The sequence below is a fragment of the Leclercia sp. GLN_9 genome (genome assembly GCF_043105735.1).
In the GTDB taxonomy this organism is placed as follows: Bacteria; Pseudomonadota; Gammaproteobacteria; order Enterobacterales; family Enterobacteriaceae; genus Enterobacter; species Enterobacter adecarboxylatus.
This window is the reverse complement of the sequence record NZ_JBICLV010000005.1, coordinates 56,635-114,305: the sequence shown is the minus strand read 5'-3', so window position 1 is coordinate 114,305 and position 57,671 is coordinate 56,635. Positions and strand designations below refer to the sequence as shown.

49 protein-coding genes and 1 pseudogene (2 of these 50 only partly in view) are annotated in these 57,671 nt (G+C 56.8%); 21 read left to right on the top strand and 29 right to left on the bottom strand.

Annotated elements, in window-relative coordinates; translation table 11 throughout:
* The 4 genes from ACF8PE_RS02945 to dapA all read right to left on the bottom strand — a co-directional run.
* Positions 1-218, bottom strand: the beginning of a protein-coding gene (locus ACF8PE_RS02945) for a neutral zinc metallopeptidase (protein WP_032613042.1). Its footprint begins 646 nt before the window's first position; only the first 218 of its 864 coding nucleotides appear in the window; it begins with the start codon at positions 216-218; its stop codon lies off the left edge, out of view.
* A gap of 121 nt (positions 219-339) precedes the next feature.
* Positions 340-1,053, bottom strand: coding sequence for a phosphoribosylaminoimidazolesuccinocarboxamide synthase (purC, locus tag ACF8PE_RS02940; RefSeq protein ID WP_032613044.1), 714 nt, complete (start codon positions 1,051-1,053; stop codon positions 340-342).
* Between the two features lie 109 nt (positions 1,054-1,162).
* Positions 1,163-2,197, bottom strand: a complete 1,035-nt coding sequence (bamC, locus tag ACF8PE_RS02935) for an outer membrane protein assembly factor BamC (RefSeq protein ID WP_059307419.1) — start codon at positions 2,195-2,197, stop codon at positions 1,163-1,165.
* Positions 2,198-2,213: 16 nt separating this feature from the next.
* Complete coding sequence (gene dapA, locus ACF8PE_RS02930; RefSeq protein WP_032613048.1) at positions 2,214-3,092, bottom strand: 4-hydroxy-tetrahydrodipicolinate synthase; 879 nt, start codon at positions 3,090-3,092, stop codon at positions 2,214-2,216.
* A 145-nt stretch (positions 3,093-3,237) separates the two neighbouring features.
* On the opposite strand from dapA, the gene ACF8PE_RS02925 reads away from it, so the two are divergent.
* Both ACF8PE_RS02925 and bcp read left to right on the top strand, forming a co-directional pair.
* Complete coding sequence (locus ACF8PE_RS02925) at positions 3,238-3,807, top strand: glycine cleavage system transcriptional repressor (RefSeq protein WP_032613050.1); 570 nt, start codon at positions 3,238-3,240, stop codon at positions 3,805-3,807.
* Positions 3,807-4,277: a thioredoxin-dependent thiol peroxidase gene (gene bcp / locus ACF8PE_RS02920; protein WP_032613052.1), complete on the top strand. Its 471-nt coding sequence runs from the start codon at positions 3,807-3,809 to the stop codon at positions 4,275-4,277. Before ACF8PE_RS02925 ends, bcp begins: the two co-directional genes overlap by 1 nt.
* A 133-nt stretch (positions 4,278-4,410) precedes the next feature.
* On the opposite strand, the gene ACF8PE_RS02915 is transcribed toward bcp, so the two are convergent.
* Entirely contained in the window at positions 4,411-5,472 is a 1,062-nt protein-coding gene (locus ACF8PE_RS02915) for an AI-2E family transporter (RefSeq protein WP_032613054.1), read from the bottom strand.
* Between the two features lie 222 nt (positions 5,473-5,694).
* Here ACF8PE_RS02915 and bepA point away from each other — a divergent pair, with 222 nt between their 5' ends.
* On the top strand, positions 5,695-7,158 hold the full coding sequence (gene bepA, locus ACF8PE_RS02910) for a beta-barrel assembly-enhancing protease (RefSeq protein WP_032613057.1): 1,464 nt from the start codon (positions 5,695-5,697) through the stop codon (positions 7,156-7,158).
* Positions 7,159-7,168: 10 nt separating this feature from the next.
* Positions 7,169-7,528 carry an arsenate reductase (glutaredoxin) gene (gene arsC, locus ACF8PE_RS02905; protein WP_032613059.1) on the top strand — a complete coding sequence of 120 codons (360 nt, stop codon included), beginning with the start codon at positions 7,169-7,171 and terminating at the stop codon, positions 7,526-7,528.
* A gap of 35 nt (positions 7,529-7,563) precedes the next feature.
* Here arsC and ACF8PE_RS02900 read toward each other — a convergent pair whose 3' ends face one another.
* The 4 genes from ACF8PE_RS02900 to ACF8PE_RS02885 all read right to left on the bottom strand — a co-directional run bounded on the left by ACF8PE_RS02900 (position 7,564) and on the right by ACF8PE_RS02885 (position 12,018).
* The gene (locus ACF8PE_RS02900) at positions 7,564-8,265 is read right to left on the bottom strand and encodes a DnaA inactivator Hda (protein WP_071886429.1); all 702 of its coding nucleotides are present in this window, start codon (positions 8,263-8,265) and stop codon (positions 7,564-7,566) included.
* A 95-nt stretch (positions 8,266-8,360) separates the two neighbouring features.
* A complete protein-coding gene (gene uraA, locus ACF8PE_RS02895) occupies positions 8,361-9,650 on the bottom strand; it encodes a uracil permease (RefSeq protein WP_032613064.1) in 1,290 nt (429 codons plus the stop codon).
* A gap of 94 nt (positions 9,651-9,744) precedes the next feature.
* Complete coding sequence (upp, locus tag ACF8PE_RS02890) at positions 9,745-10,371, bottom strand: uracil phosphoribosyltransferase (protein ID WP_032613066.1); 627 nt, start codon at positions 10,369-10,371, stop codon at positions 9,745-9,747.
* A gap of 216 nt (positions 10,372-10,587) precedes the next feature.
* The gene (locus tag ACF8PE_RS02885) at positions 10,588-12,018 is read right to left on the bottom strand and encodes a 6-phospho-beta-glucosidase (RefSeq protein ID WP_234549286.1); all 1,431 of its coding nucleotides are present in this window, start codon (positions 12,016-12,018) and stop codon (positions 10,588-10,590) included.
* A gap of 279 nt (positions 12,019-12,297) precedes the next feature.
* On the opposite strand from ACF8PE_RS02885, the gene purM reads away from it, so the two are divergent.
* From purM to ppx, 4 genes are all read left to right on the top strand, one after another.
* Complete coding sequence (gene purM, locus ACF8PE_RS02880) at positions 12,298-13,335, top strand: phosphoribosylformylglycinamidine cyclo-ligase (RefSeq protein ID WP_059307417.1); 1,038 nt, start codon at positions 12,298-12,300, stop codon at positions 13,333-13,335.
* Positions 13,332-13,973 (top strand): phosphoribosylglycinamide formyltransferase, encoded by a 642-nt coding sequence (purN, locus tag ACF8PE_RS02875; protein WP_032613068.1) that lies wholly within the window; start codon positions 13,332-13,334, stop codon positions 13,971-13,973. Before purM ends, purN begins: the two co-directional genes overlap by 4 nt.
* Before the next feature lie 219 nt (positions 13,974-14,192).
* Positions 14,193-16,253: a polyphosphate kinase 1 gene (ppk1, locus tag ACF8PE_RS02870; RefSeq protein WP_032613069.1), complete on the top strand. Its 2,061-nt coding sequence runs from the start codon at positions 14,193-14,195 to the stop codon at positions 16,251-16,253.
* Positions 16,254-16,256: 3 nt separating this feature from the next.
* Positions 16,257-17,798: an exopolyphosphatase gene (gene ppx / locus ACF8PE_RS02865; protein ID WP_032613070.1), complete on the top strand. Its 1,542-nt coding sequence runs from the start codon at positions 16,257-16,259 to the stop codon at positions 17,796-17,798.
* Between the two features lie 7 nt (positions 17,799-17,805).
* On the opposite strand, the gene ACF8PE_RS02860 is transcribed toward ppx, so the two are convergent.
* Positions 17,806-20,046, bottom strand: a complete 2,241-nt coding sequence (locus tag ACF8PE_RS02860) for an EAL domain-containing protein (protein WP_032613071.1) — start codon at positions 20,044-20,046, stop codon at positions 17,806-17,808.
* A 344-nt stretch (positions 20,047-20,390) separates the two neighbouring features.
* Here ACF8PE_RS02860 and ACF8PE_RS02855 point away from each other — a divergent pair, with 344 nt between their 5' ends.
* Complete coding sequence (locus tag ACF8PE_RS02855) at positions 20,391-20,597, top strand: YfgG family protein (protein WP_059307415.1); 207 nt, start codon at positions 20,391-20,393, stop codon at positions 20,595-20,597.
* 27 nt (positions 20,598-20,624) lie between these two features.
* Here the strand turns inward: ACF8PE_RS02855 and ACF8PE_RS02850 are convergent, their stop codons facing one another.
* A complete protein-coding gene (locus tag ACF8PE_RS02850; protein WP_280713442.1) occupies positions 20,625-21,509 on the bottom strand; it encodes a LysR family transcriptional regulator in 885 nt (294 codons plus the stop codon).
* Between the two features lie 98 nt (positions 21,510-21,607).
* Between ACF8PE_RS02850 and ACF8PE_RS02845 the strand changes: the two genes are divergently transcribed.
* The gene (locus ACF8PE_RS02845; protein ID WP_392494541.1) at positions 21,608-22,789 is read left to right on the top strand and encodes an MFS transporter; all 1,182 of its coding nucleotides are present in this window, start codon (positions 21,608-21,610) and stop codon (positions 22,787-22,789) included.
* On the opposite strand, the gene ACF8PE_RS02840 is transcribed toward ACF8PE_RS02845, so the two are convergent.
* Entirely contained in the window at positions 22,786-23,511 is a 726-nt protein-coding gene (locus tag ACF8PE_RS02840; RefSeq protein WP_392494539.1) for an SDR family oxidoreductase, read from the bottom strand. The two genes, ACF8PE_RS02845 and ACF8PE_RS02840, sit on opposite strands and share 4 nt — an antisense overlap.
* Positions 23,512-23,731: 220 nt before the next feature.
* On the opposite strand from ACF8PE_RS02840, the gene ACF8PE_RS02835 reads away from it, so the two are divergent.
* From ACF8PE_RS02835 to ACF8PE_RS02820, 4 genes are read left to right on the top strand one after another with little or no spacing between them, the layout of a single operon-like run.
* Positions 23,732-24,193, top strand: coding sequence for a DUF6130 family protein (locus ACF8PE_RS02835; RefSeq protein WP_392494537.1), 462 nt, complete (start codon positions 23,732-23,734; stop codon positions 24,191-24,193).
* A gap of 35 nt (positions 24,194-24,228) precedes the next feature.
* Positions 24,229-24,378 (top strand): hypothetical protein, encoded by a 150-nt coding sequence (locus ACF8PE_RS02830; RefSeq protein ID WP_392494536.1) that lies wholly within the window; start codon positions 24,229-24,231, stop codon positions 24,376-24,378.
* A gap of 6 nt (positions 24,379-24,384) precedes the next feature.
* Positions 24,385-24,483: a YdgH/BhsA/McbA-like domain containing protein gene (locus tag ACF8PE_RS02825; RefSeq protein ID WP_392494613.1), complete on the top strand. Its 99-nt coding sequence runs from the start codon at positions 24,385-24,387 to the stop codon at positions 24,481-24,483.
* 9 nt (positions 24,484-24,492) lie between these two features.
* A complete protein-coding gene (locus ACF8PE_RS02820) occupies positions 24,493-25,239 on the top strand; it encodes an alpha/beta fold hydrolase (protein WP_392494535.1) in 747 nt (248 codons plus the stop codon).
* Between the two features lie 62 nt (positions 25,240-25,301).
* Here the strand turns inward: ACF8PE_RS02820 and guaA are convergent, their stop codons facing one another.
* Both guaA and guaB read right to left on the bottom strand, forming a co-directional pair.
* Positions 25,302-26,879: a glutamine-hydrolyzing GMP synthase gene (gene guaA / locus ACF8PE_RS02815; RefSeq protein ID WP_392494533.1), complete on the bottom strand. Its 1,578-nt coding sequence runs from the start codon at positions 26,877-26,879 to the stop codon at positions 25,302-25,304.
* A gap of 63 nt (positions 26,880-26,942) precedes the next feature.
* Entirely contained in the window at positions 26,943-28,409 is a 1,467-nt protein-coding gene (gene guaB, locus ACF8PE_RS02810) for an IMP dehydrogenase (protein WP_032613080.1), read from the bottom strand.
* A gap of 159 nt (positions 28,410-28,568) precedes the next feature.
* Here guaB and xseA point away from each other — a divergent pair, with 159 nt between their 5' ends.
* The gene (gene xseA / locus ACF8PE_RS02805) at positions 28,569-29,942 is read left to right on the top strand and encodes an exodeoxyribonuclease VII large subunit (RefSeq protein WP_103793045.1); all 1,374 of its coding nucleotides are present in this window, start codon (positions 28,569-28,571) and stop codon (positions 29,940-29,942) included.
* Here the strand turns inward: xseA and ACF8PE_RS02800 are convergent, their stop codons facing one another.
* Positions 29,943-31,076, bottom strand: a complete 1,134-nt coding sequence (locus tag ACF8PE_RS02800; protein ID WP_392494531.1) for an MFS transporter — start codon at positions 31,074-31,076, stop codon at positions 29,943-29,945.
* Positions 31,077-31,234: 158 nt separating this feature from the next.
* Between ACF8PE_RS02800 and ACF8PE_RS02795 the strand changes: the two genes are divergently transcribed.
* Together ACF8PE_RS02795 and ACF8PE_RS02790 are read left to right on the top strand one after the other, a co-directional pair.
* Complete coding sequence (locus ACF8PE_RS02795; RefSeq protein WP_059307407.1) at positions 31,235-32,254, top strand: M4 family metallopeptidase; 1,020 nt, start codon at positions 31,235-31,237, stop codon at positions 32,252-32,254.
* The gene (locus ACF8PE_RS02790) at positions 32,255-32,605 is read left to right on the top strand and encodes a protealysin inhibitor emfourin (protein ID WP_103793048.1); all 351 of its coding nucleotides are present in this window, start codon (positions 32,255-32,257) and stop codon (positions 32,603-32,605) included.
* Here the strand turns inward: ACF8PE_RS02790 and ACF8PE_RS02785 are convergent.
* From ACF8PE_RS02785 to ACF8PE_RS02725, 13 genes are all read right to left on the bottom strand, one after another.
* On the bottom strand, positions 32,602-32,823 hold the full coding sequence (locus ACF8PE_RS02785; protein ID WP_103793049.1) for a zinc ribbon domain-containing protein: 222 nt from the start codon (positions 32,821-32,823) through the stop codon (positions 32,602-32,604). The two genes, ACF8PE_RS02790 and ACF8PE_RS02785, sit on opposite strands and share 4 nt — an antisense overlap.
* 52 nt (positions 32,824-32,875) lie before the next feature.
* Positions 32,876-33,910 carry a Gfo/Idh/MocA family oxidoreductase gene (locus tag ACF8PE_RS02780; protein ID WP_392494528.1) on the bottom strand — a complete coding sequence of 345 codons (1,035 nt, stop codon included), beginning with the start codon at positions 33,908-33,910 and terminating at the stop codon, positions 32,876-32,878.
* Positions 33,911-33,972: 62 nt separating this feature from the next.
* Positions 33,973-35,526 (bottom strand): peptide MFS transporter, encoded by a 1,554-nt coding sequence (locus ACF8PE_RS02775; RefSeq protein ID WP_032613089.1) that lies wholly within the window; start codon positions 35,524-35,526, stop codon positions 33,973-33,975.
* A 299-nt stretch (positions 35,527-35,825) separates the two neighbouring features.
* Positions 35,826-37,298, bottom strand: a complete 1,473-nt coding sequence (gene der / locus ACF8PE_RS02770; protein WP_059307403.1) for a ribosome biogenesis GTPase Der — start codon at positions 37,296-37,298, stop codon at positions 35,826-35,828.
* A gap of 110 nt (positions 37,299-37,408) precedes the next feature.
* Entirely contained in the window at positions 37,409-38,587 is a 1,179-nt protein-coding gene (gene bamB, locus ACF8PE_RS02765) for an outer membrane protein assembly factor BamB (protein ID WP_032613093.1), read from the bottom strand.
* 10 nt (positions 38,588-38,597) lie between these two features.
* A complete protein-coding gene (locus tag ACF8PE_RS02760; protein WP_032613095.1) occupies positions 38,598-39,218 on the bottom strand; it encodes a YfgM family protein in 621 nt (206 codons plus the stop codon).
* A 13-nt stretch (positions 39,219-39,231) separates the two neighbouring features.
* Positions 39,232-40,506, bottom strand: coding sequence for a histidine--tRNA ligase (hisS, locus tag ACF8PE_RS02755; RefSeq protein WP_392494525.1), 1,275 nt, complete (start codon positions 40,504-40,506; stop codon positions 39,232-39,234).
* 91 nt (positions 40,507-40,597) lie between these two features.
* The gene (ispG, locus tag ACF8PE_RS02750) at positions 40,598-41,716 is read right to left on the bottom strand and encodes a flavodoxin-dependent (E)-4-hydroxy-3-methylbut-2-enyl-diphosphate synthase (RefSeq protein WP_032613098.1); all 1,119 of its coding nucleotides are present in this window, start codon (positions 41,714-41,716) and stop codon (positions 40,598-40,600) included.
* Between the two features lie 30 nt (positions 41,717-41,746).
* Positions 41,747-42,745 carry a cytoskeleton protein RodZ gene (gene rodZ, locus ACF8PE_RS02745; RefSeq protein ID WP_150872045.1) on the bottom strand — a complete coding sequence of 333 codons (999 nt, stop codon included), beginning with the start codon at positions 42,743-42,745 and terminating at the stop codon, positions 41,747-41,749.
* Between the two features lie 292 nt (positions 42,746-43,037).
* Positions 43,038-44,204 (bottom strand): bifunctional tRNA (adenosine(37)-C2)-methyltransferase TrmG/ribosomal RNA large subunit methyltransferase RlmN, encoded by a 1,167-nt coding sequence (locus ACF8PE_RS02740; protein WP_032613102.1) that lies wholly within the window; start codon positions 44,202-44,204, stop codon positions 43,038-43,040.
* A 169-nt stretch (positions 44,205-44,373) separates the two neighbouring features.
* Positions 44,374-44,805 carry a nucleoside-diphosphate kinase gene (gene ndk, locus ACF8PE_RS02735; RefSeq protein ID WP_032613104.1) on the bottom strand — a complete coding sequence of 144 codons (432 nt, stop codon included), beginning with the start codon at positions 44,803-44,805 and terminating at the stop codon, positions 44,374-44,376.
* Between the two features lie 155 nt (positions 44,806-44,960).
* Positions 44,961-47,300, bottom strand: coding sequence for a peptidoglycan glycosyltransferase PbpC (gene pbpC / locus ACF8PE_RS02730; protein ID WP_392494522.1), 2,340 nt, complete (start codon positions 47,298-47,300; stop codon positions 44,961-44,963).
* Complete coding sequence (locus tag ACF8PE_RS02725; protein WP_392494521.1) at positions 47,287-52,248, bottom strand: alpha-2-macroglobulin; 4,962 nt, start codon at positions 52,246-52,248, stop codon at positions 47,287-47,289. The genes pbpC and ACF8PE_RS02725 overlap by 14 nt, the downstream gene beginning before the upstream one ends.
* A gap of 285 nt (positions 52,249-52,533) precedes the next feature.
* Between ACF8PE_RS02725 and ACF8PE_RS02720 the strand changes: the two genes are divergently transcribed.
* The 4 genes and pseudogenes from ACF8PE_RS02720 to ACF8PE_RS02705 all read left to right on the top strand — a co-directional run bounded on the left by ACF8PE_RS02720 (position 52,534) and on the right by ACF8PE_RS02705 (position 57,163).
* On the top strand, positions 52,534-54,078 hold the full coding sequence (locus ACF8PE_RS02720) for a PTS transporter subunit EIIC (RefSeq protein WP_032613111.1): 1,545 nt from the start codon (positions 52,534-52,536) through the stop codon (positions 54,076-54,078).
* Between the two features lie 11 nt (positions 54,079-54,089).
* Positions 54,090-55,448, top strand: a pseudogene (locus tag ACF8PE_RS02715) (6-phospho-alpha-glucosidase); the annotation flags it as partial.
* A 99-nt stretch (positions 55,449-55,547) separates the two neighbouring features.
* Positions 55,548-56,393: a 3-mercaptopyruvate sulfurtransferase gene (sseA, locus tag ACF8PE_RS02710; protein ID WP_059309079.1), complete on the top strand. Its 846-nt coding sequence runs from the start codon at positions 55,548-55,550 to the stop codon at positions 56,391-56,393.
* Complete coding sequence (locus tag ACF8PE_RS02705) at positions 56,393-57,163, top strand: MurR/RpiR family transcriptional regulator (RefSeq protein WP_077226719.1); 771 nt, start codon at positions 56,393-56,395, stop codon at positions 57,161-57,163. Before sseA ends, ACF8PE_RS02705 begins: the two co-directional genes overlap by 1 nt.
* 19 nt (positions 57,164-57,182) lie before the next feature.
* On the opposite strand, the gene sseB is transcribed toward ACF8PE_RS02705, so the two are convergent.
* Positions 57,183-57,671 carry the 3' portion of an enhanced serine sensitivity protein SseB gene (gene sseB, locus ACF8PE_RS02700; protein WP_032613116.1) on the bottom strand. It continues 288 nt past the right edge of the window, so only the last 489 of its 777 coding nucleotides appear in the window; its start codon lies off the right edge, out of view; the stop codon is at positions 57,183-57,185.

Below are 57,671 nucleotides of genomic sequence, written 5' to 3'. Positions count from 1 at the left end.
CTGATGGAGCGTGTCGCCTGCTGCTGTTGCGGCATCGGTTGCCCGGTGAGTAACCCGCTCAAGTCGACCCCGTAATAGCCCGCGACCACGACTACCAGCAAAAGAATGATGCCGCCCTTCCCTCCCGGCAGCCGGAAGCCCGGCCCCCCCATTGACGGACCACCGCTATTACGTCTGTCATCTACATTGTCACTTCCACGACGCCCTTGCCAGCGCATAACCACCTCGAAATATCATCATGATAATAAGTATGATCGTAGGCGGTTCGGGGAAAGATTACCACTGCAAACAGGGGTGAGATGCCAGAGGAACGGACGTCCCCCTGGCGATAAGGCGGGATTAATCGAGTTTAACACCCAGACGATGGGCAACGGCTTCGTACGCTTCGATCACGCCGCCCAGGCTCTGGCGGAAGCGGTCTTTATCCATTTTATCCAGCGTCTCTTTGTCCCACAGGCGGCTGCCGTCCGGGGAGAATTCATCACCCAGCACCACTTCACCTTTATACAGGCCGAACTCCAGTTTGAAGTCCACCAGGATCAGGCCCGCGTCATCAAACAGCTTTTTCAGCACGTCGTTCGCTTTGAAGGTCAGCTCCTGCATACGCGCCAGGTTCTCTTTGCTCACCCAGCCAAAGGTTTCGCAGTAAGATTCGTTGACCATGGGATCGTGCATAGCGTCGTTTTTCAGGAACAGGTCGAACAGCGGCGGATTGAGTTCGATGCCCTCTTCAATGCCCAGACGCTTCACCAGGGAGCCTGCGGCACGGTTACGGACGACGCATTCCACCGGTACCATATCCAGCTTTTTCACCAGACATTCGGTATCGGACAGCAACGCTTCCATCTGCGTCGGGATGCCCGCTTCTTCCAGCTTGCTCATAATGAAATGGTTGAACTTGTTGTTCACCATGCCTTTACGGTCAAACTGCTCAATGCGTGCGCCATCTCCTGCTGACGTATCATTGCGGAACTCGAGCACCAACAGATCCGGGTTCTCCGTGCTGTATACGGTTTTCGCTTTGCCACGATACAACTCAGCTTGCTTCTGCATCTTCATTACTCCTGGTGTGATGATTTGTGTTCAAAACTGGAGATATTATGCCACGCACACGTTTGCGTGGCACGAAAATAAAAAGGGCTGGATAAACCAGCCCTCTTTTTTATTTGCTGAATGCCGCCTGGAAGACAGCGACCAGCGCATCATTCTGCGACTGGGTCAGCGTGTGACCTTTCGGATCGATAAACTGCAGGCTGCTACGGTTGTCCAGATCGCCGACCTGAAGCTTGTAGTCGCCAGAAGCCAGACCCGGATCGCGTGCGCCCAGCTCTTCCCAGCTGCTGTCAGACAGCGGCTTGTAGGTGACCGTCATGCTGCCAGTTGAGCGGGTGCTGTCGGACACTTTCATACCGACGCGCTCAAGCGTTGCAGGCAGACGCTGCCAGACCTGGTTGAACGGACCACGTACGACAAGCATTGGCAGACCGGTTTCGTCGGCAGCGCTCTGCACGTCGAAGGTTGCGCCATTGCGGCTCTGGGCAGCATTGGCAGCATCGGTTGCGTTTTTATCGAGGCCCGCCGCGATGGTGTTAAGCATCTCGGTGCTGTAGCGCTGCAGGGAAGCGGCATCTGAAACAGGCTTGCCTGCCTGCTCCAGGTTCAGCAGCTTAACGACGACCGCCTGCTGATAACCCTGAGGTTTAACAGAGACTTGATAACGTCCACGGTACTGTTGATCTTCATCCAGACGGGACCATTCGATCCAGTCGGTCGACAGTGTCTGGCTGGCATCATCGCGTTGCGTGATTGTGTAGTTCTTCGACTGAATCACGCTAACAACCTGCGGCCACAGCGTGGCATTACGCGCGCTCTCAACCTGCAGCGTCGCGGTATCGCCAGTGAACTGAGTACGCGCCCCGCTTACCAGCGCCAGAGGCTGTGCTGGTGGACGGATATCAAGCGCTTTGCCTACCGCGCCGCTCCCGTTGGTGACCGGAATGGTATAGTCGCCATTCTGAATCGGCAGGATCATGCCAGCGGGCGCATGAAGTTCAGCAAGCGGCGCAGCATCCAGATAGGATTCGTCACCGCTCACCTGGCGCTTGTAGCGTGAATCTGAGCTACAGGCCGCGAGCAGCATAACAAGCGAAACACCCGCAACCTTCGCCAGGCGCGACTTCTGTACTGAGTAAGCCATCAAATCTCCCTAAACTTTACAGCAGACCGGCATGCTTCAGCGCGCCAGTGACCGTTTCGCGACCGTGGTCGGTAATCGGGGTCATTGGCAGGCGCAGCGTATCGGTCGCTACAAGTCCCAACTCCTTACATGCCCATTTCACTGGGATCGGATTGGGTTCGACAAATAATTTGTTGTGCAGCGGCATCAGACGCTGGTTAATCACGCGCGCTTCCTGGAAGTGACCGGCAGCCGCCAGTTTACACATTTCAGCCATATCGCGGGCTGCAACGTTGGAGGTCACGGAAATCACCCCGTGGCCACCGAGCTGCATAAAGTCCAGCGAGGTCGCATCATCACCGCTCAGCAGAATAAAGTCGTCTGAAACCAGCTCTTTGATCTGATGAACACGGCTTAAGTTCCCGGTCGCCTCTTTAATACCGATAATATTTTTTACTTTCGCGAGACGGCCAACCGTTTCTGGCAGCATATCGCAGCCAGTACGCGACGGCACATTATACAGGATTTGTGGCAAGTCAGTATGTTCAGCGATGGCTTTGAAATGCTGGAACAGACCTTCCTGGGTTGGACGGTTGTAGTATGGCGTTACCGTCAGGCAACCCACGACACCCGAATCGTTGAAGCGCTGAGTCAGGCTGATGGCTTCAGCGGTCGCGTTGGCACCCGTACCCGCAATGACCGGGATACGCCCGTCTGCCAGTTCGAGGGTCAGCATGACCACTTCGCCATGCTCTTCATGGCTCAGCGTTGCAGATTCACCGGTAGTCCCTACCGAAACAATCGCCGAGGTTCCGCTGGCGACATGATAATCAATCAGTTTCTTCAGGCTTGACCGGCAGACATTACCTTTCTCATCCATCGGTGTAACAAGCGCAACAATACTTCCCGTGAACATGGGCCATCCTCTGTGCGTACAAGAGCCTCAATGGTACGTTTGGTGCTGTAATAAAAGCAAGGGACATGAGGCCTCCAGGTTATTGTATGCCAGTTTTTTTTATGCTTTCCTTAGAAAGACTAAACCAAGCAAAGGAAGAACAGGTTTGACAACCTCATCACAACATTACCTGGTTATCACTGCGCTGGGTGCCGACAGGCCGGGGATCGTGAATACCATCACTCGCCACGTCAGTAGCTGCGGCTGCAACATTGAAGATAGCCGCCTGGCGATGCTGGGAGAAGAGTTTACCTTCATCATGCTCCTGTCCGGGTCATGGAATGCCATCACCTTAATTGAATCGACTCTGCCGTTAAAAGGCGCAGAGCTGGATCTGCTGATCGTGATGAAGCGTACCACCGCACGCCCGCAGCCGGCCCTGCCGGCAACCGTCTGGGTCCAGGTGGAAGTGACGGACTCCCCGCACTTAATCGAACGCTTTACCGCCCTGTTTGATAGCCATCAGATGAACATTGCCGAGCTGGTGTCCCGTACCCAGCCGGGTGAAGGCGACACTATCCCTAAACTGTTTATCCAGATCACCGCGCACAGCCCGGCATCTCAGGATGCCTCAAATATCGAGCAAGCATTCAAAGCCCTCTGTACAGAATTAAATGCGCAAGGCAGTATAAACGTCGTCAATTATTCCCAGCATGAACAAGACGGAGTTGAGTAATGAATCCACTGAAAGCCGGTGACATCGCACCGAAATTTAGCCTGCCCGATCAAGACGGCGAGCAAGTAAATTTAACCGACTTCCAGGGACAGCGTGTTCTGGTCTACTTCTACCCGAAAGCCATGACGCCGGGCTGTACCGTACAAGCCTGCGGTCTGCGCGACAACATGGACGAGTTGAAGAGCGCAGGCGTCGAAGTGCTGGGTATCAGTACCGATAAGCCTGAAAAGCTGTCTCGTTTTGCCGAAAAAGAGCTGCTGAACTTTACGCTGTTGTCCGACGAAGACCATCAGGTCTGCGGTGCGTTTGGTGTCTGGGGTGAGAAATCCTTTATGGGCAAAACCTACGACGGTATCCACCGCATCAGTTTCCTGATCGATGCTGAGGGTAAAGTTGAACATGTGTTTGACGACTTCAAAACCAGCAATCACCACGACGTGGTATTGAACTGGGTGAAAGAGAACGCCTGAGGATAAATGCAAAACGGCAACCTGAGTTGCCGTTTTTAGTGTTTGCTTCCTCTCTTTTTGAGAGAGGATAGAGTGAAGGCATCAACCCGCGCAGCCCGTGCAATCGCTAGCACCGCCGGGCATCAACACCAGGCTACTCCTCTACCGCTGGAACATCCGGCCAGGCATGTACCACCGCTTTAATCAGCGTTGCCAATGGGATGGCAAAGAACACTCCCCAGAACCCCCATAGCCCACCAAAAATCACCACCGACAGGATAATGACGATCGGGTGCAGGTTCACCGCTTCCGAGAACAGCACCGGCACCAGCAGGTTACCGTCCAGCCCCTGAATAATCAGATAGACAACGAAACAGCTCCAGAACTCGGTGCCCAGCCCAAACTGGAACAGCGCCACGCACACCACCGGAATAGTCACCACAAAGGCCCCGATATAGGGGATCAGCACCGAGAAGCCCACCAGCACCGCCAGCAGCAGCGAATAGTTCAGGCCGAAGATGAAGAAACCAATCCAGGTGGCCACGCCGACGACGATCATCTCCAGCACTTTGCCGCGGATGTAGTTAGTGATCTGCTGGTTCATCTCCTTCCACACCTGCCCTGCCAGGCCACGGTTACGCGGCAGCACCCGGCGCACCGCGTTAAGCATCTGCTCTTTGTCTTTGACCAGGAAGAAGACCATTAGCGGCACCAGCACCAGGTAGACCGCCAGCGTCAGCAGGCCCACCAGCGACGCGAGGGAGAATTTCACCACCGTATCCCCCATCGTCATGATACGGGTACGCATGTTTTCAGCCATCGCATCAATAATGCCCGCATCCATCAGGGCCGGATAACGGCGCGGCAGGGTGGCGGCAAAATCAGAGAGTTTGCTGAGCATGCCGGGCATATCGCGAATCAGGTAGATCCCCTGCTGCCAGGCGATCGGCAGCACCACAAAGGACATCACCAGCAGAATACCGACAAAAAAGACCAGCACAATAATGCTGGCCCAGCGGCGGGAGCAGCCGATATTTTCCAGCCGTACCGTTGGCCACTCCAGCAAATAGGCGAGGACAATCGCGACGAGTAGCGGGGCCAGCAGCCCGCTAAAGAAGAAGAGAATGCCAAATCCGGCAACCAGAATAACCAGCAAAGCAATGGCCTCGGGATCGCTAAAGCGCCGACGGTACCACTGCATTAATAACTCGAGCATGCAACCCTTCCCTGAAGATGTTGGCTGGACGTAAAAGGTGAATTGTATCGGAGAGTCAATGAAAAGACTTTCGCTTTTTCTTGCTCCGTCACAAAACGCAAAAGCCTGAAAAGAGGGATTTTCTTATCGCCCTGACGCGGCTACACTCCCAGAGCAGCCGCAGGTGAACGATATGCGGGTTATTCGGTCAAATTAGCACACCCACCAGACAGGACAGAGGTTATGTTCAGGCAGTTGAAAAAAACGTTGGTTGCGACGCTCATTGCTGCGCTGACCGCCGGTCAGATGATGCCCGCGTTCGCTGACTCTGCAGAATCATTGCCAGACATGGGCACCTCGGCAGGCAGCACGCTCTCCATTGGCCAGGAGCTGCAAATGGGCGACTACTATGTGCGCCAGCTGCGCGGCAGTGCGCCACTGATTAACGATCCGCTGCTGGTGCAGTACATCAATTCACTGGGGATGCGGCTGGTCTCCCATGCGGATTCGGTGAAAACCCCTTTCCACTTCTATTTAATCAATAACGATGAGATCAACGCCTTCGCCTTCTTCGGCGGCAATGTGGTGTTGCACTCGGCGTTATTCCGCTACGCCGACAATGAAAGCCAACTGGCCTCGGTAATGGCGCACGAAATTTCCCACGTTACCCAGCGCCATCTGGCGCGGGCGATGGAAGATCAGAAGCGCAGCGCCCCGCTCACCTGGGTGGGCGCGCTGGGTTCTATTCTGCTGGCGATGGCCAGCCCGCAGGCGGGCATGGCAGCGCTGACCGGTACGCTGGCGGGAACGCGTCAGGGGATGATCAGCTTTACCCAACAAAACGAACAGGAAGCCGACCGCATTGGTATTCAGGTGCTGCAACGCTCCGGGTTCGATCCGCAGGCGATGCCGGGCTTCCTCGAAAAATTACTGGATCAGGCGCGCTACTCCTCACGTCCACCGGAAATTTTGCTGACCCACCCCCTGCCGGAGAGCCGTCTGTCGGACGCCCGTAACCGCGCCAACCAGATGCGTCCGGTAGTGGTGCAGTCCTCGGAAGATTTCTACATGGCGAAGGTCAGAAGCCTCGGTATGTACAATTCCGGGCGCAACCAGCTGACCAACGATCTGCTGGACGCGCTGGCGAAAGGCAACGTGCGTGAACAGCGTGCGGCCCAGTATGGCCGGGCATTGCAGGCGATGGAGGCCAGCAACTATGATGAGGCCCGCAAAAATCTTCAGCCACTGCTGACCGCAGAGGCCAACAATGCCTGGTATCTCGATATGGCGACCGACATCGATTTAGGGCAGAAAAAAGCCCAGGATGCGATCAATCGTCTGAAAGGTGCCCGAGACTTGCGCACCAATCCAGTGCTGCAACTCAACCTGGCGAATGCTTACTTACAGGGTGGACAGCCGCAGCAAGCCGCGACGCTCCTCAACCGCTACACCTTCAGTAATAAAGATGATCCTAACGGCTGGGATCTGCTGGCCCAGGCGGAAGGTGCCCTTGGCCATCGCGATCAAGAGCTGGCGGCACGCGCCGAAGGCTATGCCCTGGCCGGGCGTCTGGACCAGGCCATCTCCCTGCTGAGCAGCGCCAGCTCGCAGGTGAAACTCGGTAGCCTGCAACAGGCCCGTTACGATGCCCGCATCGATCAGTTGCGCCAGCTGCAGCAGCGCTACCGCCCGTATGAAAAGATGTAAAGGAGAAAAGATGTCTGACGCGGTTACTATCTACCATAACCCCCGCTGCTCAAAGAGCCGCGAAACCCTGGCCCTGCTGCAATCGAACGGCATTGAGCCGCAGGTGGTGCTCTATCTGGAGACGCCGCCGGATGCCGACACCCTTCGCACACTGTTAAGCCAGCTGGGAATGCGCAGCGCCAGAGAGTTAATGCGCCAGAAAGAGGAGCTTTACAAAGCGTTGGGGCTGGCTGACAGCGCGCTCAGTGAAGAGGCATTACTACAGGCGATGGTGGATAATCCGAAGCTGATCGAGCGCCCGATTGTGGTGGCAAACGGCAAAGCGCGCATTGGCCGCCCACCTGAACAGGTGCTGGAGATTGTGCAGTAAACATGGAACAGCCCGGCAGCCTGTGCGCGCCGGGCCTACAGATTGAGGATATCTTTCACAAAGGGAATGGTGAGCTTCCGCTGGGCGGTGATGGAGGCCTTGTCCAGCTGATCGAGCGTCATAAACAGGGTACGCATCTCGCGATCCAGCCGCTTCAACAGAAAACGCCCCACGTCTTCCGGCAGTTCAAAGCCCCGCAACCGCGCCCGCAGCTGCAAAGCCTGCAGTTTATCTTCATCCGAGAGCGGCTGTAATTTATAGATTTGCCCCCAGTCGAGACGAGATGCCAGATCGGCAAGCCCGAGATTCAGCTGCCGCGGTGGACGATCGCCGGTGATCAGCAGCCGGGTTTTCCCGGACTCCAGAATGCGGTTATAGAGATCAAAAATCGCCATTTCCCACAGCTCATCCCCCGCCACGCATTCGATATTGTCGATGCAGACCAGCGACAGCTGTTCCATTCCGTCGAGCACTTCCGGCACGAACCAGGTGCGCTTATCCAGCGGCACATAGCCGACCGCATCCCCGCGCTGCGAGAGTTCGGCGCAGGCTGCATGCAGCAGATGGCTGCGCCCCGCGCCTTCGCGTGACCAGATATAGATGTAACCGCTGTGCTCCTGGCGCAACACGTTTTGCAGTGCAGCCAGTAAAGAGGGGTTATCACCCGGCCAGAAACTAGCGAAAGTTTCGTCGTCGGGAAGATAAAGTGGCAAAGAGAGCTGTGCCGGTGCGTTCAGAAATACCTCAACCAGGTCTTACTCGGAATCGGCCCAGAGTTTAACACGGAACAAGCGGGGAGAGAACCGGGCGGATCGGCCGCCCGGTTAGACGATCAATGAGAGACTTTTTCTGTCTCTTCCGCGTCCAGAACCACTTCTTCCGGGCGCAGGATGGAGATCACTTTGAAGATCAGGGCGAGGCCGATACCCACAATGGTCGCCAGCGCCATGCCTTTCAGCTCCGCTGCACCAATGTGAACCTTGGCACCGCTGACGCCAATAATCAGGATCACGGAGGTCAGGATCAGGTTCTGCGCTTTGCTGTAATCGACTTTAGACTCGATCAGGACGCGGATACCGGAAGCACCGATTACCCCGTACAGCAGCAGCGAAACACCGCCCATCACCGGCACCGGGATGATCTGGATCGCCGCCGCCAGTTTACCCACGCAGGAGAGCAGAATGGCAATAATTGCCGCGCCGCCGATAACCCAAGTGCTGTAAACGCGGGTAATTGCCATGACGCCGATATTCTCACCGTAGGTGGTGTTTGGCGTGGAGCCGAAGAAACCGGAGATAATGGTCGAGAAGCCGTTGGCAAACATTGAGCGGTGCAGACCCGGGTCGCGGATCAGGTCGCGCTTGACGATGTTCGCCGTGACCACCAGGTGACCGACGTGCTCGGCAATAACCACCAGCGCCGCCGGCAGGATGGTGAAGATGGCAAACCACTCAAAACGCGGGGTATAGAAGGTTGGCAGAGCAAACCAGTGAGCCTGCGCGATTGGCGTCGTATCGACCACGCCCATGGCGAAGGAGAGCGCATAGCCCGCCAGCACGCCAATCAGGATCGGGATAATCGCCATAAAGCCACGGAACAGCACCGAGCCAAAGACCGTCACGCCCAGGGTGACCAGCGAGATGATAATGGTTTTGGTATCCGGCGACTGACCGTCGGCAGGCAGCAGGCCCGCCATGTTTGCCGCCACACCGGCTAACTCAAGCCCGATGACGGCAACGATTGCGCCCATTGCCGCAGGCGGGAACATCACATCCAGCCAGCCCGTACCGGCTTTTTTCACAATGAAAGCAACGAGGCAGAACAGCACGCCGCACATAATGAAACCGCCCAGCGCCACTTCATAGCCTAAAGGCAACAGCAACAGTACCGGCGAGATAAAGGCAAAGCTCGAACCCAGATAGGCCGGGATTTTACCTTTACAGATGAAGAGGTACAGCAGCGTTCCGATGCCGTTAAACAACAGCACGGTGGCCGGGTTAATGTGGAACAGGATTGGCACCAGCACGGTTGCGCCAAACATCGCAAACAGGTGCTGCAAACTAAGCGGGATTGTCTGTAAAAGTGGCGGTCTTTCACTCACCCCGATAGCACGGCGCGTCATAGTGTTTTCCTCAAGTGTTGTTTGTTTTTAACGGTTGGTTTTTTTATTCAAAAAAAAGCCGACTATCAAAGTCGGCTTCTTTTTCGTTTATCACTTACTTAGTACCAAAAATCTTATCACCGGCATCGCCGAGGCCCGGGATGATGTACCCGTGCTCGTTCAGACCCTGATCAACAGACGCGGTATACAGCTCCACGTCCGGGTGCGCTTTTTCCAGCGCGGCGATCCCTTCCGGTGCGGCAACCAGTACCAGCACCTTGATGCTGCTGCAGCCCGCGTTTTTCAGCAGATCGATAGTGGCGATCATCGAACCACCGGTGGCCAGCATTGGGTCAACGACCAGCGCCATACGCTCGTCGATGTTGGAAACCAGCTTCTGGAAATACGGCACTGGCTCAAGAGTTTCTTCGTTACGGTAGATACCGACCACGCTGATACGCGCGCTCGGGACGTGCTCCAGCACGCCTTCCATCATGCCCAGACCCGCACGCAGGATTGGCACAACGGTAATTTTTTTGCCTTTGATCTGCTCAACCTGTACTGGGCCGTTCCAGCCTTCAATGGTCACCGTTTCGGTTTCCAGATCGGAGGTTGCTTCATAAGTCAGTAAGCTGCCAACTTCAGAAGCCAGTTCACGAAAGCGCTTAGTGCTGATGTCATGCTCACGCATCAGGCCCAGCTTGTGTTTAACGAGTGGGTGTTTCACTTCCACAATCTTCATTCTCTTTCTCCTTCGGGTGGCAGCCACAAAAAAAATCGCCGGATTATACCGCTTTTTTCAGACTGCGCCATACCCATCTTGCTTGACCGGGATCAACCAAAGTGAATAACAGGCTGCAGAGAGTATAAAAGAGACAAAAAAAACCGGAGGGGGATCTCCGGCCTTTATGCGGGGTTTCGCCGGGTGGCGCTGCGCTTACCCGGCCATGTCACAGAGCTACAGCGTCTCGCCGTTGCTGGCGATCACCTTCTGATACCAGGCAAAGGATTTTTTCTTACTGCGATTCAGTGTGCCGTTGCCTTCGTTGTCTTTATCGACATAGATAAAGCCATAGCGTTTTTTCATTTCGCCGGTACCGGCAGAGACCAGATCGATGCAGCCCCACGGGGTGTAGCCCATCAGATCCACGCCATCTTCCACTACCGCTTTTTTCATCTCGCGGATATGGGCGCTGAGATAGTCGATGCGGTACTGGTCGTTCACCGTGCCGTCGCTCTCCAGCACATCGATAGCGCCAAAACCATTCTCGACGATAAACAGCGGCAGCTGGTAGTGATCCCAGAACCAGTTCAGGGAGTAGCGCAGGCCCACCGGGTCAATCTGCCAGCCCCAGTCCGATTTCTGTACGTAGGGGTTGGAGACCAGGCTTTTGCTCTCGTCGTAATCCAGCTGCGGGTTATCCGCCGTCGCTTTGGTGGCAAACGACATGTAATAGCTGAAGCCGATGTAATCCACGCAGCCCTGTTTCAGCGCCGCTTTATCCTCTTCGGTGATATCCAGCTCAAAACCACGACGGGCAAAGTAGTTCAGCAGATGCTGTGGATAGGCACCGCGCACGTGTACGTCGGTGAACCAGTAGCGGCGGTGCATGGCGTTCATCGCCATCATCATGTCGTCCGGGGCGCAGGTCAGCGGGTAGATAGGACACATGGCAATCATGCAGCCAATCCGCAGGGACGGGTTGATGTCACGTCCGGCTTTTACCGCCAGCGCGCTGGCCACCAGCTCATAGTGCGCCGCCTGGAACATCACCGGCTCGCGATCTTCGCCCGGCTGGTATTTCAGGCCGGAATTGGTGAAGGGTGCGAAGTCTTCGTGGAAGTTGGCCTGGTTGTTAATCTCGTTGAAGGTCATCCAGTACTTCACTTTGTGCTGATAACGTTCAAATACCACGCTGGCAAAGCGCACAAAGAAGTCGATCAGTTTGCGGTTGCGCCAGCCGCCATATTCGCTCACCAGGTGATACGGCATTTCGAAGTGCGAGAGGGTAATAACCGGCTCGATGCCGTGCTTCAGGCACTCATCAAACAGATCGTCATAAAACTGCAGGCCTGCCTCGTTGGGCTGCTGTTCGTCACCTTTGGGGAAAATACGTGTCCAGGCAATGGAGGTGCGGAAGCATTTAAAGCCCAGTTCCGCGAACAGTTGGATATCTTCTTTGTAACGATGATAGAAATCGATGGCTTCATGATTGGGGTAGTTTTTGCCCGGCAGCACCCCGTCGGTGATTTCGCGCGGGACGCCATGTGCGCCTGCGGTCATCACGTCTGCGACGCTTGAGCCCTTCCCGCCCTCTTGCCAGCCGCCTTCAAGTTGATGCGCCGCTACCGCGCCGCCCCACAGAAAACCCTCTTTGAATCCTGACATGCGATATCCCTCATTCAGCGTTAATTTTCGGCAAAAAAGAGTACAGAAACCGGTTTCAGTGAAATGATGTGCATTCAGCGAAGGGGTTGCAAGAAGAAGAATGTACCCGGTTTCATTTTCGTGAACGGGTTCAAGTTTGCGTAGCGAATCGCGATTTTTGCTGCATTTTCAGAGACCCGTTTTTCTGTTGCAGAATAGGCTCGCAAACGTTTGCCTGGACTGTTAGAATTGCGCCGATTTTTCTTACAATCGCAATGCAATCGCGTGGGGACTTGAGCCGTGACCAACAAAACTTCTCTCAGCTACAAAGATGCCGGTGTAGATATTGACGCAGGTAATGCGCTGGTTGACCGTATCAAAGGGGTAGTTAAAAAAACCCGCCGCCCGGAAGTAATGGGTGGGCTGGGAGGATTCGGCGCCCTGTGCGCGCTGCCGCAAAAATACCGTGAACCGGTTCTGGTCTCGGGCACCGACGGCGTAGGCACCAAGCTGCGTCTGGCGATGGATCTGAAACGCCACGACACCATCGGTGTTGATCTGGTTGCCATGTGTGTTAACGACCTGGTGGTTCAGGGTGCTGAGCCGCTGTTCTTCCTCGACTACTACGCGACCGGCAAGCTGGACGTGGACACCGCAGCCAGCGTGATCAGCGGTATCGCTGAAGGCTGCCTGCAGTCTGGCTGTGCGCTGGTTGGCGGTGAAACCGCTGAAATGCCGGGGATGTATCACGGCGAAGATTACGACGTAGCCGGTTTCTGCGTAGGCGTTGTCGAGAAATCCGAGATCATTGACGGCAGCAAAGTGACCGACGGCGATGTGCTGATTGCCTTGGGTTCCAGCGGCCCACACTCCAACGGTTACTCGCTGGTGCGTAAAATTGTCGAAGTCAGCGGCTGCGACCCGCTGACGACCGAACTGGAAGGCAAACCGCTGGCCGATCACCTGCTGGAACCTACCCGTATCTACGTGAAATCCATCCTGGAACTGATCGCGAACGTGGACGTTCACGCTATCGCCCACCTGACCGGCGGCGGCTTCTGGGAAAACATCCCGCGCGTATTGCCGGACAACACCCAGGCCGTGATCGACGAATCCTCCTGGCAGTGGCCAGCGGTGTTCAACTGGCTGCAGGATGCCGGTAACGTCAGCGACCACGAAATGTATCGCACCTTCAACTGCGGCGTGGGGATGCTAATCGCCCTGCCAGCCAGCGAAGTGGACAATGCCCTGGCGCTGCTGCAGGCGAAAGGTGAAAACGCGTGGAAAATCGGTATCATCAAGGCTTCTGATGCCGAACAGCGTGTGGTCATTGAATGAAAAATATAGTGGTGCTCATTTCCGGTAACGGAAGTAATTTGCAGGCTATCATCGATGCCTGCAAACAGAAGAAAATCAACGGCACCCTCCGCGCAGTATTCAGTAACAAGGCCGATGCGTTCGGCCTTGAGCGCGCCCGCGAAGCGGGCATTGCCGCGCATGCGCTCAGCGCTTCCCAGTTTGCCAGCCGCGAAGCCTTTGACCGCGAGCTGGTGCAGGAGATCGACGCCTACGCCCCGGATGTGGTGGTGCTGGCGGGCTATATGCGGATCCTCAGCCCGGCGTTTGTAGCCCACTATGCCGGACGTCTGCTGAACATCCACCCTTCCCTGCTGCCAAAATATCCTGGCCTGAATACTCATCGTCAGGTGCTGGAGAATGGCGACGCGGAGCACGGCACCTCGGTTCACTTTGTCACTGACGAACTGGACGGCGGCCCGGTGATCCTGCAGGCGAAAGTGCCGGTGTTTGAAGGCGACAGCGAAGAGGATGTTACCGCCCGGGTTCAGGCCCAAGAGCACGCCATCTACCCGCTGGTGGTGAGCTGGTTTGTGGATGGCCGCCTGGCGATGCGCGACGGCACCGCCTGGCTGGATGGCTCGCCGCTACCTCCACAAGGCCATGCGGCCGAAGAGTAATCTTTTGCCGGGTAGGCTTTGCTTACCCGGTCTCTCTGAATATAGGTCCGCGCAAACAAAGCGCCGACGGGCAATGCCGCCAACCCTCTATTATTCTTCAAGAAAAAATTTAACTGTCATACTTTTCTGACACAGTTGGACATATAGTGGAAATGCTCGCCATAATAAAGGCGAGACGGATTTACCACGTCCTGTGATTGAACTGGAGTGTGAGTAGTAATGGGTCAGGAAAAGTTATACATCGAGAAAGAGTTAAGCTGGTTAGCATTCAACGAGCGCGTGCTTCAGGAAGCAGCGGATAAAAGTAACCCGCTGATTGAGCGCATGCGTTTTCTGGGGATTTACTCAAACAATCTGGACGAGTTCTACAAAGTTCGCTTTGCTGAACTGAAACGCCGAATCATCATTAGCGAAGAGCAGGGTTTAAACTCGAATTCGCGTCATCTGCTTGGCAAGATCCAGTCCCGGGTGCTAAAAGCCGATCAGGAATTTGACAGTCTGTATAACGAATTGCTGCTGGAGATGGCACGCAATCAAATCTTCCTGATCAATGAGCGACAGCTTTCGGTCAACCAGCAGAGCTGGCTACGCCACTATTTCAAACAGTATCTGCGCCAGCACATCACCCCCATTCTGATTAACCGTGAAACCGATCTGGTGCAGTTCCTGAAGGATGACTACACCTATCTGGCGGTAGAAATTATCCGCGGCGACAGCATTCGCTATGCGCTGCTGGAGATCCCGTCAGATAAAGTGCCGCGCTTCGTCAATCTGCCGCCGGAAACGCCGCGTCGTCGCAAGCCGATGATCCTGCTGGATAACATCCTGCGCTACTGTCTGGACGACATCTTTAAAGGCTTCTTCGATTACGACGCGCTGAACGCCTATTCCATGAAGATGACCCGTGACGCCGAGTACGACCTGGTGCACGAGATGGAAGCCAGCCTGATGGAGCTGATGTCCTCCAGCCTTAAGCAACGTCTTACCGCCGAGCCGGTGCGCTTTGTTTATCAGCGTGATATGCCGGACGCGATGGTCGAGATGCTGCGTGAAAAGCTGACCATCTCCCGCTACGACTCCATCGTGCCGGGTGGTCGCTATCACAACTTTAAAGACTTTATCGGCTTCCCGAACGTCGGCAAAGCCAACCTGGTGAACAAGCCGCTGCCGCGCCTGCGCCATATTTGGTTCGATAAGTTCCGCAACGGCTTCGATGCCATCCGCGAGCGCGACGTCCTGCTCTACTATCCGTACCACACCTTTGAACACGTGCTGGAGCTGATGCGTCAGGCGTCGTTCGATCCCAACGTGCTGGCGATCAAAATCAACATCTACCGCGTGGCGAAAGACTCCCGCATTATCGATGCGATGATTCATGCCGCCCATAACGGGAAGAAAGTCACCGTGGTGGTAGAGTTGCAGGCACGCTTCGATGAAGAGGCCAACATTCACTGGGCGCGCCGTCTGACCGAAGCGGGCGTACACGTGATCTTCTCGGCCCCAGGGCTGAAGATCCACGCCAAGCTGTTCCTCATCTCCCGTAAAGAGGGGGATGATGTCGTGCGTTATGCCCACATCGGTACCGGCAACTTTAACGAGAAGACGGCGCGAATTTACACCGACTACTCGCTGCTTACCGCCGATGCGCGCATCACCAACGAGGTGCGCCGGGTCTTTAACTTCATTGAGAACCCGTATCGTCCGGTCAGCTTCGACTACCTGCTGGTGTCGCCGCAAAACTCTCGTCGCCTGCTGTATGATATGATCGACAAAGAGATTGCTAATGCCCAGAACGGCCTGCCGGCTGGCATTACGCTGAAGCTCAACAACCTCGTCGATAAAGGGCTGGTGGATCGTCTGTATGCAGCGTCCAGTTCCGGGGTTCAGGTCAATCTGCTGATCCGCGGTATGTGCTCCCTGATCCCCGATCTGGAAGGCATCAGCGAAAATATTCGCGTCATGAGCATCGTTGACCGCTATCTTGAACACGATCGCATCTATATTTTTGAGAACGGTGGCGATAAACGCGTTTACCTCTCTTCCGCAGACTGGATGACGCGCAACATCGATTATCGAATCGAAGTGGCGGCACCGCTGCTGGACCCGCGATTGAAGCAACAAATTCTTGATATCATCGATTTATTGTTAAGCGATACTGTAAAAGCACGTTATATCGATAAAGAACTGAGCAACCGCTATGTGCCGCGCGGCAATCGCCGTAAAGTACGGGCACAGCTGGCGATTTACGACTATATCAAATCACTCGAGCAACCCGATTAACCTATGCCGATAAACGATAAGACCCCACGACCGCAGGAGTTTGCTGCAGTCGACCTTGGTTCTAACAGCTTCCACATGGTCATTGCCCGTGAGGTTGATGGCGCAATGCAGATCATCGGTCGGCTGAAACAGCGCGTTCACCTGGCGGATGGCCTGGACGCTAACAATATGCTCAGCGAAGAGGCCATGGAGCGCGGGCTAAACTGCCTGTCGTTGTTTGCCGAACGTCTGCAGGGTTTCACCCCGTCGAGCGTTTGCATTGTTGGAACCCACACTCTTCGTCAGGCCTCGAACGCCACGGAATTTTTAAAGCGTGCGGAGCAGGTGATCCCCTACCCTATCGAGATCATTTCAGGCAATGAAGAAGCCCGACTGATTTTCATGGGTGTGGAACATACTCAGCCCGAAAAAGGCCGCAAGCTGGTGATCGATATCGGCGGTGGCTCTACCGAGCTGGTGATTGGCGAAAACTTTGAACCGCATCTGGTCGAAAGCCGCCGGATGGGCTGCGTAAGTTTTGCCCAACTCTATTTCCCGGGTGGGATCATTACCCGGGAAAACTTCCAGCGTGCGCGCATGGCCGCGGTTCAAAAGCTGGAGACGCTTGCCTGGCAATATCGACTCCAGGGCTGGAACGTGGCGCTCGGCGCTTCGGGTACAATCAAAGCCGCACATGAAGTGCTGGTGGAGATGGGCGAAAAAGACGGTTTTATCACCCCGGAGCGTCTGTCGATGCTGATGGAAGAGGTGGTCAAGCATAAGAGCTTTGAGGCGCTGAGCCTGCCTGGGCTATCTGAAGAGCGCAAAGCGGTCTTTGTACCGGGTCTGGCCATCCTCTGCGGCGTGTTCGATGCGCTGGCCATCCGTGAGCTACGTCTGTCTGACGGCGCACTGCGCGAAGGCGTACTGTATGAGATGGAAGGTCGGTTCCGTCACCAGGATATTCGCAGCCGTACCGCGCAGAGCCTGGCGAATCAGTACAACATCGATCGCGAGCAGGCGAAGCGGGTGCTGGAAACCACTACTCATATGTATGAACAGTGGGAAACCCAGAACCCGAAACTGGCGCATCCGCAGCTGGCGGCTCTGCTTAAGTGGGCGGCAATGCTGCATGAAGTCGGGCTGAACATCAATCACAGCGGGATGCATCGCCACTCGGCCTACATTCTGCAAAACAGCGATCTGCCTGGCTTTAACCAGGAGCAGCAGACCATGATGGCTTCGCTGGTACGCTATCATCGCAAAGCCGTTAAGCTGGACGAATTGCCACGCTTTACGCTGTTCAAGAAAAAACAGTTCCTGCCGTTGATCCAGCTGTTACGTCTGGGCGTGCTGCTCAACAACCAGCGCCAGGCGACAACCACGCCGCCGACGCTGACGCTCACCACGGACGATAACCACTGGACGTTAAGCTTCCCGCACGACTGGTTTAGCCAGAACGCACTGGTGCTGCTGGATCTGGAAAGAGAGCAGCAGTACTGGAGCGCCGTTACCGGCTGGTGCCTGAAAATTGAAGAAGAGCACTCTCCGAACGTCGCCGCGTAATCTCCTGTCAGGCGCTCTTCATGAGCGCCTGTTTCGACAGCAACGTCTCCAGCCGTACGGGTTTACCGATTAAATAACCCTGGAAGTAATCAATCCCCAGCGCCTCCGCGGCGCAACGGATCTCTTCGCTCTCGACATACTCCGCCACCACCAGCATTTTCTTCATCCGCGCCAGATGGCAAATCGAAGCCACAATCTGATAATCCAGGCTGTTGCTGACGATATTGCGGATAAAGCTGCCGTCGATTTTAAGGATATCGGCATCCACATTTTTTAAGCGGGCGTAACTGGCGTAGCCGGTGCCAAAATCATCAATAGCAATCCGGCATCCCATCTGTTGCAAATGATTCATCGTCTGCATGGCCAGCCCGGCGTTGCAAAAACTGCTGCTCTCGGTGATCTCAAAAATAAGCTGCCAGCTCTCAATGCCATAGGTTTGCAGCATGCGGCCCACCTCAAGGGGCAGTTGTGCCCGGCAAACGGATGACGGCGACAGATTAATGGCAAATCGCTGACCCGGCAGGCTCTCCCGGTTATCGGCCATAAACTGCAGCGTCTTCTCCACCACCAGCATATCGATACGCGAAGAGAGGCCAAACTCCTGCGCGACGGGCAGGAATACATCGGGCGATATCAACTCCGCGTCATCATTTTGCAGCCGGAGCAGCACCTCGTGATAGTCATCGCCGCGGATCCCCTGTACGGGCTGTGCCAGCAGGGTAAATTGATCTTTTTCCAGCGCGCGTTGCAGGCGACTCATCATCGCGACTTTGTCTTTCAGGCCACGTTGCAGATTAATGGCGCCCCGCTGCTCCAGGTTTTCCGGGTGATTGGTTGCCAGGGAGAGATCTGCAATGGTGCCCAGCTCCCCCAGCAGAAGATAAAGGTGCACCACCGGAGAACGCACGTAGCAATAGCTGATGCCCACCTGCGGCTGGAGCGGCATCCCGTCCCAGAGAAAGCGGAAACGCTTGATATGCAAATCCAGCTCGTCAATACGGGACTGATAAGACTCGGTATTCAGCCGTAATACCAGATCGTGCCCGGACAACTGATACACGCACTCATCCGGCTGCAGACAGCCGTTAATCCACGCGGCCAGTTTCTGTTTGTACTGGATACGGAGTAATAAGCCGTAGTTGCGTCCCAACATCTCCAGTTCCGGCATGCGCAGGAAGCAGAGCACCGACCAGGGTTTTTTCCCCAGGGCGCGAGTGAGCGCCCGCAGGTTGGGCATGTGTACCACCGGGTCGAGAAATGCCAGCCGTCTGGCGCGGTTATTAATCGTCCGCTGACGCGTCGCCAGCATCGCCATGTAAACCACCACAAAGGTAAAGACCAGATAGCTGGAGGTGGTGATGGTGAGCTGAATATCATAGCCCTGCGACTGGGGAATATAGCTGTCAAAAAAGTGAATAGAGACAATCAGCACCGGGGTCCAGATGAGGGACATCAGCTTATAACCGAAGCGCATCGATCCCCATAGCATTACCGGCATCAGCAGCGACAGGGTGTAATTGGTACTAAAGATGGTGCTGTTTTCGGTGATGGGCCAGAGGAGCAAGGCCAGCAGCGCGCTGGTTGCCGCTGTCCAGATAACCACTTCGGTTACCGTGACTTTACCGTCGATTTGGCCCTTAATCTGCGACATCAGGCTTCGCAGGTAGCGGGGATGACGGAGGGTGCGGATGATGAAATAGCTGAAAGGCACGCCCGTCAGGCAGCCAACGAGCAGGGCCTGATAGTTAATCAGCGAACGAATCCCGGAGGGGCTGAGATTTACCAGGTCAAACCGCGTCTCATAGACGCCAAGGTAGATGGCGAACTGAAACAACAGCAGAAAAATCGTGGCCGGACAAAACATTTGCCAGAACAACCGCTGCCCCATCAGCCGTGCGTCGCCATAGGCGACCCTGTTACGGCGGGGAGCGAAGACCCGATATCCGCCCCAACTGAGGGTTATCGGAATCATGAAATGGCCAATAGCCATGGCAGTTTCGTACCCGCCTATCGAGGGGTAATAGCGAACAAAGAGTGCAATCACTATGCCCGGCACAGCCGCCATGCCATAAAACAGCATCAGCGACAGTAAGAATGCCAGCGGCATGTAATAAAGCACGACCGGGTTTCCGTTAATCTGGGCGTAGGTGGTGGCAAGACGCGCAACAGGCAGCAGCACGATCGGCAAGATCAACGGCAGTGCCCACCAGCGGTCTTTGTATGTTTTGTATAAGGAGAAAATAGTCATAGATGCCATAGTTAACCCGCTCATCCAGGGGCAGTTCAGACAGGCATCCAACCTGACGACATAGTCGTGCGGGCAAATAACACTTACACGAAGGAGCAAAGATTTTAGTAAGCCAGGGCAAGCAAGATTTGACTTAAATCAAAGATATTATTACCAGAAAAAAATATTCACATTTTTTAACGCTACTTTTGTGCGATTTATCAATGGCGTAAATAAAGTAATTATTATACATAACAACAAGTGAATTATCGTTGACGTAATTTTACAATCCGAATAATTGACCCCTGTGGCCCCCGTATGCCTTAATGGCATATCGCCCTCAGGGTATTTTCAGGAACACTATAGTGAGTCAGGCCACACGTATGCGGAAACGACATCGGTTTAACACTCGGATGACGCGTATCATACTGCTAATCAGCTTATTCTTTTTTGTGGGCCGCTTCGTTTACTCCTCCATTGGAGCCTGGTATCACCACCAGGAGAAAAAGCAGGCGCAACAATCCAGCCTCTCGGGCGAATATGTCGAACGTCCCTCCACGACAATTAATTAATCCGGTTGTTTTTACGGGCTAATTAAATTATTTCACGGTTTGTAATAATCGAATAATTTCGCTGATACCTTTACTCAGTACTTTATCCTGACGCATGACAATCGCCAGTTGGCGCTGTAAAACCGGCGTAAGCGACTGCACGCATAATCCCTGCCGGTCTTCTGCACACGCTACCGCCATGCGTGGAATAATGCTGTACCCCAGCCCGACGCGCACCATGCGCTTAATTGCCTCGATACTGCCGGACTGCATTACCGGTTCCACTTGCACAGCGCTGGCCTGGAACCAGGCGTCGATCACTGCCCTTGTGCTGCTCCCGGCACCAAAAGCGATAAAAGAGTGAGCCTGCAGCTCCGTTGCGTTCAAAGTGGTAAACAGCCTCTGCTGATCGGCTGCGGCAATAAAAACAAACTCTTCATCCATCACCGGCGCGATCGCCAGGGCCGACCCCGCAGCAGGTAAGGTCACCAGGCCCAGATCGAGACGGTTCTCTTCTATGGCACGAACGATCTCCAGGGTGTTGCCTGTGGTGACCCCCACCCGCAGCAAGGGATGATCCTGACGGAGCTGCTGCAACAGCGGCGGCAGAAGATGGATGCAGGCCGTCGCCCCCATCCCGATTGTAATCGTTCCGCTCACCTCCTGGCTAAACGCGGCCACCGCCCGGATCGTCTCGTCCACCGCCTGCTCAATACGTTCGCCGTGGGTGAATAACGCCAGCCCGGCCGCCGTGGCTTTGACGCCCCGCCCGGTACGCTCGATTAACCGCGCCTGCAAAAACTGCTCAAGCTGGCGGATCTGCAGACTGACCGCCGGTTGCGAAATCCCCAGCACATCCGCAGCCGCAGAAAAGCTGCCGCGCTGAACGACCAGTCGAAAGGTCGCCAGTTGTCCCAGATTCAGCGTCGTCATCACAAAGTTTCTCTTATAGGAGCCATAAACGCACCGGCCTGCCAGCATCCAGATGCGCGCGATATGCTCAGGATAACTGTCTGATGGAATGAAAGATAATGAAAAACCTGGCCCTGCCCCGCGCGCTCCCCCTTACCACGGGTTGTAACCAGCTTATCAACTGGGGGATCTCTTTTTATATGCCGGGCACCTTCGCCCGGGCAATCACGGCCGATAGCGGCTGGTCGTCACCGGCGATCTATTCGGGCCTGACTCTCGCCATGCTGGTGATGGCCGCCCTCTCGCCGTTTGTCGCTAACCTGCTGGCGCGAATGGGAGGACAGCGTGTGGTGATGATTGGCTCGCTGCTGATTTCCGCCAGCTGTGGGGCGATGGCCTACGCTCATTCGCTTGTCACCTGGTACGCGGCATGGATTGTGGCCGGCATTGGCATGCGTCTGTCGCTGTACGATGCGCTGTTCGCGGCGCTGGTAACTCTTTACGGGCAACAGGCGCGGCGAACTATCTCACGCGTCACGCTGGCTGGCGGGCTGGCCTCGGTCGTGTTCTGGCCGCTGGGCGATGCGCTGCTGACGATCATGAGCTGGCGGAGTGCACTGCTGGTCTATGCCCTGTTCGGTTTGCTGAGCGCGGCATTAACCCTGTCGATACCTCATCACACCCGCCCGACAGGACGTAAACCGGCCCCACCTGCCGGGGGACAGGATCGACGCAACGGCTGGCTGTATGCCACCTTCATTGCGCTGATCACCTTTGTCTCTAACGGCACCTCCACCCACCTGCCGGAATTTATTACCAGCGTGGGGCTGCCGGTTACCGTCGGCATGTTATGGGGAATGGGGCAGACCGGGGCGCGCTTTCTGGAGGTGGTTGCCGGGGCAGGACTCACTCCGCTGCGTCTGACGCTGCTTACCGCCCTCGCCATGCCGGCCTGCTTTCTGCTCGGGCTGAGCAGTACGCTCTTCCTTTGGTCTGCCGCCGGTTTTGTGCTGGGCTATGGGGCGATTAACGGGCTGGTGACTATCGTGAAAGCCACGCTGCCGCTGCAGCTATTTGCGCCTGAAGAGTATGCCCGACGCACCGGGGTACTGCTGATCCCCGCCCAGGTGATGACAGCGGCCTCCCCGCTGGCCTACGCCTGGTTGAACCGGGCAGCAGGGGTAATCGGCGGGATGTGGGTATCGTGGGGGCTAACGCTGGTGATTGCCGGACTGGCGGTGGCGATTGTAAAGGGTCAGGCCTCACAGAGTGAAGCAGGCATCCCTGCCCTCAGCGACTAAAGTACAAAGCCACCGTCAATGGTCAGGCTTGCGCCGGTCATGTAGCCGGACGACTCACCGGCAAGCCATGCCGCCAGCGAGGCGATCTCGTCCGGCTCCCCCATCCGCTGCAGCGGAATGCTTCCGACGATCTGCTCCGCTATTCCGGCGGTCATATCGGTGGCGATGGGACCCGGCTGGATGTTGTTGATCGTAATACGTCGTGGCGCCAGATCCAGCGCGAGGTTCTGCACCATCGACGCCACGGCCGCTTTACTCATGGCATAAACACTGCTGCCTGCATGACCGGTACGTACCGCGGTATTACTGCCGATGGTGATCACCCGTCCGCCTTCGGCCATCTGTTTCACCGCCGCCTGAATGGCGAGGAAGACGCCGCGCACGTTGACGGCCAGAGTGGCATCCAGATCTGCCAGCGAATATGCCTCAATGGTCCCGAGACGTAACACGCCCGCATTGACCACCACGACATCCAGCCTGCCGTACTGCTGTAACGTCGTATCCACTGCCGCCTGGATAGCCGCCGCGTCTGCGCTGTCGGCTTCAATGGCTATAGCCTGCCCCCCCTGACGTTCAATTGTAGAGACCAGCGCCTGCGCCCGGTCCGGGCGTGATACCCAGGTGACGGCAATCCGATAGTCCTCGTGCGCCAGTCGCACCGCAATGGCCGCCCCAATCCCGCGTGCGCCGCCGAAAACCAACGCCACTTTCTCGTGATTCATGATGGTGATCCTCTTGTTTGCTTTAGCACCCAGATGGATGCCTCTGCAGACACCATGCCAGCAGACCCTGCCCCGCGCTTGCGCGGAATGTATCGCATTGTATCCGCGACGCCCTGCTTACGCAGCCATACAAAAAAGCCGCCCGCAGCAAACAGACCCGATACATAAAAATGGTTTTCTGTATCTGTCGCCATTGATGATCTGATGAGGAGATACCCGAATGATGCGTCAAAATTTATTGCTCACTCTGTTCGCGCTGACGTCTGGCTGCACCTGGGCCGCGCCATTAAGCGGGCTGAGTGCCGCGGATGTTAACGGCCCTGCCGCCGTCGCACCGCTCGTACAAACGCAGCCCCCGGCGAAGCTGATTGTCGATCCGCCGCTGGCTGGCCCGCTAAGTAAAGGCGCGGTCTTTATTCAATACCGTACAGAGAACATGCGCATCGAACCCGTATTCGGACCCGAAGCGCTAAAAGTGACACCGCGCATCGGCCATATCCACGTCATCGTGGATGACAACCCCTGGCACTGGGCCGACGCCAGCGGTGAGCCTGTCATTCTGGTGGGACTCCCCGCAGGGCATCACAAGGTGACCATTATTCTTGCCGACCCAACCCATAAGCCTGTTGACCGTAAAACCATCGAATTCACCGTGCCGCCGCATGCTGCGGTTATGCACTGAACACAACCCCTTACCTATTTTTGAGGATTTGAACCATGAAAACATTACTGATTGCTGTTCTGGCCTTCTCTGCTGCCATGGCTTCTAGCGCTTTCGCTGCCCAGGAAATTAACCAGCCTCAGGGGCTGCAAAAAATTGGCACCGTTTCTGACAGCAGCGGCGCAACGTCGCTCGCGGATCTGTAGGCGAAACTGCAGGCCAAGGCTGCCAAAGCAGGTGCAGGCGCGTTCCACATTACTTCTGCCGGGGGAAACAACACTCTGTCAGGCACCGCCGATATTTATCGTTGAGGCTTGACCATGAAAAAACTCTCTATTCATTCCCTGGCAGTGGGCCTGCTGCTGGCTACGACCAGTGGTACGGCGCTGGCGAATACTAAAACCGTGGTGCTGGTGCATGGCGCTTTTGCCGACGGCAGCAGCTGGAACCGGGTTATCGACCAACTGCAACGCCAGCATACCGAGGTCATTGCCGTTCAGCTGCCGCTCACGTCGCTGAAAGAGGATGTCGCCGCCACCCAACGCGCCATCGCCCGGGCTAAGGGCGATGTGGTGCTGGTGGGGCACTCCTGGGGCGGCACGGTGATCAGCGAGGCGGGCAACGATGCGCGGGTGAAATCACTGGTTTATGTGGCGGCATTTGCCCCGGACTCCGGCCAGTCCACGGCGGATCTGGCGGGGAGCTATCCTGCCCCGCCGGGCAGCGCAGGTATCGCTAAAACCGCCGACGGTTTTCTCTATCTGCCGGGCAAATCGGTACGCCAGGACTTTGCGCCAGACCTTAAAGCGGCTGAGCAGAACACGCTGACCGCTACCCAAGGCCCGATACGTGCAGATGCCTTTGCGGAAAAAGTTACCCACGCAGCCTGGCATGATAAGCCGAGCTGGTATGTGGTCAGCAAGAATGACCGGATGATCAACCCGGACCTGGAGCGGGCCATGGCGAAAGCGATTCATGCCAAAACTACCGAAGTGACGGCAAGCCATGTGTCGATGGTGAGTCAGCCGGAAGAAATTGCCCGGACGATTGAGCAAGCCGCGAAATGATACCGGCGAAAAAAAGCCCGCTGACTGCGGGCTTTAATCATGACGAGATTATTGGGCGGGTGTTATTCCCACTCAATCGTTGCCGGTGGCTTACCGCTGATGTCATACACCACGCGGGAAATACCGTTAACTTCGTTGATGATGCGGTTAGACACGCGGCCTAAGAAGTCATACGGCAGATGCGCCCAGTGAGCGGTCATAAAGTCGATAGTCTCAACCGCACGCAGGGAGACAACCCAGTCGTACTTACGGCCATCGCCCATTACGCCTACAGAGCGAACCGGCAGGAAGACGGTGAACGCCTGGCTCACTTTGTTGTACAGGTCGGCTTTGTGCAGCTCTTCGATGAAGATCGCGTCTGCGCGACGCAGCAGGTCGCAGTACTCTTTCTTCACTTCGCCCAGCACGCGCACGCCCAGACCTGGACCCGGGAACGGGTGACGGTAGAGCATGTCGTACGGCAGACCCAGCTCCAGGCCGATCTTACGCACTTCGTCTTTGAACAGCTCACGCAGCGGCTCAACCAGACCCATCTTCATCTCTTTCGGCAGGCCGCCCACGTTGTGGTGAGATTTGATGACGTGTGCTTTACCGGTGGCAGAAGCCGCGGATTCGATCACGTCCGGGTAGATGGTGCCCTGTGCCAGCCACTTCACGTCTTCCAGCTTCAGCGCTTCTTCGTCGAACACTTCCACGAACACGCGGCCGATGATTTTACGTTTGGCTTCAGGATCGTTCTCGCCCGCCAGCGCGTCGAGGAAGCGCTTCTCGCCTTCTACGTGAACGATGTTCAGACCGAAGTGGTCACCGAACATGTCCATCACCTGCTGGGCTTCATTCAGACGCAGCAGACCGTTGTCCACGAAGACGCAGGTCAGGTTCTTACCAATGGCGCGGTGCAGCAGCATGGCCGTCACGGAGGAGTCAACGCCGCCGGACAGGCCGAGGATCACTTTGTCATCACCGACCTGCTGGCGAATACGTTCCACCGCATCGTCGATGATTTTGGCTGGCGTCCACAGCGCTTCACACTGGCAGATATCGCGAATAAAGCGATCCAGCATGCGCATACCCTGACGGGTGTGGGTCACTTCCGGGTGGAACTGCACGCCGTAGAAGCGTTTTTCTTCGTTGGCCATAATGGCAAACGGGCAGCTCTCGGTGCTGGCAACGGTCACGAAGTCGGACGGGATAGCGGTGACTTTGTCGCCGTGGCTCATCCAGACGTCGAGCAGCGGTTTGCCGTCGGCGGTCAGGGAGTCTTCGATACCGCGGATCAGCACGCTGTCGGTCTGGACTTCAACCTGCGCGTAGCCGAACTCACGTTCGTTGGATGCTTCAACATGGCCACCAAGCTGCATCGCCATGGTCTGCATGCCGTAGCAGACGCCGAACACCGGCACACCGGCTTCAAACACGTACTGCGGGGCGCGCGGGCTGTTGGCTTCGGTGGTGCTTTCCGGGCCACCGGAGAGGATGATACCGCTTGGATTGAATTCGCGAATCTGTGCTTCCGTGACATCCCACGCCCACAGCTCACAGTAAACGCCCAGCTCACGGACGCGACGCGCGACCAGCTGAGTGTATTGCGAACCGAAATCCAGAATGAGAATGCGATGTTTATGAATATTTTCCGTCATTGACGCTAATTCCGAGGCAAGTGAAACAAAATCGCCCGGCATATAGCCGGGCGTGGAAACTTATCAGGAGCCCATACGGTAGTTCGGGGACTCTTTGGTGATGGTCACGTCATGAACGTGACTTTCCTGAATACCCGCGCCGCTGATACGCACGAATTCGGCTTTGGTACGCAGCAGGTCAATGGTACCACAGCCGGTCAGGCCCATACAGGAGCGCAGGCCGCCCATCTGCTGGTGAATGATCTCTTTCAGGTAGCCTTTGTAAGCCACGCGACCTTCGATGCCTTCCGGCACCAGTTTGTCGGCAGCGTTATCGGTCTGGAAGTAACGGTCGGAGGAGCCTTTGGACATCGCGCCCAGAGAACCCATTCCGCGGTAAGATTTATAAGAACGGCCCTGGAAGAGTTCGATTTCGCCCGGGGATTCTTCCGTACCGGCCAGCATGGAGCCAACCATTACCGCTGCCGCACCGGCCGCGATCGCTTTAGCGATGTCGCCAGAGAAACGGATACCGCCATCAGCGATAACCGGAACACCGGTGCCTTCCAGCGCTTCTACCGCGTCGGATACTGCGGTGATCTGCGGAACGCCTACGCCGGTAACGATACGGGTCGTACAGATGGAGCCAGGGCCGATACCCACTTTCACCGCGCTGACGCCAGCCTCGGCCAGGGCACGTGCGCCTGCGCCAGTGGCCACGTTGCCGCCGATGATCTGCAGGTCAGGGTATTTTGCACGGGTTTCACGAATGCGTTGCAGTACGCCTTCGGAGTGGCCGTGAGAGGAGTCGATCAGCAGCACGTCAACGCCTGCGGCAACCAGCGCATCAACACGCTCTTCGTTGCCGGCACCTGCGCCAACCGCAGCACCGACGCGCAGACGGCCATGCTCGTCTTTACAGGCGTTCGGTTTACGTTCTGCTTTCTGGAAGTCTTTAACGGTGATCATGCCGCGCAGGTGGAAGCTGTCGTCCACTACCAGCGCTTTCTCAACACGTTTTTCGTGCATTTTGGCGAAGACCACGTCGCGGGATTCACCTTCACGCACGGTGACCAGACGCTCTTTCGGCGTCATATAGACGCTGACCGGCTGGTTCAGGTCGGTGACGAAACGCACGTCACGGCCAGTAATGATACCCACCAGTTCGTTATCGGAGGTCACAACCGGGTAGCCTGCAAAGCCGTTACGCTCGGTCAGCGCTTTCACTTCGTGCAGGGTCGTGGTTGGCAGAACGGTCTGTGGATCGGTAACGATGCCAGATTCATGTTTCTTCACGCGGCGAACTTCTTCCGCCTGGCGCTCGATAGACATATTTTTATGAATAAAGCCAATGCCGCCTTCCTGAGCCAGGGCGATAGCCAGGCGCGCTTCAGTCACGGTGTCCATTGCCGCGGAGAGCATAGGAATGTTCAGGCGAATGGTTTTGGTCAACTGCGTGCTGAGATCGGCAGTATTCGGCAGAACGGTGGAGTGAGCGGGAACGAGGAGGACGTCGTCAAACGTCAGTGCTTCTTTAGCGATACGTAGCATGGGCAATATCTCTGACCTGGGTGGTTAAATATTGCCGTGGCATTATACAGAGCGTAACCGATTGCATCTACACTTTTTTATAAAAAACGCTTGCGATTGCCTCTTATCAGGTTACTATCGACTGAATAACTTGCTGATTTAGAATTTGATCCCGCTCACATGTTATCCTCCCAATCCCCCTCAATTTATACTGTCAGCCGCCTTAACCAGACGGTCCGTTTGCTGCTTGAGCAGGAAATAGGCCAGGTGTGGATCAGCGGAGAGATCTCCAATTTCACCCAACCGGCATCCGGTCACTGGTACTTTACCCTGAAGGACAATACCGCCCAGGTGCGCTGCGCGATGTTCCGCAACAGCAACCGCCGGGTGACCTTCCGGCCGCAGCACGGGCAGCAGGTGCTGGTACGCGCCAGTATCACCCTGTACGAGCCGCGCGGTGATTATCAGATTATCGTTGAGAGCATGCAGCCAGCGGGTGAAGGGCTTCTGCAGCAGAAGTATGAGCAGCTGAAAGCCGCGCTGTCCGCGGAAGGGCTGTTCGATCAGCAATATAAAAAACCGCTTCCCTCCCCTGCCCACTGCGTGGGGGTGATCACCTCGAAAACCGGCGCCGCGCTGCACGATATCCTGCATGTGCTGAAACGCCGCGACCCTTCCCTGCCGGTCATTATCTACCCGACTGCGGTGCAGGGCGACGATGCGCCCGGGCAGATTGTTCGCGCCATTCAGCTCGCCAATGCCCGTCAGGAGTGTGATGTGCTGATCGTCGGGCGCGGCGGCGGCTCGCTGGAAGATCTGTGGAGCTTTAACGACGAACGCGTGGCGCGGGCGATTTTTGCCAGCCAGATCCCGGTAGTCAGCGCCGTCGGGCACGAGACCGACGTCACCATCGCAGATTTTGTCGCTGACCTGCGCGCACCCACGCCCTCTGCCGCGGCAGAAGTGGTGAGCCGTAACCAGCTCGAGCTGCTACGACAGATGCAAAACGGCCAGCAGCGCCTGGAGATGGCAATGGACTATTTCCTTGCCAACCGCACCCGTCGCTTTACCCAGCTTCATCATCGTCTGCAACAGCAGCACCCCCAGCTGCGTCTGGCGCGTCAGCAAACCGTGCTGGAACGTCTGCGCCAGCGGATGAACCTCGCGGTGGACAATCAGCTTAAACGGGCGGGGCAGCGCCAGCAGCGCACCACTCAGCGCCTGAATCAGCATAACCCGCAGCCACGCATCTACCGGGCGCAAACCCGTATTCAGCAGCTGGAGTATCGTCTTGCGGAGAACCTGCGCGCACGGCTGAGCAGCACCCGCGAGCGCTTTGGTAATGCGGTTACCCATCTGGAAGCCGTCAGCCCGCTCTCGACGCTGGCGCGCGGCTACAGCGTGACCACCGCGACCGATGGCAACGTACTGAAGCAGGCTAAACAGGTCAACGTCGGGGATGTGCTTACTACCCGGCTGTCAGACGGCTGGGTGGAAAGCGAAGTGAAAGGCGTGACGCCGGTAAAGAAAACGCGCGCGCGTAAAAAAGCGTGATCAGGGTTTGCCGTCAGGCGTGACGGCAAGCAGCGCCCAGGACAGTCCGGAAAAAATGGCCAGCGCTACGGCTGCGCCTGCCATTCCCAGTAACAGACCAAACACCACGGCGCCGACAACCTGTCCGGCTGCCAGCATCAGGAAAGCCATACTGACCCCCACAGCCGGTGACGGATGGGCGATAGTCGCGCCCTGCACCAGCAGTACGCCAGACAAAATAACGTATCCCGCCCCGCTCATCGCCACCACCGGCACCAGCCACCAGGCAAACCCTTCACTTAACGCCAGAGCCAGCAGCGAGGCGGCCATGAAAATCTGCGAAAGCCGGTAAACGCCCCGCATTCCGATACGTTTTGCCGCACTCCCGGTAAACACGGCAACGATCCCTGCCCCGCCGCTCACCAGCCACAGAACCCGCGTCACGGCGCTATCAAGCCCGGTATGGCTCGTAAGCAACTCCGGGCCAAAACTCCACCAGGCGGCGCTGGCAACGCCGCTCACGAAAGTAATCATTAACAGCCGGTACATGCCCGGCTTGCGAAGCAACCCGCGCCAGGATGGCAGTTGTTCTCGCTTGCGCGTAGACAGCCCCGGCAGATAACGCCACGCTGCCAGCAGGCAGAGCAGTGCCAGAAGGGCAAAGACGATACAGGCCGCGCGCCAGCCTCCCGGCATAAAAAACAGAACCGGCACCGAGAGAATGATCCCGGCGCTTGTTCCGGCATTAATGACGGTGTTCACCAGGGTCTTTCGATCTGGCGCAATGGTGTCATCTACGGCACCGGCAAGCGCGGGTGAGGCCAGCCCCGAACTTAGCCCGGCAATAAATAACCCTGTCGCAAGGGTGAGCGGCTGCGCCGAGAATGCCAGAATAAACAGTCCACTCGCTGCCGTGACGGCTGCCAGCAAAGCCGGTACGCGGGGACCAAAGCGGTTAGTGAGTGAAGAGGCAAAGAATACTGACAGGCAATAGGCCGCATAGCTACAGGCGGCAATCCCTCCGGCAATCTGGGGTGAGAAAGGGATGGCCTGACGAATATCGGGCAGCATCAGACCCCAGGAAAATCTCGCCATGCCATACGTCACCGCGATTAATGAGAACCCGGTTATACCTAGTGCGATCGGTCTGTTCATTACGCCCCTCTCTTTGCCCGCAGTAAAAACCTAAACGCTGAGAAGGCGTTATGCCAGTTTTTACCGGTACGAATACTCTGACTTCTCTCCGCCTGCGGCGTCATCATTTACAATTAACGTGTTTCTTTTTTCGGCATTGCCAGAAACAGGAGAGAAGCATGACCCGAATTCACAGCGTGATCCCGCCGTATATTCTTCGTCGTATTATTGAAAGTGGCTCTGAGCCGCAGCAGCGTTGCGCCCGCCAGACACTAACACATGTACAAACGCTGATGGCACATATGCCAGGTAAACCCGCTGCGCCGCACGTTAATAAAACCGGGCAGCTGGAGCGTGATATTTATGATGCAAAACAGACCCAGGAACTGCCGGGCGCTCAGGTGCGTTATGAGGGACAGCCGTCAAATGGGGATATTGCCGTCGATGAAGCCTATGATTATTTAGGTATCACCCATGATTTTTTCTGGAAAAATTATCATCGCGACTCGCTGGATAATAAAGGGCTGATACTGACGGGCACCGTTCATTATGGGCGGGAATATCAGAACGCTTTCTGGAATGGTCAGCAGATGGTTTTTGGCGATGGTGACGGCGAGATATTTAACCGCTTCACGATTGCCATTGACGTTGTGGCACATGAACTTAGCCATGGCGTAACCGAAACCGAAGCCGGGCTTATCTACTTTGAACAATCGGGTGCGCTGAATGAGTCATTATCTGATGTTTTCGGCTCGCTGGTGAAACAGTATCACCTGAAGCAAACGGCCGACCAGGCCGACTGGCTGATAGGTGAAGGGCTGCTGGCGGAAGCGATCAATGGCAAAGGGCTGCGATCGATGTCAGAACCAGGAACCGCCTATGACGATCCCCTGCTCGGCAAGGATCCGCAGCCCGGGCATATGAAAGACTTTATCAAAACGCGTGAAGATAACGGCGGCGTGCATCTTAATTCGGGCATTCCTAATCGCGCGTTTTACCTTGCCGCGACGGCCATTGGCGGCTATGCCTGGGAGAAAGCGGGTTATGCCTGGTATGACACGGTTTGCGATCGACAGCTGGCGCAAGATGCGGATTTTGACGCCTTTGCGAAACTGACGGTAGCACACGGTGAAAAGCGATCGGGTGGTGACGTCGCAGCAGCCATTGAGCAAGCCTGGAAACAGGTGGGAGTGTTGTAAATGCAGGTTCCCGAACTGACGGATGACGCGGTGGTTGAGCTGGCGCGTGAAGGCGGCGTGGCCTATATTCCCCATCTCAGCGGGTTACGGCGAATCGCGCTCTCGACGCTTAGCAGCACGCAGCGCCAGCGCGTGGTGAACATACTGGAGCAGGCTATTCCACGGGGAGAGCCTCCCGGCCAGCGATCATCAGCCGGCGGCGGCGACCAGCGCTATTTTCGCATCCAGATAATCTGGACCCGGCACAATCAGGCGCAATATACCGACATCATTGTGCTGGTTCCCGAGCAGGAAGCGCCAGAGTCGCTGGTCGAACTCTGGCAAAAAGGCGAAGGCTGCGTCTGCGATTAAGCGTCAGCCCTGACGAACGCCACGCGTTTTTTCGAGATCAAACCGTGGCCGTTCTGGCAGAAATAATCCACCGCACCGCAGGCCTTTAATACCTGGAGTGGCTGATGGCACTCCGGGCAGCGCGCTTCCAGGACGATATCTTTATGGCAATTCTCGCAGTGCGCCACACCGTTTTGCGGTTCAATCTCCGCATGGCAATCCGGGCAGGTAATCGACATGATGACTCCTTTAAAGGACATTCAGTTCTGCCCTGATATTACCACGATGCGTTTAGTGGGAGCCACGTAGCTGTTGCTGTAATGTCAGCAGGATTTCTACCTCTTCCAGCCTGCGCTGCGTCGTACGGCTTACCTCGCCCGGGTCGCGTGCAAACAGGCTGTGCTCCCCCAAAATATACTCCGCCAGACAGCGCGCATAAATCGTGCCGCCAAAACGCCAGGTCTGAACCTTATCGCCCTCGATCAGCTCAAGGACATCCTCCGCCCCGCGTCGGTCGTGGCTGATTACGCGTCCGTCCCGCAGATGCAGTCGCAGCCCTTTTTGTCCACCGGACGGTCCGGCATATTTGTTCAGCCAGATATCCACCGGCACGCCGCCGATCTGCCCCTGAAGATGCGCCTCGCCTTCCGCCGTGGTCAGATCGCCTTTTGCGATATCGCGCCCCAGACGATCTCTGGCAGTTACCACCTGCAAAGCAATATCGCCATTGCCGCCCAGGTAACGCACCGTTTCGCGCATCATCGCCAGCACGTGCGTCCCGATATCCAGGATCACCCCGTCAGGATGGCGCAGCGTTCGGGTATCCGGTTCCCCGGTGGCAAAATTGAGTGCGACAGGCTCCCCCGCCGCGTTAAACCCGCTCGGCTCCTGTAAAAAACCTTCGATGCGGACGATATCGGAAAACGCCCCGACCAACCCCAGCTGCACCAGATTAAGGCGCGCCATCCAGTGATCGAGTGCCAGCACCCGGGCGGCCGCCTCTGGCCTTGCCAGCAGTGTTTTCAGCATGGCGATTTGGGTGAGCGTCGCGACAATCGGCTTTTCAACCACAATGCGCGGGATGGAGGAGGCCAGCGCCAGCTCAAGCACCTCATGATGCTGCAGCGATGCGGTAGTGATAAACAGCGTATCGAGGGGGCGGGTCAGAAGGTCGGTAAGCGAAGGACAATGGGTGACGCCATCAAGCCTCTTTGCCGGCTGGATATCAAACCCCAGACAGCAGAGGGAAGCACCAAAGGTGATTTGTAGTGCGGGTAAGTAGGCGGTTTCAACCACCGCGCCGAGTCCAACAAACCCAATCTGCATATATCACCTCTGTATTAGCAAGGCCGGAGCGTAACGCACGCCCCGGCCAGCAAAGGCAGATATCAGGCGTTGGTTACCGTTTTCGACTCATTTTTCGTCTGGGTATTTTCCAGCATACGACGCACCGGAACAATGAGCACCATCAGCACGGCAGCACAAATCAGCAGCGCGATGGAGCAGCGTGCAAAGAGATTCGGCAGCAGATCCAACTGATCGGCCTTCACGTGACCGCCAATCAGACCCGCCGCCAGGTTGCCGAGGGCGCTGGCGCAGAACCACAGGCCCATCATCTGGCCACGCATTCTCTCCGGAGCCAACAGCGTCATGGTCGCCAGGCCAATCGGGCTGAGACAGAGTTCACCGAGGGTCAGCATCAAAATACTGCCCACCAGCCAGAACGGTGACACCCCTGCCCCACCATTATTGAGGACGTTCTGCGCCGCCAGCATCATCAGGCCAAAGCCCCCTGCCGCACACAAAATACCGATCACGAACTTGGTGATGCTGCTCGGGCGAATATTGTTGCTCGCCAGCTTCGGCCAGGCCCAGCTAAAGACCGGGGCCAGCAGGATAATGAACAGGGCGTTGATCGACTGGAACCACACTGCCGGGATTTCAAAATCACCGATCATGCGGTTGGTATAGTCATTTGCAAACAGGTTAAAGGAAGTTGGCTTTTGTTCAAACGCAGACCAGAAGAAGGCCGCGGACACCAGCAGGATAAAGCAGACCAGCAGTCGGGCGCGCTCTTTACGGTTCAGACCGGCAAACATGAACAGCCAGATGAAGTAGAGCGCCACCGAGGCGGCAATCACGTAGACCAGCACGCTGGCCACCGCGACCGGGTTAATCACAATCACGCCCTGCGCAATCAGAGTAACAATAATCGCAACACCTGCCGCCAGCGCCAGTAACCAGGCGCCCACGCCGTTTTTTTTCACTACCGGGCTGTTCCAGGTGGAGTCCAGCCCCACTTCGCTGTCGTAGCGCTTCATCGACGGTACGGCAAACAGGCGGAAAATGACCAGCGCCACCAGCATCCCGATGCCGCCAATACCAAAGCCCCAGTGCCAGCCGTGGGATTTAATCAGCCAGCCGGAGATCAGCGGCGCGATAAACGACCCCATGTTGATGCCCATATAGAACAGCGAGAAGCCGCCGTCACGACGCGCATCGCCTTTTTTATACAGCGTGCCCACCATCACCGAGATACAGGTTTTAAACAGACCCGAGCCAAGGACGATAAACATCAGACCGATGAAGAACAGGTTGTTACCCATCACCGCGGAAAGCGCAATCGACAGATGGCCGAGGGCAATCAGGATCGAGCCGTACCATACTGCTTTCTGCTGGCCGAGCCAGTTATCCGCCAGCCAGCCGCCCGGCAGCGCGGCCAGGTACATGGTCCCGGCAAAGATACCGACGATAGCAGAGGCATTTTCACGGGCCAGCCCCATGCCGCCGTCATAGACGGTGGCCGCCATAAACAGGATCAGGAGCGGACGAATACCGTAAAACGAGAAGCGCTCCCACATCTCTGTGAAGAATAGCGCGCCGAGTGGATAAGGATGGCCGAAGAAAGTTCGGCTTTCGTTTTTATTAACAGAGGATTGCATAATGCTCCTGAAATGAAGTGTCGTCGTGCTTGTTAACACCGGGTCTCCGCCGCCCGGTTAGCGATCGGGTGGCTTTTTTACATCCGGCGAAATGTTATTTAACCATTTGATAACCTGAAGCAACTTTTGTCCAGCCCCTATACCCCCACCAAAAGATGAAAGTTCGACAATCGTCTTATTTTCTGGATTTTCTGTTGGATAAACATGAATAGTGATTGACATCACATCAATAATTATTCGTTGCAGACAGGCATAAAAAAACCCGCGACAGGCGCGGGTTTTCAACAGAGCAGCAAAGATTATTTGCTTTTCTTAATATGTTTAATCAAACGCTTACGCTTACGCATCTGGTTTGGTGTCAGGGTGTTGCGCTTGTTAGCAAACGGGTTATCCCCTTCTTTGAACTGGATACGGATCGGCGTACCCATTACGTCCAGCGATTTGCGGAAGTAGTTCATCAGGTAGCGTTTGTAAGAGTCCGGCAGATCCTTCACCTGGTTACCGTGAATAACCACGATAGGTGGGTTATAGCCCCCTGCGTGGGCATATTTCAGCTTCACGCGACGACCACGCACCAGAGGTGGCTGATGGTCTTCTGCCGCCATGGTCATGATGCGGGTCAGCATCGCGGTGCCGACACGACGGGTAGAGCTGTCGTAGGCTTCGCGTACGGACTCGAACAGGTTACCTACACCGCTACCGTGCAGGGCAGAGATGAAGTGGACGCGGGCAAAGTCGATAAAGCCCAGACGGAAGTCCAGCATCTCTTTGACCTGCTCACGCACGTCGTTGCTCAGGCCGTCCCACTTGTTGACGACGATAACCAGTGAGCGCCCACTATTGAGGATAAAGCCGAGCAGGGAGAGATCCTGATCGGAGATGCCTTCACGGGCATCGATAACCAGCATCACCACGTTGGCGTCTTCGATCGCCTGCAGGGTTTTGATTACCGAGAATTTTTCTACCACATCGGTGATTTTACCGCGCTTACGCACGCCCGCGGTGTCGATCAGAACGTATTCACGTCCGTCACGCTCCATGGGGATGTAAATGCTGTCGCGGGTAGTACCCGGCATGTCGTACACCACCACGCGGTCTTCACCGAGGATACGGTTGGTAAGTGTAGACTTACCTACGTTTGGACGACCGACGATTGCCAGCTTAATCGGCAGATCCTGCGGGTTGAAGTCGTCTTCCGGCTCCTCTTCGCCCTCTTCGCTTTCTTCGAACTGCGCCCAGTATTCGGCGTCTTCATCGACTTCTTCAGGCGGGTTGATCTCGTCAACGTACGGCAGCAGCGCGGTTTCCAGCAGGCTGGTCACGCCACGACCGTGAGAGGCGGCGATCGGGTAGATATCGCCCAGACCTAATGACCAGAAATCGGCCATCGCCTGATCGGCATCGATACCGTCAGTTTTGTTCGCGACCAGGAAGGTGGCTTTTTCGCGTGAGCGCAGGTGCTTGGCGATAGCAGAGTCGGCAGGCATCAGACCCGCACGTGCATCCACCATAAACAGCACGATGTCTGCTTCTTCAATCGCCAGCAGGGATTGTTCCGCCATGCGGGTTTCAACGCCATCTTCTGTGCCGTCGATACCGCCGGTATCGATACAGATGAACTCACGACCTTCCACTTCTGCACGACCGTACTTACGGTCACGCGTCAGCCCCGGGAAATCCGCAACCAGCGCATCACGGGTGCGGGTTAATCGGTTAAAAAGAGTGGATTTTCCAACGTTCGGGCGCCCGACAAGCGCGACCACAGGTACCATGTTTAAAGCCTCATAAAATTCGATATCACGTCGCGTATGCGGCGTTTTTTAAAAAATCAAAACGGCCCCTGAAGCAACAGGAGCCGTTGAGTATACTACAACCGCGGTGATTAACGCGTGATCGCGTACAGCGTACCGTCTTTTGCCTGGATCAGCAGTTTGCCGTCAGCCACCACCGGCTCGGTCAGGAAACCGGAACCGTCGACTTTTTCCTGGGCGACAAAACTACCGTTGCTCGGGTCGATCCAGTGCATGTAGCCTTCGCTATCACCCACGACCAGGCTGCCGTTATACAGCGCCGGTGCGGTCAGCAGACGGTGCAGCAGATCGCTTTGCGTCCACAGCGTTACGCCGCCATCGGTGCTCAGCGCCAGCAGGCGATCGTTCTGATCGACCAGATAGATGCGGTTGCCATCCACCACGAAATCGTTCACTGAACCCAGCTCACGTTTCCACATCACCTGGCCGCTACGCAGATCCATCGCGGTCAGGTTGCCATTATAGGCCAGGGCGTAAACAACGCCGTTGACGATAACCGGGGTGGTATCCACATCGCTCAGACGGTCGATTTCGGTCGGACCGGTTGCCTGAGAGATGCGCTGCTGCCAGATCAGCTGGCCCTGCTGCATCAGTACGGCGTTAACGCGACCGTTATCGCCGCCAACAATGGCCGCACCAAACGCAGTGGCGGGGGCAGATTCACCGCGCAGGGAGAGCGCAGGCATATCCAGGTTAACGGTCCACTTCACCGCACCGTCAGCTTCATTCAATGCCTGCAGCTGACCGTTAGCGGTATGGACCAGCACCATGCCGTCGCTGACAACCGGACGAGAGAGCGCTTCGCCGGCAACGCGGGTTTGCCAGGCAATAGAACCGTCGCTGGCGTTAAGGGCATAAACCTGTGCCTTTTCGCTGCCGATATAAACATGGCCACCGGCAACCGTCACACCACCTGACAGCAGGGCTGGCGTGCGTGACAGCCAGCCGCTTTTTTCTGCCAGGTTAATGGACCACACCTCTTTGCCGTCATCGGCATTCATGGCTTTTACCGTGCCTTTGCGGTCAGCCGCATAGACAACGCCATCTGCATATGCCGGATGAAGGTTGGAATAGAAGTCGCCAATACCGTCACCCACGGACGTGCTCCATGCGGTAGACGGTGCAAACTGGTTTTCAACCGTCGGCAGTGGAGACATGGTGACAACATCTTCTTCGCCGCTGAACAGTGAACAGCCGCTCAATAACGTAACGGAAAGCAGTCCTGGCAGAAGTAATTTACGCAATTGCATCGGGTCCCTCTCAGACGGACAAATTATTTATTTTCATCTGCATCATTTCGCTCAGCGCTGGCGAGGCGTTGCTTTTCACACCCGCTTCCCATGCGCTGCGCGCGCCTTGTTTGTCGCCTTTGCTCAGCAGTGCTTCACCGCGCAGGTCGGCAACGATGGAGGCAAAACCTTCACCTTTGACGGTGTCCAGGGTTTTCAGCGCTTCGTCTGGTTTCTTTTGCTGCACCTGAATACGGGCAAGACGCAGGTTGATGAGCGCTTTCAGGTTATCGTTGCCTGCGGCTGCCAGACCCTGCTGCAGCTGGGCTGCCGCTTTGTCCAGCTCGCCTTTATCAACGAACTGCTGAGCGACTTCCAGCGAAGTCAGTGCGCCATAGGTGTTCTTGTTGTCTGCGGCAAATTTCTCTGCCGCCGCCAGGGTTTGTGGCTGATCGGCCTGAATGGCGCTCACGGTATTTTCATACTGTAAGGAGGAGCCACGCGCGGAATCGATCTGATGACTGTTCCAGTAACGCCAGCCCACCAGGGCACCAACACCTAAAATGACCCCAACAGCCAGCGCTTTGCCGTTTTCAGCAAAGAAGCGTTTAATCGCATCAACCTGGTCGTTTTCGTTCTCGTACATTTCCACGCAGTCCTTCTCCTTAGCCCAGTAGAGTGCGCAAGTGCGCCGCAACGCCATCCTGCGTTACTGTTGTTTGCTCACCAGAGCGCAGATCCTTCACTACCACTTCGCCGTTAGCCACTTCGGACTCGCCAAGTACCAGTGCGATGCGCGCGCCCCACTTATCGGCACGGGCGAACTGTTTCTTAAAGTTGCCGCCGCCGTGGTTGGTCATCAGCTTAGCCGCAGGCAGCGCATCGCGCACGCGTTCGGCAAGCTGCATTGCCGCAGACTGCGTTTCCGCGCCTGAGGCCACCAGGTATATATCGACAACAGGATCGGCTTTAAATTCCGGATTAACTGCCTGAACTAACAAAACAAGTCGCTCAAGACCCATGGCGAAACCAACAGCAGGTGCCGGACGGCCGCCCAACTGCTCTACCAGGCCATCGTAACGACCGCCCGCACAGACCGTTCCCTGTGAACCCAGGCTGGTGGTAACCCACTCAAACACGGTGCGGTTGTAGTAGTCCAGACCACGCACCAGGCGTTGATTTACGGTGTAAGCAATACCGGCAGCTTCCAGCAATTTGCACAGACCGGCAAAGTGTTCGCGGGAATCGTCGTCGAGATAATCGCCGAGGGCAGGTGCGTCATTCAGCAGTGCCTGTACGTCCGGGTTCTTGGAATCCAGCACGCGCAGTGGGTTGCTGTACATACGACGCTTACAGTCTTCGTCCAGCTGCTCTTTATGCTGCTCGAGGAATGTCACCAGCGCGTCGCGATAGTTTGCACGGGCTTCAAGAGAACCGATGGAGTTCAGCTCCAGTGATACGTGATCGGCGATACCCAGCGCACGCCACCAGCGGGCGGTCAGCATAATGAGTTCCGCGTCGATATCCGGCCCTTGCAGACCAAAGGCTTCGACACCCAGCTGGTTAAACTGGCGGTAACGGCCTTTCTGTGGGCGTTCGTGACGGAACATTGGGCCGATATACCACAGGCGCTGCTCCTGATTGTACAGGAGACCATGTTCGATGCCGGCGCGTACACATCCCGCCGTACCTTCTGGACGTAAGGTCAGGCTGTCGCCGTTACGATCCTCAAAGGTGTACATCTCTTTTTCAACCACGTCGGTGACTTCACCGATAGCGCGTTTGAATAACGGGGTCTGCTCTACAATCGGCAAACGGATTTCGCTGTAACCGTAGCTGCCGAGCACCTGCTTGAGGGTGCCTTCAATGCGCTGCCAGATGGCGGTCTCGGCAGGCAGATAATCGTTCATGCCGCGAATGGCTTGAATGTTCTTTGCCACGTTTGTTCTCTTTCTATAGACAAAAATGAACCCTGGGGTTCATAACCGAAGGGTTCAATCATACACAGGAAGCGAACCGCTTCCCATCACGTTATTTTTCGACTTGTTGCACGCTGATGCGCTGCGCTTCGTCCAGCATGGTGGCTTTAGCACGGATGCGGGCTTCAAGCTGATCGATCATGTCGTTATTATCCAGACGATCTTTGCGGACGCCATCTTCATAGAGACCACTTTTCTTGTTGCCACCCGTGACGCCCAGCGTCGACACCAGCGCCTCGCCCGGACCGTTCACCACACAACCGATAATCGAAACGTCCATCGGGGTGATGATATCTTCCAGACGCTGCTCAAGTGCATTCACCGTACCAATGACATCGAACTCCTGACGCGAACAGGTCGGACAGGCGATAAAGTTGATGCCACGGGAACGAATACGCAGCGATTTGAGAATATCGAAACCGACTTTGATCTCTTCGACGGGATCGGCGGCCAGCGAGACACGCAGGGTGTCGCCAATGCCTTCATTGAGCAGCAGACCCAGGCCAATCGCCGATTTCACCGCACCGCTGCGCGCGCCGCCGGCTTCGGTGATCCCGAGGTGCAACGGCTGATCGATCTGCTTCGCCAGCAGACGATAAGATTCAACGGCGAGGAAAACGTCCGACGCTTTAACGCTGACCTTGAACTGATCGAAGTTCAGACGATCGAGATGATCCACGTGACGCATGGCCGATTCCAGCAGCGCCTGCGGGGTCGGTTCGCCGTATTTTTCCTGCAGATCTTTTTCCAGCGAACCGGCGTTCACGCCGATACGGATGGGAATGTTCTTGTCGCGGGCGCAATCAACTACCGCGCGGATACGCTCTTCGCTGCCGATGTTGCCAGGGTTGATACGCAGGCAATCGACGCCGTATTCCGCTACCTTCAGCGCGATACGGTAATCGAAGTGAATATCGGCTACCAACGGAACGGAGACCTGCTGTTTGATGAGTTTGAACGCTTCTGCCGCATCCATAGTGGGCACAGAAACGCGAACAATATCCGCGCCTACACGTTCTAACGCTTTGATCTGATTGACCGTCGCCGCCACATCGGTGGTACGGGTGTTGGTCATCGATTGAACGGCGATAGGAGCACCATCGCCGATTGGCACATTCCCGACGTAAATACGTTTCGATTTTCTACGTGGAATAGGAGCCTGGTTATGCATGAAAAATCTCCCGCGTTGCCCGTCTGTTACTTACTGTGCTGCTGATTGTTCGGCATTGAGGGTCAGACGCGCAACCTGGTTAGTTCTGATAAAACGGCTCAGATCGACAGGTTTACCCTGGAACTGGATCTGGACCGCTGCCGGAGCACCAATCTTGAGCTTATAAGGCGCCTGGCCTGCCAGATTTAACGTGCCGTCCTTACGCTGGAGGCCGCTGAACAGCTTTTTGCCGGTTGCGTCGGTCACTTCCAGCCAGCAATCAGCGTTGAAGTTCATTACCAGTGCATTCGGGTCGGCCGGTGCAGCCGTCACGCCCGCCGGATCGGATGGCAGAGGCTGAACCGCGTTATTCGCCGTTGTTGCCGGTGCAGTCTCAACGTTCGCCTGAGAAGGGGAAACGACGGCATTGTCAGCCGGAGCCTGGGCGGTTTGATTAACGGCTGGCGCAGCAGTCTGCGCCGTTGTGGTATCCGGGGTATTGGCCGTTGCTGCCGGCGTTTCGCTGGCCGTTGCTGAGGTGTCGGTATTCAGTGGGATGCTTTGAGCGCCCTCGCCCGCAGAGTTATTCAGCTCGGCGGAGGACTGATCGGCCATGGTGGTGATCTCTTCCTGCTGCGCTTTGTGGTTTTGCCACCACCAGGCGCCCGTCAGACCGATAACCACAAACAATACCAACCAGGTAAAGCTCATCAACCAGCCATCACGTTTTTTACGACGTTTGCCCAACGAAAAACTCTGCATCGGCGCGACTTTTGCCGCTCTGACCGGTGCCTGTTTTTCCATCATTGGCAGCAGTTCTTCTTCAGGAATATGCACCAGTTTCGCATAGGAGCGGATATAACCACGCAGAAACGTAGAAGCAAGTTCGGCAGGTGCCTTATCTTCTTCAATATCGCGGACCGTGGAAACCTTCAGACATAAGCGTTCCGCAACGGCTTGCTGGCTGAGTCCGAGTTGTTCACGGGCGTTACGTAGACGAACGCCAGTGGAAAGTGCTGCATTTTGGTCGTGAGTGGCTTCAGTATTCATTCGCTACAACTAATGGTACGTGAAAATTGAGGATCCTGGCGCCGGTGAGTCACAATGCCACCCGCACCGCGAAACTTCTGGTCAGTTAACCTTAGTCAGACAGCACAACACTGTCAGGTTTTGGTTGACAGAAGCGGCTTGTCAGTGAGGTTAAACTGTTGTTGCGTCGTTACATACTGCCTTAAAGTCATATAAAACGCACCGTAATTATTACCCATTCACCGGCGCAATGACTGTTTATTCGCATCTTACGCTGTCACGGCGCAGATAATGCGCCGGGACAGCATAATAATTACACGGCCTTGACGGCGATAGCCTCGCCCTGCATACGTTTACGCAGCGTGCGCTTGGTACGGTCGATAACATCACCGGCCAGCTGACCACAGGCAGCATCAATATCATCACCACGGGTTTTACGCACAATAGTGGTAAAGCCGTACTCCATCAGCACCTTGGAGAAACGGTCGATACGGCTGTTCGAGCTACGGCCATACGGCGCGCCCGGGAACGGGTTCCATGGGATCAGGTTGATCTTGCACGGCGTATCTTTCAGCAGTGCCGCCAGCTCGTGCGCATGCTCGGTACCGTCGTTGACGTGATCCAGCATGACGTACTCAATGGTGACGCGTCCCTGGTTGGCATTGGACTTCGAAATATAGCCACGAACCGAGTTCAGGAAGGTCTCGATATTGTACTTTTTGTTGATCGGCACAATTTCGTCACGGATGGTGTCGTTCGGCGCATGCAGAGAGATGGCCAGCGCGACGTCAATCATGTCGCCGAGCTTATCCAGCGCAGGCACAACACCTGAGGTGGAGAGGGTCACGCGACGTTTGGACAGGCCAAAACCGAAGTCATCCAGCATGATTTCCATGGCTGGCACCACGTTGGTCAGGTTCAGCAGCGGCTCGCCCATCCCCATCATCACCACGTTGGTGATAGGACGGGTGCCGGTCACTTTTGCCGCGCCGACGATTTTCGCCGCACGCCAGACCTGGCCGATGATTTCAGAAACACGCAGGTTACGGTTAAAGCCCTGCTGCGCCGTGGAGCAGAACTTACACTCCAGCGCACAACCGACCTGGGAAGAGACGCACAGCGTGGCGCGGTCATCTTCCGGGATATAGACCGTTTCAACGCGCTGATCGCCGACGGCAATCGCCCATTTGATGGTGCCGTCAGCTGAACGCTGCTCTTCCACCACTTCCGGTGCGCGAATTTCAGCCACGTCTTTCAGCTTGTTACGCAGCACCTTGTTGATGTCAGTCATGTCATCAAAATTGTCGCTGCAATAGTGATACATCCATTTCATGACCTGGTCGGCACGAAACGGCTTCTCGCCCATCTCTTTGAAGAACTCGCGCATCTGCTGACGGTTCAGGTCCAGCAGGTTGATTTTTCCATTTTTATTTGGAACCGCAGGAATGGCGACTTCGGAGGTATTAACTAATTCAGACATAATATATTCCGGCCTCGTTGTTACACGTTATGGCCCGTGGAGGGTTGAAAAGAAACGCCCCGGTAAGCAGTCTGCTCATCCGGGGCGTTGCATTGTACAAAGTCTGGCGCAGGGATGCCACGTCTGCACGTGGCATTTACGAAAATAATGTGTAAACGAAACCGTTAGATTAACGGGTACGTGGACACACTTCGCCTTCTGCGAAGAAGAAAGCGATTTCACGCGCAGCAGATTCTACAGAGTCGGAACCGTGGGTGCCGTTCTCGGTGAAGCTGTCAGCGTAATCTGCGCGCAGAGTACCTGCCAGAGCGTTATCCGGGTTGGTTGCACCCAGCAGATCGCGGTGACGCTGAACGGCATTTTCGCCTTCCAGTACGGATACCACGATTGGGCCAGAGGTCATGAATTCAACCAGGCCGTCGAAGAATGGGCGACCTTCGTGCTCAGCATAGAAACCGCGAGCCTGCTCAACGGTCAGATGCAGCATTTTGGTGCCAACGATTTTGAACCCTGCCGCTTCAAAGCGAGCAAAGATGCTGCCAATAACGTTTTTTGCCACCGCGTTTGGTTTGATGATGGAAAAAGTACGTTCAATAGCCATGATTACCTCTGTGATTTGTTCTGTTGTTTTGCATTCATGCGTAAGATATGGCGCGGATTATAATGAGCATTAACGCCATTGCCTATGGATGGATGTAACATTTTTTTAAAATAAGACGAGTTTTAACAACAGATCGTGGCTAAACCCTATTTTATTTACTGCAATGTAAAATCGACGGTGGCTACCTGCCCTGCCTCATCCATCACCAGCAGCTGGTAATCCCCTGTATTTTCAAGATGCAATGTATACGCCCGCCCCCTCACATTCAGCAGTTCACCATTGAGGAACCACCAGCGCGCCCCCTCGCTTCCACTGGCCAGCAGGGGCAACGACACGCGCGCCTCACCGGGCACGCGCTTAATCACCGCCCCCTGGCGTATGCCTGAGAGGATGAGCGGCGCCGGGAAGGCCTGGCCGAGCGGTGGGCAGGCGGTTGATGCCGCCGGAATGCGCGCAGCCCGCCGTTCCGCCTGCGGCAGCCACGGCTCCAGCGGCAGCGGCCAGACGTCCAGCGTGTGTTGTCGCGCCTGCGGGCAGTCTGCCGCCACGCGTTGACCGCTGTTATCCAGCCAGACAGGAAAACGAATACCGCGGATGCCCTCCTGCTCCGGCAGCAACAGCGTCGGAGGCTGACTCCCCTCCAGCAGCCAGGTTGAGAGGCGGCGACGACAGTTGCTGTCTCCTTCAGGCAGAGACTGCCCCCCCGGCCAGCAAATGACGCCGCGGCTCACCGAGGCCGGGCGCGGATCCCGCGGCAGGCGCGCCTCATCCAGCGCCGAGCGCGATTGAAGCAGGTTATTAACCTGATTTAGCACCGGCACCGCGCTGGCAAAACCAAATTGCCCGGCCACCGGTGTGCCGTCCGGTCTGCCGGTCCAGATCCCGATCACGTAGCGTGCATTCAGCCCTATCGCCCAGGCATCGCGATAGCCATAGCTGGTACCGGTTTTCACTGCCAGGGGCACCACCTGAGCCAGGGCGCTGTCCGGCAGCGGCTGCGCCTCGTTGGCCAGAATGCGGCGGATGATCCATGCCGCGCCAGGCGAGAGCAGAGGCCGCTCCAACAGCGGATCGTCCGGTTGCAGGCGCAGTTTCCCTGCCCGCCCCTTACGGGCAAAGGCGCTGTATGCGGCAGCGATATCTTCCAGACGCGCCCCGGCACCGCCCAGGATCAGGGACAGGTTCGGCTGAGCGCCCGCCGGAAGCAGCAGCGGTAATCCGGCGTTGCGCAGCATCCCGGCAAACTTCTTCGGCCCGTAGGCTTCCAGTACCTGTACGGCGGGCAGGTTCAGGGATCGCACCAGCGCCTCGCTCATGCTGATCGGGCCGTGAAAACCGCTGTCAAAATTGCCAGGGCGATAATCGCCGGTGCGGCGCGGAACATCCTGCAGCAGCGAGGCCGGGTGGATCAGCCCGTCGTCCATCGCCAGACCATAGACAAAGGGCTTGAGCACCGATCCCGGGGATCGGATCGCCGAGATCATATCGACATGGCTGAAACGGCTGTCGTCGTTGATGTCAACCGATCCCACCCAGCCGCGCACCTTCATATCGCTGTGATCGATTACGATCATCGCCAGCGAACTGCGGGGCGGCAAACGAGATTTCCAGTTCAGCGCCAGCTCCTCCAGTTGGCGCTGGAGTGTGGCGTCGAGGGTTGTCACCACTTTGGTGTCACGGCTTTTGCCAAGCATCATGCGCGAGAACAGCGGTGCCAGCTGTGGCATCTGCCGGGGAGCCAGCCATACCGGCTCTTCCTGCGACTCTGTTACCTGCTGCGCAGGCCAGACGCCCTGCGAGGCCATACGTTTGAGGACTTTATTACGTGCCGCCTCGGCACGCTGCGGCCAGCGGTCCGGGCGCAAGCGGCTCGGAGCCTGCGGCAGAACAGCAAGCAGCGCGGCTTCGGAGTAGCTCAGCTGCGTAGGCGCTTTTCCCAGGTAGGCCCAACTGGCGGCCCCCACTCCCTGTAGCGTGCCGCCAAAAGGCGCACGGTTCAGATAGAGGGTCAGGATTTCACGTTTGGAGAGGTGCCACTCCAGCTGGAGCGCGCGCCATAGCTGACGGACCTTGCCGCCCATCGTGCGGGAATGGGGATCCAGCAGGCGCGCCACCTGCATAGTCAGCGTACTTCCGCCCGATATGACCTTACCGGCGGTAAGATCCTGCCAGGCGGCACGCAACACCGAGAACGGGTTTATGCCCGGATGATCCCAGAACCAGCGATCTTCATACTGGATTAGGGCCTCAAGATAGCGCGGCGAGACCTCTTCGATAGTGACCGGATAGCGCCAGATACCGTCGCGATCGGCAAACCGCCACAGCGGAGTGCCGTTTTCATCCACCACCACCCGGGCAGGGTTGACCTCGTGCAGCGGCAGCGGCCACAGGCGATCGGCTGCGATGACGCCAGCCCACAACAGAAGTAACGCCCCCACCAGCCACAGCCAGCGGGAGCGTAGCCATTTCCGATACCGCACGTTACGGGACGACAATCAGCGGGCCGCTGGCCGCACCTGTTGCCCGCCACTGCGGCACGTACATTGATTCCACCAGCGGTACAGGCACCGTATAGGTCCCCGGCGTGACGGCGCGTGCCAGATAGACCAGCGTCACTGGCTGGTATTCATTCACCGGCACGGCGGCCACAAAGCGATCGTCCCGGAACTCCATATGCTGAATATCGGCCTGTTGCATTTGGTTGAGCAGGTTTTGCACTTCACTCCCGCTCTCCTGCAGGCTGGCACTGCTGCTGGCGAGGTTCTGGTTTTCCAGCTCCAGGCCAGCGGGCAGTAAATCGACCACCAGCGCATCCGGCACATTCTGCGAGGCGGTAACTTCCAGCCAGACCAGCACCAGTTCACCGCTTTTCAAAGAAGAGAGCGATTTACTGCTGCCGTCGGTGGCCAGGAACTGACGTTCAATTTTCAGCACATTAGCTGTAGGTTGCGGTGCCGATTGCGGATAGCCGCTGCTGTCCAGACGCACCCACAGCGGCGCAGTGCCGGTATTAGTCACCTGCAGGGCAGCGAGTTGATCGGCATTCAGGTTTTGCACCTGCGGCTTATTACCGCGCATCCCCTCCCCGCCAGGGGTGGTGGTCGCCTGCCAGTCACCCGCCAGCGTCTGGAGGGAACGACCCGCCAGGAACAGGGCGTTGCTCTCCTGAGTCGAGAGCCAGCGCTGGCTGAACGCCTGCTGAGAGAGCGCGTTCAACAGCGTGTTCTGCGCATCTGGCAGCAAGTTGTACTCTTCCAGCAGACTGAGCATCATTGCGTTATCACGCAGCGGGCTACCGTAATCGGCCATCCAGGCCTGCGTCTCGCTGCGCGGCGTTTTGATTGCCAGATCCAACGCCTGCTGGCTGCGCGGCGCATCCCCCATCAGCTTCAGCGCCAGTCCCAGTTGCATTAGCGGCAGGCCCGATTTTGCTTGCGCTCGACGCTCCCAAATTTCGCGCAATGCTCCGAGAGGCGCTTTCTGCTGGCGTGCCAGCACCAGCGCGGCATAGGCCTGGATGGCGAATTTGCTGGCCTGAGTATCCTCGCTGTAGCGAACCGCCATCATGCCCGGATCCTGCAGGTAGCGCAGCAGACGGCTGTTGGCATTGTTGATGGCGTCAACCGGTACGCTGTAACCCTGCTCGCCCGCACGTACCAGGAAATCGGTGACGTAGGCGGTGAGCCAGTACTCTTCTGGACCGTTTTTATCCCAGAGGGCAAAACCGCCGTCGTTACGCTGCATCTGCAGCAGACGAGAGATGCCGATCTCAATGGCCGCGCGGCGCTTCTCGTCGCTGTCGCCCTTAATACCCAGCGCGCTCAGTTGGGCGGCATTGGTATAGAGCGACGGGAACAGGCCGCTGGCAGTCTGCTCCAGACAGCCATACGGATAGGCCTGCAGCTCACGAATATAGCGGGCCAGATTGAGCGGCGGCTTGCCGCTGAGCAAAAGCTGCCCCTGTAATGTCACCGGTGAGAAATCAGCGAGGTGCTGTTCCGGTGCGTGCCAGCTTTCACCCGGCTTGAGCATCGTACCGCTGTTGACCGTCTGTGCCGGGAACGCCGGACGCACGCCAATTTTCCAGCTTTTCTGTTGCGGGGCAAAGGTTTCGCCCGGCAGCGTCAGCCCGCTCACCTGGGCGGCGATTTCGCCGTCGCCAAAGCCATCCAGCGCTCGCACCGGAATAAACAGCGTTGAGCGTTCACCCGCCGCCAGCTGCACCGGCTGCGGCTGGGGCGCTTCCAGGGCCAGATTGCCGCCTGCGGTCAACGCCACGTTAAGGGTCTGCGGTTTATCAGTGAGGTTGGTCAGATCCAGCGTCAGCCTGGCGTTATCGCCGCTGGCGAGAAAGCGCGGGGTATTCAGTTCGGTAATCACAGGGGCGGCAACCACAACTTTGCTTTCACTGCTGCCAAAGTCATCATCCGTCCAGGCCTGAGCCATCAGACGCAGTTCGCCGTTAAAGTCACCAATCGGTAGCGAAACGGTCCCCTCGCCGTTGGCATCCAGTTCTACCGGCTGCGCCTGCTGGGCGATGATGGTGACATGATTTACCGGCGGTTTGCCGCCACGCTTAAGTTCATCGCCATCGCCACCAAAGCGCAGTGACGCCAGGCGTCCCTGGCCTTCAATGACCTGGCCATAGATATCGTAAATGTCTGCGCCATAGCGCTTCTGACCAAAGAACGCCTGCCAGGGATCGGGAGTGACATAATCGGTTATGTTCAGTACGCCACTGTCCACCGCCGAAACCAACACATTGATTTTTTGTGGGGTCGCCCCCTCTTTGACGCTGGCCTTCACCTTGACCGCCAGCGTCTGGTTCGGGCGCATTTTTTGTGGATTATCCAGCGTAATGCCCAGGCGGCGGCTCTCATCGCCCATCGGCAGATGCAACAGGCCCACCGCCCGTTTTGGCGTAGCTGATTTGGATTTATCGCCAGGGCGCACCACCAGCGTGGAGAGATAGAGATCGTGACGTATCCAGGCTTTATCCACCGGGATGGTCATATCCAGCCCCTCGGCCGGCACGTCAATCTCCTTCCACCACAACGGCCCTTCGCTGGATTCGATCATTGCATAGCCTTTCCCTGCCGCCGGGGCAGCGATATGCAGTTTAATCGTATCGCCAGGGCGATAGGTCGGTTTGTCCAGCTTCATCGTCACCCGGTCCGGGCGGGCCGCCCCGGTGCCGTCACTGTTGTCCTGCCAGCTGTAACCTGCCCAGAAGCGCACACTGCTGACCGCTTCATCCGGGGCTTTCACCTCCAGACGATAGGAACCCCACTCTACCGGGAAGCTCACTTTTCCGGTCTCGTCGGCGGCCAGATCCAGCACCTGCTCGCCCTCGTTCAGGTCTTTTTGATCAAACTGAGACTGCCAGCCGTCACTCTCGGACCAGTTCCATGAGTAGTCGCGCCGCTCGCGGATCAGGCGCACCTGCAAGCCAGAGACCGCTTTTTTTGCGCCACTGGCATCGGCGTAAACGATATCAAACCCGGCCTGGCTGTTCTCCTCGACAATCGGCTGATTGACGGTGGTATCGGTGCGATAGTCATAGACCGCTTTGCTGGCGAACTGCGGACGGATGCCCGGCAGGGTACTTGCGGGCCAGACGGCCTGCTCAGCGCGCCGTGTGACCGGACGCCCGCCGGACTCCAGCAGGCTGGCCTGCAAAACAACCTGCAGCGGGGAGTGAGTCTCTTTCCACTGGCTGTCGCTGCTTACCTGTCCGCGTCCCTGGTCATCGAGGGTCAGGTGCACTTCATCAAGACTGCGGCTCAGGTTCTCTTCGGCAATATCCCCGAACTGGAAGCCCGGCAGTGCGGCCACGGCTTCCCGCAAGGGACGCAGGAAGAGCTGTCCTTGCAGGCTGTTGCCGTTGGCGGGTGCACCGTAGAGGTAATAACCCGTGACATTGAACGCAACAGGATCCTCCGGGGATACCGGCACTTTTTGCCCGGCAATATTGAGCGCCATGCGCTCTGGCATAAAGTCTTCGACGTGGAAATCCCACATCTGATGTTGGCTGTCACCCGTACTGGCGCGAACATGCCACATCCCGGTTTGCGCGCCGCTCTCAAGCGGGTAGTCAAAGCGGTAAAGACCGTTTGCGGGCTGGCTGACCACCGTGCGCGCCACCTGCCCGTCCGGGCGTAGCACTTCCAGCTTCACCGGCTGGTCAGGGAGCGGTTTGCCGTCGCTGTCGCGCAGCAGACCGTTGAGGATCACCGTTTCACCCGGGCGATAGAGATCCCGCGGGCCAAACATAAAGAACTGCTTGCTAAAGCCGGGCGCGCCGGAGATAGCAAACTCCGCCAGATCCAGCGCCGGAAGGGTGAGATCCAACAGGGTGGTCTGCCCCTCTTTGCGGGCGAGAAGCAGCGCGGCCTCTTTGTCCGTTTGCAGCATCGCATGGCCATCAGCGTTGCTGGTGGCCTGTGCCAGGGTCTGCCCTTTATTGTTGAGCAGCAGTACCTCAACAGCCGACTGTGTCGCGCCGTTCTCCAGGCTCTGGGTAAAGATATCCAGACGGTTATGGTAGCGGTGGGCGGAAAGCCCAATATCGCTGAGGGTAAAGAGGGTCGCGGCGTTACTGTAGTTGTAATGCCCGGCCTGATTCATCACTGCGATATAGACCCCCGCCTGCTGTAACGGCTTGATATCCGCCAGCGGCAGCAGGAGTTTTTCACGGGTATTGCGGGCCGGGTTAAGGTCAAAACGGCCGGTGTAGACCAGCTCCGCCATCTTCAGCAGGTTGTCGGATTCCCAGTTGGTGAGGGAGTTGCGGTATTCCCACTGGCTGACAAAGGCGGCCAGTGACTCAGGTTTGACGCGATAGAAATTCACATCAACGTTGTTGACGTTCAGCGCCATCACCGGCAGCCCTTCCACCACCTTACCCGGCAGCAGCGAGCCGCGGCTGGCGAACCCGACGCTCGGTTCGATATCACGGGTGGTGATCGCTTTTTCGACCTCGCTGCCAAAGGTGTTTTTGTTCAGCGCCAGCAGGTCGCGCTCGACGGTGACCAGCAGCTCGCGGTTCGGTTCCAGATGACGCAGGCGTAGCTCTTTCAGGTTTGGCGCCAGCTCCCATGCCCCGTCAACCTTGCCGCTTTTTTTGTCCACCACATGCACCGTGCGACCGAAATCCTGGCTGGGATCCAGCGGCACAGAGAAGGTGAGCACCAGCGCGGCGGCACCGTCCAGCTGGATTTCTGACGCATCCAGAAGGGTCAACGCTTTGCCCGCGCTTTGCGCCGCCAGCTTCTCCAGCGTGGCGTTGTCAGGCTTTGCAGGTGCAGCAGCAGCGGTAGAGGTGGAAGCGGTCGCAGTGGCAGGTGCGACAGAACGGGTCTTATCGTCCTTTTCATCGCAACCGACAAGCGTGATGGTGGTAAGCAGCGCTACTGAAAGCGCGGCAAGGCGAAACGGTTTCATCCTTTATCCCTGGCCTTGCGGGCCTGTTGGTCGTCGTCGGGTTAAGTATTATGCGCAAGTTTCATTAATACAAAAGACCCGTTTTCGGATTTGGATAACGCCTCGCAAAATTTTGGTGCCAGATGATATCCCGCTGCTACGGCGATCACAGCCTGTAAGGTTACATGTAACCTTTAACGTCATTTGTTTTTAAAACAACGAGATAGCTGGCTAACTCCGCGTTTACCCTGCTAATTTTAACGCTATGACGCACCCTGAGTGCGCGGTTCAATAAGAGAGAAAGACATGAAACGAGCCGTGAACGCCCTACAAAATTTCGGTAAATCGCTGTACGGACCGGTACTCATCCTGCCTATTGTCGGTCTGTTCATCGCCTTTGGTAACGTACTGGGTAACGGTGCTCTTGCCGGGTATCTGCCGTTCCTGGGCCATCCGCTGATCCAGAGTATCGGCCAGCTGATATCAAAATCTGCCGTCTCGGTGCTGGTGAACCTGGCGCTGGTGTTTGCCGTGGGGATCCCCATTGGTCTGGCGTCGCGAGATAAAGGTTACGCGGCGCTGATTGGCCTGGTGACCTTTGTGGTGTTTATTAATGCCATGAACGTGACCCTGAATTTACAGGGCGCGCTGGCCCCTGCGGATCAGATGAAAGCGGCCGGACAAAGCATGGTGCTGGGCGTACAGGTGCTGGAGATGGGCGTGTTTGCCGGGATCCTCACCGGGGCGCTGTCGGGCTACCTCTATAACAAATATTCCGGGGTGCAGTTTAACGGCGCGATGGCCATCTACTCGGGGCACTGCTTCGTCGCCATTATTATGCTGCCGGTCTCTATGCTACTGGGCGTGGTGATGAGCGAGCTGTGGCCGTTTGCCCAGAACGGGATAAGCGCCATGGCCTTAGCCATTAAAGGTTCCGGGGCGTTTGGCGTGGCGATTTACGGCTTCCTTGAGCGCATCCTGGTGCCGACCGGCCTGCACCATCTGGTCTATACCCCGTTCCTTTACACCGAACTGGGCGGTACCCAGGAGGTCTGCGGCGCAACCTATCAGGGCGCACGTAATATCTACTTTGCCGAGATGGCCTGCCCGGAGGTGAAGCAGCTCAGCAGCACCGTGGTGTGGGATGCCCGCGGTATCAGTAAAATGTTTGGCCTGCCTGCCGCCGCGCTGGCGATGTACATGACGGCGAAACCGGAGCGTAAAGCCGCGGCGAAAGCGATTCTGATCCCGGCGGCGCTCACCTCTCTGCTGGTCGGCGTGACCGAGCCCATTGAATTCTCTTTCCTGTTCGTCGCCCCGCTGCTGTTTGTGGTGCACGCGGTGCTGACCGGGATCGGCATGATGCTCTTTTATCTGCTGGGTGTTCACGCCATCGGGGCCAACGGCATTATCGATTTCATTCTTTATAACCTGCCGCTGGGCACTGAAAAATCCAACTGGCCGATGTACATCCTGGTCGGGCTGATCATGTTCGTTCTGTACTTCGTGGTCTTCCGCTTCCTGATCCTGCATTTCCGCATGAAGACCCCCGGGCGTGAAGAAGAGGATCAGGAGACCCGTCTGTACAGCAAGCAGGAGTACCAGGCGAAAGGCAGTAATGATGGACTGGGCGAGGCGATTATCGTTGGCCTCGGCGGCCGCGAAAACATTGAAGTGGTGGACAACTGCTACACCCGCCTGCGCGTCACGGTGAAAGATGTCGCCATCATTGACGAGCCGCGGCTCAAGGCGACGGGCGCGAAAGGCATTATCAAGCAAGGTAATAACGTTCAGGTGGTCTACGGGCTGCATGTCAAAAAAATGCGAGAAGCGGTCGAGACGGTTCTCTGAAGGAGATAAACATGATTACACCCCCATTTATTCTCTCTATCGCCGGTGGTGGCAGCACCTATACGCCAGGGATTGTGAAAAGCCTGATGGTGCAGCTGGACAAATTCCCGCTGGCGGAAATTCGCCTCTACGACATTGATGACGCGCGGCAAAACACCATCGCGCCTGTGGTGGAGAAGGTGATTCGCGATCACAGTCAGAGCATTAAATTTATCGTCACCAGCGACCCGGAAGTGGCCTTTAGCGGTGCCCATTTCGTCTTCGCCCAGATGCGTGTCGGTCAGTACAAAATGCGCGAGCAGGATGAGAAGATCCCCCTGCGTCACGGCGTTGTCGGCCAGGAGACCTGCGGCCCGGGCGGGCTGGCGTACGGTTTGCGCACCATCCTGCCAATGGTTGAGCTGATCGACATGGTTGATCGTTATGCTCACGAAAAAGCGTGGATCGTTAACTACTCTAACCCGGCGGCCATCGTCGCCGAGGGTGTGCGCCGCCTGCGGCCAGAGGCCCGGGTGCTGAATATTTGCGATATGCCGGTCGCAGCCATGCGTAACATAGGGGCTATTCTGGGTGTGGATCGCCACAAGCTCGAGGTGGATTACTTTGGCCTGAACCACTTCGGCTGGTTTACCCGGATACTGGTGGATGGCGAGGATAAATTGCCGGAGGTGCGCCGCCATGTCGCCAAATTTGGCCTGCTGACCGAAGATGCAGCCAAAACCGACCCGCAGCACTCGGATCCGTCGTGGGTGAAAACCTGGCGCAACATTAAGCCGATCATGGATAACTTCCCTGAGTATCTGCCGAACCCGTATCTGCAGTACTACCTGATGCCGAATCAGATTGTGGAGCACCAGAACCCGGACTATACCCGCGCCAACGAAGTGATGAACGGTCGCGAGAAAAAACTGTTTGCCGCCGCCGAGGAGTATAAACAGACCGGGATCCTGCCGGATGCGTTCCATGTGGGCGTTCATGGCGAGTTTATTGTGGATGTGGCCCGCTCACTGGCGTTTAACCTGCGTCAGCGCCATCTGGTGATGGTGGAAAACCGGGGGGCGATCGTCAACCTGCCGTATGACGCGATGGTCGAGGTGCCCGCGTATATCACCAGCGAGGGACCAGAGCCGATCCGCATTGGCCGGGTGCCGCTGTTCCACCAGACCCTGCTGCAACAGCAGCTGGCCTCGGAGCAGTTACTGGTCGAAGCCACCATCGAAGGCAGTTACGAAAAAGCATTGCAGGCGTTTACCCTCAACCGCACCGTGCCGACGATGGAGCATGCCAAAGCGATTCTGGATGAGATGATTGAAGCCAACCAGGCGTACTGGCCGGCGCTGCAAAAAGCGTGGCAGGATGGGGAAGCAGTGAAAAAAATAAGGGCTTGCTCGCGAGTTGAACGTGGTCCGCTTGTCGGTGTCAGAAAAAACACCGACAATCCATCAATGGATTCATTAATGGAGGCAACCATGTCCACCTCGTATTTTGTCGCAGCCGACTGGCTGATTGAGCACAGTGATGACCCTGAAGTCCAGATCCTCGACGCGCGCATGGCGCCGCCAGGCCAGGAGCATCGTGACGTTCCCGCGGAATACCGCGCCGGGCATCTGCCAGGGGCGGTATTTTTTGATATTGAAGCCCTCTCCGATCACACCTCTCCCCTGCCGCATATGATGCCGCGCCCGGAAGCCTTTGCCGTAGCCATGCGCGAACTGGGCGTCAGCCATGATAAGCATCTGGTTATTTACGATGAAGGGAATCTCTTCTCTGCCCCACGCGCCTGGTGGATGCTGAAAACCTTTGGCGTCGAAAAGGTGTCGATTCTGGCGGGCGGTCTTGCCGGCTGGCAGCGGGCTGAGTTACCGCTTCAGCAGGGCGACGTCTCCCTGCCAGACGGCGATTTTGAAGCCAGCTTCGACGCCGGGGCGATCAAGCGTGTTACCGACGTGCTGCTGGCAAGCCACGAGCAGACCGCACAGATTGTCGATGCCCGCCCTGCCCCGCGCTTCAACGCCGAGGCCGACGAACCGCGGCCAGGCCTCAAGCGCGGCCATATCCCCGGCGCGCTTAATGTGCCCTGGGGCGATCTGGTGTTTGAAGGTGAGCTGAAAACCACCGACGAGCTGCGTGAGATTTTCTCGCGTCAGGGTGTGGATCTGCATCAGCCGATCGTCGCCAGCTGTGGCTCCGGCGTCACCGCCTGTGTGGTCATTCTGGCGCTGGCGACCCTCGGCAAAACCGACGTCACGCTGTATGACGGTGCGTGGAGTGAATGGGGTGCGCGGGACGATCTGCCGGTTGAACCGTCACAGTAATGGATAACCGTCTCGCGACATTGTTAACGCGCGGGGAGTCTCTGACCCGCGCAGAGTATCGCGTGCTGGCCCACCTCACCGAGCATCCGCTGCTGGTGGGCCACATCCGGGTGCGGGAGCTGGCGCAGGCCACGTTCGTCTCCACCGCCACCATCATGCGCCTGTGCCGTAAACTGGGGTTCAGCGGTTTCAGCGAGTTCACCTGGCACTGCAAGCAGCTGTTGAGCGATACGCCGCACATTGCGGCTGAAGCCAGCCAGACGGCAGAATTACCGGTGCTGTTTAATCAGTTCATCGCCAACTACCAGCAGACCTTTCAGTGGGCGACGCCGGAAAAACGTCGCCGCTTTGCTGAACTGCTGCGGGAAAAAGAGAGCTTCTTTCTCTATGGCGCGGGCTTTTCCTATCTTTTTGCCGAGTACCTGACCAAAAAACTGCAGGTACTGGGCAAGACGGCGTTTATCTCTGGTCCGGGCGACAGCCGCAATATTTTCCTCAGTAATGCCTCGCGCTATCAAGTCTTCATCGCAGTCTCGCGCAGTGGGGAAACAGAGCAGGTGCTGGATAAGGCGCGTATCGCGCAGAACGTGGGGATGACGGTAGTGGCCTTTACCCGCGCCTCAGCGAATACTCTGGCGGGGATGGCGGATCTGCATTTTGCCTTGTACGACGAAGCGGTGCATTTCGCCGCCGAAGCCGCTGGGGTGACGTCGTTTGAGTCGAACCTGGTGCTGCTGATGGATTTACTGCTGCTGGAAGCAACGGGGTGAGTGCTCACCCCGCAAGGATTCAGATAATACGGTTGTTTTTAAAATCGCGCAGGAAGCCACCCCAGCGGCGTTCGTAGAACGGCGTGATGTGTTCGGTGATAAAGTGGCTAATGCCCTTCTCCCCTTTGACTACCCGGCAGATATCGATCGGCTCGTCGCCCGGCAGGGTGTCAGTCGCGACGCTGCCCGCGGCCTGAATGATATCGTCGATCTCACCATCCGCCTCGATGCCAATCAGCAACACCGGCTGTTCGTCAGCCTGCTCTTTAATTGAGCAGAGAAACGCGCGTTTGACGGGTTTGATGGTTTGGAAAAGGGTGGTCAGGGAATCAATCATCTGCGCCGGTGGCTCAGCCACTTCCGACAGCAGCAGCGACTCACCCCCCTCCAGCACCTCCTGGGTACTTAGCGGGTTGCCCTCCTCGCCAATCAGATGACTGATTTCACGCGGGGTGAACTCTTTTCCGGTCGGCAGTTTGGCGTTCAGGAACAGGGTTTCGCCCAGCGT

Excerpts from the sequence above, each read along its gene's own strand:
- upp (WP_032613066.1), bottom strand. The coding sequence starts at position 10,371 with ATGAAGATTGTGGAAGTGAAACACCCACTCGTTAAACACAAGCTGGGC.
- ACF8PE_RS02845 (WP_392494541.1), top strand. The coding sequence starts at position 21,608 with ATGAAAAACCTGGCCCTGCCCCGCGCGCTCCCCCTTACCACGGGTTGT.
- ACF8PE_RS02785 (WP_103793049.1), bottom strand. The coding sequence starts at position 32,823 with ATGTCGATTACCTGCCCGGATTGCCATGCGGAGATTGAACCGCAAAAC.
- ACF8PE_RS02800 (WP_392494531.1), bottom strand. The coding sequence starts at position 31,076 with ATGAACAGACCGATCGCACTAGGTATAACCGGGTTCTCATTAATCGCG.
- xseA (WP_103793045.1), top strand. The coding sequence starts at position 28,569 with ATGTTATCCTCCCAATCCCCCTCAATTTATACTGTCAGCCGCCTTAAC.
- bcp (WP_032613052.1), top strand. The coding sequence starts at position 3,807 with ATGAATCCACTGAAAGCCGGTGACATCGCACCGAAATTTAGCCTGCCC.
- ACF8PE_RS02740 (WP_032613102.1), bottom strand. The coding sequence starts at position 44,204 with ATGTCTGAATTAGTTAATACCTCCGAAGTCGCCATTCCTGCGGTTCCA.
- rodZ (WP_150872045.1), bottom strand. The coding sequence starts at position 42,745 with ATGAATACTGAAGCCACTCACGACCAAAATGCAGCACTTTCCACTGGC.
- ACF8PE_RS02885 (WP_234549286.1), bottom strand. The coding sequence starts at position 12,018 with ATGTCAGGATTCAAAGAGGGTTTTCTGTGGGGCGGCGCGGTAGCGGCG.
- ACF8PE_RS02830 (WP_392494536.1), top strand. The coding sequence starts at position 24,229 with ATGAAAACATTACTGATTGCTGTTCTGGCCTTCTCTGCTGCCATGGCT.
- ACF8PE_RS02860 (WP_032613071.1), bottom strand. The coding sequence starts at position 20,046 with ATGACTATTTTCTCCTTATACAAAACATACAAAGACCGCTGGTGGGCA.
- ACF8PE_RS02795 (WP_059307407.1), top strand. The coding sequence starts at position 31,235 with ATGACCCGAATTCACAGCGTGATCCCGCCGTATATTCTTCGTCGTATT.
- guaA (WP_392494533.1), bottom strand. The coding sequence starts at position 26,879 with ATGACGGAAAATATTCATAAACATCGCATTCTCATTCTGGATTTCGGT.
- ACF8PE_RS02725 (WP_392494521.1), bottom strand. The coding sequence starts at position 52,248 with ATGAAACCGTTTCGCCTTGCCGCGCTTTCAGTAGCGCTGCTTACCACC.
- bamB (WP_032613093.1), bottom strand. The coding sequence starts at position 38,587 with ATGCAATTGCGTAAATTACTTCTGCCAGGACTGCTTTCCGTTACGTTA.
- ACF8PE_RS02915 (WP_032613054.1), bottom strand. The coding sequence starts at position 5,472 with ATGCTCGAGTTATTAATGCAGTGGTACCGTCGGCGCTTTAGCGATCCC.
- ppx (WP_032613070.1), top strand. The coding sequence starts at position 16,257 with ATGCCGATAAACGATAAGACCCCACGACCGCAGGAGTTTGCTGCAGTC.
- bamC (WP_059307419.1), bottom strand. The coding sequence starts at position 2,197 with ATGGCTTACTCAGTACAGAAGTCGCGCCTGGCGAAGGTTGCGGGTGTT.
- arsC (WP_032613059.1), top strand. The coding sequence starts at position 7,169 with ATGTCTGACGCGGTTACTATCTACCATAACCCCCGCTGCTCAAAGAGC.
- sseA (WP_059309079.1), top strand. The coding sequence starts at position 55,548 with ATGTCCACCTCGTATTTTGTCGCAGCCGACTGGCTGATTGAGCACAGT.
- guaB (WP_032613080.1), bottom strand. The coding sequence starts at position 28,409 with ATGCTACGTATCGCTAAAGAAGCACTGACGTTTGACGACGTCCTCCTC.
- der (WP_059307403.1), bottom strand. The coding sequence starts at position 37,298 with ATGGTACCTGTGGTCGCGCTTGTCGGGCGCCCGAACGTTGGAAAATCC.
- ACF8PE_RS02835 (WP_392494537.1), top strand. The coding sequence starts at position 23,732 with ATGATGCGTCAAAATTTATTGCTCACTCTGTTCGCGCTGACGTCTGGC.
- ACF8PE_RS02705 (WP_077226719.1), top strand. The coding sequence starts at position 56,393 with ATGGATAACCGTCTCGCGACATTGTTAACGCGCGGGGAGTCTCTGACC.
- ACF8PE_RS02790 (WP_103793048.1), top strand. The coding sequence starts at position 32,255 with ATGCAGGTTCCCGAACTGACGGATGACGCGGTGGTTGAGCTGGCGCGT.
- ACF8PE_RS02850 (WP_280713442.1), bottom strand. The coding sequence starts at position 21,509 with ATGACGACGCTGAATCTGGGACAACTGGCGACCTTTCGACTGGTCGTT.
- ispG (WP_032613098.1), bottom strand. The coding sequence starts at position 41,716 with ATGCATAACCAGGCTCCTATTCCACGTAGAAAATCGAAACGTATTTAC.
- ACF8PE_RS02780 (WP_392494528.1), bottom strand. The coding sequence starts at position 33,910 with ATGCAGATTGGGTTTGTTGGACTCGGCGCGGTGGTTGAAACCGCCTAC.
- ACF8PE_RS02820 (WP_392494535.1), top strand. The coding sequence starts at position 24,493 with ATGAAAAAACTCTCTATTCATTCCCTGGCAGTGGGCCTGCTGCTGGCT.
- purN (WP_032613068.1), top strand. The coding sequence starts at position 13,332 with ATGAAAAATATAGTGGTGCTCATTTCCGGTAACGGAAGTAATTTGCAG.
- ACF8PE_RS02840 (WP_392494539.1), bottom strand. The coding sequence starts at position 23,511 with ATGAATCACGAGAAAGTGGCGTTGGTTTTCGGCGGCGCACGCGGGATT.
- ndk (WP_032613104.1), bottom strand. The coding sequence starts at position 44,805 with ATGGCTATTGAACGTACTTTTTCCATCATCAAACCAAACGCGGTGGCA.
- ACF8PE_RS02775 (WP_032613089.1), bottom strand. The coding sequence starts at position 35,526 with ATGCAATCCTCTGTTAATAAAAACGAAAGCCGAACTTTCTTCGGCCAT.
- bepA (WP_032613057.1), top strand. The coding sequence starts at position 5,695 with ATGTTCAGGCAGTTGAAAAAAACGTTGGTTGCGACGCTCATTGCTGCG.
- dapA (WP_032613048.1), bottom strand. The coding sequence starts at position 3,092 with ATGTTCACGGGAAGTATTGTTGCGCTTGTTACACCGATGGATGAGAAA.
- uraA (WP_032613064.1), bottom strand. The coding sequence starts at position 9,650 with ATGACGCGCCGTGCTATCGGGGTGAGTGAAAGACCGCCACTTTTACAG.
- purC (WP_032613044.1), bottom strand. The coding sequence starts at position 1,053 with ATGCAGAAGCAAGCTGAGTTGTATCGTGGCAAAGCGAAAACCGTATAC.
- ppk1 (WP_032613069.1), top strand. The coding sequence starts at position 14,193 with ATGGGTCAGGAAAAGTTATACATCGAGAAAGAGTTAAGCTGGTTAGCA.
- ACF8PE_RS02720 (WP_032613111.1), top strand. The coding sequence starts at position 52,534 with ATGAAACGAGCCGTGAACGCCCTACAAAATTTCGGTAAATCGCTGTAC.